Here is a 57,671-nt window from a genome sequence, read left to right as displayed (position 1 = left end):
TTGCCATAAAACCTCCTACTCCTCCACCAATAAGACCCATGACAAATGGTTTTACATAGCGTAGGTTAACCCCGAAGATAGCTGGTTCTGTAATTCCTAAAAAGGCAGAGAGGGCTGATGGAAGTGCCAATGCCTTCAGTTTTTTCGATTTTGATTTTAGACCGACTGCAAGAGCGGCTCCACCTTGTGCAGCTATGGAGCATGTGATGATCGGATTGAACGGATTATTGCTGAACCGTTCCAAAAGCTGAATTTCCAAGAAGTTGAATATATGATGAACCCCAGTTACAACAATGATTTGATGGAAGAAACCGATAATTAATCCACTTAACCCGAATGGCAATTCCAAAATTGTAAGTGTCCCTTGGAGTATGGCCTCTTCGACAGCATGGAAAACCGGTCCAATCACCAATAGGGAGAGTGCAATCATGACCAATAGCGTCAAAAATGGTGTAACAATCAAGTCTAAGACTTCAGGCACCATTTTTCGAATCCGTTTTTCTAATTTCGCTCCAACAAGACCAGCGATAAATGCGGGTAAAACAGAACCTTGATAACCGAGTACCGGAATGAATCCTAAAAATGTGAGTGGTTCTGCGTCACCTGCTGCTACCTCCCATGCATCTGGCAATGAAGGCGATACTAACATGAAACCTAATACCAATCCTACAGTTGGATTACCACCAAAAACCCTGAAAGTCGACCATGCAATTAAAGCAGGTAAGAAAATGAAGGCAGTATCAGTCAAGACCTGCGTAAATAAAATGAAGTTCTCTGAAACATCATCTGGTGTCATCCCGAAAAGAGCGAGAATTTGTTCCTGCATCACAAGACCACGCAATCCCATAAACAATCCAGTTGCAACTAGTGCTGGAATGATGGGTACAAATACATCTCCAAATGATCGTATTGCACGTTGAAAGAAATTTCCTTGCTTTACAGCTTCATTCTTCTGTTCATCTTTAGTAACTTCCGTGACCCCGAGGTTGGAAAGCTCCTCGTAAATTCGGTTTACAGTGCCCGTCCCTAAAATGATCTGGTATTGACCTGAATTGTAGAATGCACCTTTGACTTTATCAATGGACTCGACCTTTTCTTGATCGATCAACTCCTTATCATTCAGCATGATACGGAGTCGAGTAGCGCAATGGGCAATTGATTGGATGTTTTCTTTGCCGCCTATTGCGTCAATGATGCTTTGAGCGATGTGTTTATTCTCAGACATAATACAAACCCTTCCTTTCTTAGCATAAAGTATTTGTTTTAATTCTGATTTTTATCTACCACTGAAGCGAAGGATCGGGAAGCTTGTAAACGCATTCAAAAGTTCCTTGTGTGAACGATTCCACATTTCTTTAAAAAATAATATTACACGCACCCCGTCTAACGTGTGAACGATTCCACACCGGTTATATAAAAAATGATAACGTTTTCACGTGCATTATACACTATTTCTCACGATGAGTCTATAGTTTAATGTAAAGCTTTTATATTCAATGTGTTTGTTTTCCAATTTCTCAAGCATGTATTTCGCAGCTTTCTTTCCTGCTTCTTCATTAAAGTAATCGACAGTGGTCAATGGGGGCGTAATGTATTTGGACAGATCCGATGCACCAATTCCTACTATCGCTATATCTTCTGGAATAGAGATGTTTCTTTCTTTTAAATATTCAATTGCTCCAATGGCCATTCGGTCTGTAACGGCAAATATCGCCGTCGGACGTGCCTTCGATTGTGTGAGAATTCTATCCATCGCTTCATAGCCGGATTCATAGCTGAAATCACCTGTTTGCAGCCAATTCTCATCCAACTCACAATCAAATTTCCCACAGGTATCTAAAAATGCTTTTTTACGTAGATAGCCGACTGCACGGTCTTTTTCATCCACACCTATAAAAGCAATTTTCCGATGGCCCCGCTCAATAAGATGTTCCGTCAATTCGACAGACGCATTGTAATCATCATATACGATTGAAGTGACCCCTGGCAGGTCTTGGCCTAAGGAAATGAAAGGTACTTTAATCCCTCTAATCGCTTCGAGAAGACGATCATTAATATTTGTGGCTAGCAAAATGATTCCGTCAACCTGCTGCCCTTGCAATAGTTTGATATATTCGATTTCTTTTTCATCATTGAGCTGGGTATTTGCAAGTAACGTTTGAAAACCGAATTTCGATAATTCCCCATTGATCCCGTTTACGACTCTACTGGCTGTTTCCGTACTGATTTTAGGCAGAATCACTCCAATAACACTTGAGCGCTTTGTTCGGAGTGATTTAGCTTGTGCACTTGGAATGTATCCCGTTTCTTTTATGGCTTTAATGATCCGCTTTCTCGCTTCTTCACTCACATAACCATTATTGTTTATGTAACGTGATACTGTCGTACGCGATACATTTGCCAGTCTTGCAATATCTTTGATCGTTGTCATTGCCTATGCCTCCGTATAGTCCTTATCTGCATTTTACCATAATCAAACAGACCAATTTTCACTAAGTAAGTAAATTGCCGTAAATAGCAGGATGATATATGTGAAGATCCGGAAAAGTCTTTGATTGATCTTTTTAAATAACCGCTGACCTAAAAACAATCCTACTAATACTAATGGTAAAGCATACCCGCTCGATAGCCATACCGTTGGATTCGTTCCTGCAAAAACAACTTGGATGAGCAGACTCATTGAATAGATGAATAAATAGAAAGCTAATGTGGTCCCCCGCAATCTTTCCTTCTGTGTATCTGTTCCCGAAAAATAAAGTAAGATCGGCGGACCAGGCATACCGATGCTTGTGGTCAACGAACCGGATAATCCCCCGACAACCAAATCCCGATTCTTACTTTGATTCATTCGAAATTTGAAAATCAATAGTACAGTCAATAGGAAGATGATCAAACTAATCCCCAATTTCAACTTGGTCATATCCAATGATAAAAAAACGATGATGCCTAACGGGAGGCCGATCGTACTCCCGATCACAAACCTTTTTAAAATTCCAAAATCAATATCTTTTCTGATTTTCGATATTAAAGCACAGGAAATGATTAACGATAATATCAAATTAATCTGTATCGCTTCAGATGGTTCAAACAGCAATAAAAGAAACGGGGTCGCAAGAATTGAAAAGCCGAACCCTGTGCTTGTCTGCAGTACCGAAGCCACCAGAATGATCAGAATGAAGATGACACTGTCCAAGAAAACACCAACTTTATTTCCAAGAATAATTGCTTATACGATCATTTCTCTATAAATTCAACGAATGCATGCAGGATCCTTGCAGTAAGCCCCCAGATTACCTGACCTTCATAAACATAGAAGTATTCTTCGATTTTCCGTGTCTGCCATTGGTAGTCTTCACCATTTGCAATCAGATGAAATGGAAAACCGTCTTCCGGCTTCACCTCGAAATTTACATAATGAATCTTTGGTGGTGTGTTTTTGAAAAATGATAGCGGAACTGTAAACACTTCCTCTACCTCAGCAGGGTTCGGTTCAATATCTGCATCTGAACAATTTATAAAGCCTACATACGTATTCACCATCATACCAAACGGGGAAAGCATATAATCAAAAGGAGAAACATCTGTAATCTCCTCGTCTGTAATCCCTAGTTCTTCTTTTGCTTCTCTTACCGCCGCATCTTGCGGGTGTTCGTCCTGAGCATCCACTCTTCCTCCTGGAAAGCAGATTTCCCCCGGCTGACGCCTCATATTGAGTGAGCGGACTTCAAACAAGAGATGTAGTCCGTCTTCCTTTTGGATTAATGGGAGAAGGATCGCGTAATGATTCAACACCTTGTTTCCGATAATGGTAGGTGTATGGTCATTCATTTTCCGAATAATATCTTCTCGTTTCATAAGTACACTCCCAGAATCGTTTCCTTTACTATAACAGAAGAAACCCCTGTTTTTGGATTGTAAGTTTTCGTTGGAAAAGAAAAAACCTCACTCTGGGAAGAATGAGTTTAGTGGATAAGCTTTCTTATTGAGGATTTACTTCGGTACAACAGTTAACTCTCCTTTGATTTTATCACTGTAGTAATCATGGTGTGATTTGCATTCATAAACATAAGTTCCTGGTTCTGGATCCACAACAATCAGCCCTGTTCGTCCTTTTTCCATATGAACACTGGTATTTAGCTCAGGAAAGCTGAGAATATGGCATTTATTCTCCGATTCATTTCGTATTTGGAGTACGATCGGTTCACCTGCCATCAATTCCATATTTGCTGGTTCTACAGAGTCTGGTTTCATCACAATAGTCGGGAGCTTTTTGATTGTATTTGCGTTTATTCCAGTAACCCAATGTAACTGTAAATAAAAACTGATGAACAAACCCATGATCGTTGCACCATAAACAGCTCCCTTAACCTTCGGGAACCAGATAGGCACCTGATGATTTGGATGAAAATTTGTGACTAAACCTGCGATAGAAGCAAACAATATCGTGACCACCGAAAGTGCACTAAGGAAGCTGATTCCTATAAAAGGATTGCTCGCTTCCAACATTGCATTATATTCTGGGTCAATGTTCCTGGTCATTGATATGATAAGTGAAGGGATAGTAAGAATAGTGAATAAGAGTCCGTAAAGGATGCCGATGGACGGTATCCACTTCCATTTTATTTTGAATAGAAGGATTGCAATGATCAATGAAAGAACTGCATTCATCAGATGAATAGGAGGAAAATGCCGTAAAATGAATGCGCCTGAAAATATGATCGTTACAACTTGCAAAAGAAAAAGTGTCGCAGCAAACTTCGTATAATGATTAATCATTGTTCTCCCCCTAAATAAGAACCCCTTTTAATAATTACCTCATAATAAAATTTGGGAGAACATTACTTTATACCCATTTTTGTAATATTGGAAATTGTAATATTATATATTTATTTGTATAATTTGGGTGTTGCCATCATCTCACTTAAAAATAATGATCTCAGATAATGAGCTTAGAGAGAAAGGAAGGGACTTTTGTTACTTAAAGCACGAACGGAATCGTATGAACTCTTGGCATTGCGCTCCTTAAACACACGAATGCAGTTAACTGAAAAGGAAAAGATTCACTATTTAAATCTTGAAAAAGGCTTTGAAGGAGAAGTGCATTTTGACTCCCTGGCAGCAGAAAGTCTTTAAGAAGAAAGATATATAATTAACGACTTGTTGCTTAAAATGAATAACTCCTATTTTCAAATTGACTCATTGATTATTTCACAAGGCGTTATCCATTTATTAGATATAAAGAATTTTCAAGGAGACTGTTACTTAGAGTCTGATAAACTTTTTTCAAGGAAAACGAACCGTGAATATAAGAATCCTGTGGACCAGATAAAAAGAAGCGGCACTCTGTTCAGCCAACTCCTCCAAACCCTCAAGCATAATTACCTTTTAGAAACCTTCGTTATTTACATCAATCCCGAATTTACTTTGTATCAAGCCCCAATGGAACAACCCTTTATTTTACCTACGCAGTTAAATCGTTTTTTGACAGATTTGAATACCACTCCATCTAAGTTGAATAATGGACACAAGAAACTAGCCCAACAATTAATTTCTTTACATCAAACGAAAAACCCATTTACGATACTACCTCAATATAGTTATGAAACGGTCCAAAAAGGGATTTACTGTAGGAAGTGTAAATCATTTCGCATTACTAAAAGAATTAATGATTTTGTCTGTGGAAAGTGTGGAGAACATGAAAAGATCGATCTAGCTATTATTAGAAGTGTGGAGGAATTTAAACTATTGTTTCCTGAGCGAAAGATAACTACCCCAAATATCTATGATTGGTGCAGAGCGGATATAAATAAAAAGACAATTAGCAGAGCATTGAAGAAAAACTATACATTGATTGGAAAAACAAGCGATACGTATTATGAATAAAATAAACGACTAATTTTTTCATGTGAAAATTTTTATGAAACCTTCACTCTATTTTTTCATTCTAAAAGTGCCTTGTGTTCGGACAGCTTTCCGCTTTTTCCTTCTCTTCCTGTCCGAAGTTAGCTCGTGTTCGGACAGCTTTCCAATTTTTCCTTCTCTTGCTGTCCGAAGTTTGCCCGTGTTCGGACAGCTTTCTGCTTTTTCCTTCTCTTGCTGTCCGAAGTTTGCCCGTGTTCGGACAGCACTCCGCTTTTTTCTTCTCTTACTGTCCAAAGTTTGCCTGTGTTCGGACAGCACTCCGCTTTTTTCTTCTCTTACTGTCCGAAGTTAGCCCGTGTTCGGACAGCTTTCCAATTTTTCCTTCTCTTGCTGTCCGAAGTTGGCCCATGTTCGGACAGCTCTCTGCTTTTTCCTTCTCTTGCTGTCCGAAGTTGAGAAGTTGACCCGAATTCACCCCATCTTTCAATCCGAACAGCAACCATAAAAAGAACCTTTAATCCAAAGATAAAGATTAAAGGTTCTACGTTTTAGTAATCTATTATTCTCTCACCACATACGAAAAGAATTAACGATAGGCTGGTTCTTTTTCGCTTAAACCAAGCGCGTCAGCTGTTGAGGAATGAATTTCACGTATAAGCTCAGGATTTTCCACGAGTGACAAGCCATAAGAAGGAATCATTTCTTTTATTTTCGGTTCCCATTCTTTCATGTGTTGCGGGAAGCACTTTTCTAATACCTCTAGCATAACGTGCACTGCAGTAGAAGCACCTGGAGATGCCCCAAGCAATGCAGCGATCGAACCATCAGCGGCACTGACAACTTCCGTGCCAAATTGAAGGGTTCCTTTACCGCCTGCCTCAGTATCTTTGATGACTTGTACACGTTGGCCCGCTACTACTAACTCCCAGTCCTCACTTTTAGCGTCTGGAATAAATTCTCGTATAGCTTCCATGCGCTTCTCTTTCGATAACATCACTTGCTCGATCAGGTATTTCGTCAACGACATCTCTTTCACACCTGCAGCTAACATCGTTAGGAGATTATTCGGATTAACAGAAGTAATCAAATCTAAATTCGAACCTTTCTTTAAAAACTTAGGTGAGAATCCAGCGAACGGCCCGAACAGTAACGATTTTTTATTGTTGATATATCTTGTGTCCAGGTGCGGAACAGACATTGGAGGAGCCCCAACCGGCGCTTTTCCGTATACTTTTGCATGATGCTGCTTTACAACTTCCGGATTGTTGCATACCATAAATTGTCCGCTTACCGGGAATCCCCCTATCCCTTTTCCTTCAGGGATACCAGATTTTTGGAGTAAGTGCAGGCTTCCACCGCCGCCGCCAATAAAGACGAACTTTGCTGTATGACGTACGACGTTACCGTTATCAAGATTCCGTACTTTCAATTCCCACGAGCCGTCGCTAGCACGTTTCATATCCTCAACACTATGTTTATAGTTTATATCAACGTTATTACTCTTCAAGTGATCAAACAATTTACGTGTTAAAGCGCCAAAGTTGACATCCGTTCCAGAGTCAATTTTTGTTGCGGCTATCGGTTCATTCACTTTACGACCTTCCATTACGAGCGGAAGCCATTCCATTAGCTTTTCAATGTCATCAGAAAATTCTATGTCTTTGAACAGAGGATTGTTTGACATCGCTTCAAAACGTTTCTTTAAAAACGCTACATTCTTTTCCCCTCGTACGAAACTCATATGAGGCAATGACATGATAAAGTCCTGCGGATTCCTTATCATCTTGCTGTTGACAAGATAAGACCAAAATTGTCTTGAAAGCTGAAACTGTTCATTGATTTTTATCGCTTTGCTAATATCTATAGATCCGTCTGGTTTTTCGTTTGTGTAATTAAGCTCACACAATGCAGCATGTCCCGTTCCTGCATTATTCCATTCGTTAGAGCTTTCCTCACCTGTTTTTTCAAGCTTTTCAAACACTGAAATTTTCCAGTCCGGTACTAATTCTTTCAGGAGTGCTCCTAAAGTCGCGCTCATGATCCCAGCGCCAATTAAGATTACGTCTATTTTAGATTCTCTGTTGCTCATTTTTACCATCCTTATACCTTTGATTTACAGTAAAGCCCAGGGAAACCTTATCTCTATCAACCATATCATAGTGTAGTTACAATAATTTAAAGATTTTAACGAATTTCTACTATTCTCTGATAATTATATACCATTTAAGGCTGGTAAAAAAGGGGAGTCCTTTACACAGGCCAGGAACATGCAAAAAAATACAAGGAATCAGCTTGTTTGAAGGGGTGAGGCTTTGGTATCAATTACCTTTTCGTCTTCAGTTTAAACAAAAAAAAGCTTCAACAGTATGATACCTGATTTCTTGGAAAATATATAAGACAGGAGGGATCGATATGAACAATAATAACCTGACTGTTGAACAATTCAATCAGTTAATACAGCAATGGAGCGGAAAGAATATTAAAATAACCAAACAGGAACTCGGTGATCAGGATACCATCATTATGAAATTAGATGATATTTCTTATCATAATGATACAAGAAGAATCGATGACTACGAATCATTGCATTCGATTCATTTAATTGGCGAAGGAACAACTGAAACGGGTCCACAAAATGCACAGCCTCTCCCTACTTCTTCTTACAAAATTCCACTCGAGGATACCACTCGTTACCAATTTGATGACATCCGATTTTCTCTCGTTAATGAAAGAGGGACTTATACAATCGAACTTTACGATTAAATGCTCGATTAGATAAAACTAAAAACGAATTATATGGACTGTCCCAAAAGTTCTGGGCAGTCCTTCTTTTCTCATATTTCATTAAAAATCTTTTTTATGAAAATGTATTTATCGATATGAGTTTGGAAAACATAATAGTGTAATAATTTTATAGATTAAGTTTTAATCTGGGGGAAATAAACCGTGGAACTACTACACATGTCTAGTAAGCTTGTTTTAGGTTTTTTTTTGCTTTTTTTACTAATTAGAATTATAGGTAAAAAGTTGATAGACCAATTCACGCCATTTCATTTTATTTCTGCAATTGTCCTAAGTGAATTGTTAGGTAATGCTGTTTATGAAAAAACAGTTCCAATTTCGTATATTTTATTCTCTATACTTTTATGGGGAAGTTTACTATTTTCCGTTGAATACCTATTGCAAAAGTTTCAACATTTAAGAAGTTCTTTTGAAGGAAAACCTTCCATGGTTATTCGTAATGGGCAGATTGATTTTGAACAGTTGAAAAAGAGTCGTATGAACATTAATCAATTACAAAGTCAACTTCGCCAAAGTGAAATCTTCTCCGTCAGAGAGGTGGCATTCGCCCTGATTGAATCGAATGGTTCAATTAGCATATTAAAAAAATCACCCTACCAAAAAACTACCTTACAAGATTTTAATATGCCTCCCCATCCCGTTTATTTACCGATAACACTGATCAGAGACGGTGAATTGATCAAAGCAAATTTAAAAGAAATCAATAAAGATGATGAATGGCTTAGAAACCAGTTATTAGCCAATGGGGTAAGTAAAATTGAGGACGTCCTTTTTGCTGAATGGTTAGAAAACGATGGATTATTTGTTGTTCCTCATAAAACACCTCAACATCAAAAAATTTGAAGCAATGATTAACATTGCTATTTATGGTACGGTTCACCTCGATTGATCTTAAAAGCCCTGTAAATCTGCTCAACGAGGATCAACCGCATAAGTTGATGAGGAAAGGTCATTTTAGAAAAGGATAATTGGTCATTGGATCTGTTTAAAACTGCTTCGCTCAATCCTAATGAGCCTCCAATAACAAAAGCTACTTTTGATCTTCCATACGTTGCGAGTTGATCTAGATTCTTTGCGAGCTGCTCTGAGGTCTGTTGTTTCCCTTCAATGGCAAGAGCTATGACATGCACATCCTGCCCGATCTTCGCAAGGAGCCGTGAGCCTTCTGCATCTTTCACCTTCTCCATCTCATTCTCACTCAATTGTTCTGAAGCTTTTTCATCAGGAACCTCGATTACCTCTATTTTGGCATAGGGGCCAATCCGTTTTACATATTCAGCGATTCCTTGCTTCAAATACTTCTCTTTCAATTTTCCAACGGTGATGATTTGTATATTCACAGGTTGTCCACCTCTATAAACACGTTATCCACAAAACTTATCCACATATACACATTTTCTATCCACATTCTGTATAGGAACATTAGTTTGACACCATATATATGGCGTTATTTTCGCAATATTCACAGGTTGTGGATAATTGTTCTGCTTTTGTGAGTTCTTTCATTTCTGGTGCAGTTTCATATTCATCGACAATGATATCTAGTGCAAGTTCAACATGTTCTTTGCAGCATGCGATCACTTCTTATCACTTCCTTGTGTTCTTTTCCATATAAGACTAGTGTAGCACAATCGGTTTTCTTGCATGAAAAAGGGAGAGTTTAAATTACTCTCCCGTTCCTTCTGCTTCACCTAATGTCATCGTTGTCGTTTTCTTTTCTCCTTCACGGTAATACGTAATTTCCATATCCTCGTCGATTTCTTTGTTTGAATACAGATGTTTTCGTAACTCTGCTGGTGAGCCGACTTTTTCTCCATCAAGCTCGACAATGACATCAAATTCTTTCAAACCTGCTTTTCCTGCTGGAGAGTTCGATTGGACACCCATTATGACGACACCTTGGTTTATATCGTTCGGAATCTTAAGCGTTTGTTCCCTATGATATCGCGAGACTTGCGCTAGTGGTGCTATTTCAACTCCCATGTAGGGACGTAAAACTTTACCGTGGCTTTCGAGATCGGCAATGATCGGTCTAGCAACGTCTGAAGGGATTGCAAATCCAATTCCTTCTACAGATTGCTGGGCAATCTTCATCGAATTGATACCAATCACTTGACCTTTTATATTGATTAAAGCACCGCCGCTATTACCTGGATTGATTGCTGCATCCGTCTGAATGACTTCAGCCTGCCAATCAGGTTGACCATCTTGATTTGGATCGACTCCAATCGTACGGTCAGCAGCGCTTACAATTCCTTGTGTTACTGTTCCAGGAAAGTTTCCGAGAGGGTTTCCGATTGCAATTGCCGGTTCCCCTGGCTTCAAATTACTGGAACTACCAAATTCCGCGACTTCCTTAATTTTGCTTCCATCAACTTGCAAAACAGCCAAATCCATAATTTGATCGGATCCTAGCAGTTCAGCTTCTAATTTGGTTCCATCTGCTAAAGCAATTTCGATTTGAGTCGCCTTCGCCACCACGTGTGCATTGGTAACAACGAATGCTTTGCCGCCTTCTTTTTTATAGATGACCCCGGACCCTACTCCTGTCGGGTTTTCTTGTGAAAACATGCTGGACTTTTGAATATTCTCAACTTCGACGACAGCACCTTGTGCCTTTTCCACTGCTTCTGTTATGGCTGTATTGACATCCACGTTCACCGTTTCGTTGGTCACATTCTGTTCTGTATCACCAGCGGCATCCTTATTGGGATTCGGTTTAAGATCACCCGAAAATAAACCGAAGTCAGTTGCAAAAATGACTAAAAGAGCGCCTAGCAAAACCCCAGTCAGACCCATTAGAAAACTTCTTGATCTGTTCCCCTTTGATTTTTGAGGATTACGATAGTCGTGATCATAGTAACCCATTTATCTCATCATCCCTTTCAGTTATCATTGTTATTCCCATTATAAGCAAAAAAAACCGCCAGCTATCGGAATTTGGGTGATTTTTGACATTTGTCAACCACATACTATATTTCCGTTACTGAAGGTTTTGAAACGGTGTTCTCTATACAGTTGTAAGATCTGTAGGCACTTCTGCATCGGTATCATAAAGGGCGAATTTTTCACCAAATTCAAACCCGCGTTTTTCTAAGGTTTGCTGTACCGACATCCTTGCTAGATCTTTCATATTGTTATCTTTGCTTAAATGAGCCAAATAGATGCGACGTGTTTTGTCACCGATGATTTCAGCCAGAGCTTCACCTGCATCTTCATTAGACACGTGTCCTTGATCTCCGAGAATCCTACGTTTTATGTTCCAAGGATATTTCCCCATCATCAACATATCGATATCGTGATTCGATTCGAAGATGATCATATCAGAGTCTTTTACAGTTCCTTTGATCCGATCACTGACATAACCCATATCTGTTGCAAGGGTCAGTTTCTTTTCCCCATGATGGAAAACATAGAATTGAGGGGATGCGGCATCATGTGAAACGCCAAATGATTCGACATCCAGATCACCGAAGGTTTGTACCCGATCACACTCAAAGTGAAATTTCAAATCCGTAGGAATCTTGCCGATTTGATTTTCCATAGCGAGCCAGGTTTTTTCATTTGCGTAAATGGGCAGCTTGAAACGCCGTGATAAAATCCCTAAACCTTTGATGTGATCACTATGTTCATGCGTTACGAGAATTCCATCAAGGAACTTCGGATCACGATTGATCTTTTTAAACAATGATTCTATTTTCTTTCCACTTAGCCCAACGTCGACAAGCAAACGGCTTGAATCGGTTTCAACATAACATGCGTTACCTGTACTACCACTGGCTAAAACACTGAATCTCACGTTATTCCTCACTTTCTTCTTCATCTTTTTCAAGGGAGATGACGGACGAATCTGTAGCATCCACCATTAACTCTTGTTTTTCCGTCACGATATGCCAACTTGGAACAAACACTTTCCAGCCACCATTGGTGATTAATGTGAAGTAGACGGGTTTGATATCTTTTACCGTAGTCTCAGGGGTTACAGCATCAACTAATAAAGCCTCTTTAGCTGTAATCAACTTTTGTTCTTCTTGCTGTTTCGTAATATCCATGGAAGTAAGACGATAGCTTGTGATTTCATCTTTTTCATTCAGCGAAACTTCAATGAGACCTGTTAAATTATCCTGCGTAATGTAATCGTTGAAATAAAATGGGATCCCTTGCTCATCAATCTGTCTGAAAAGATGAAGATGCCGATCTCGATCGTATTTCCAATATTCATATTGATCAGCATTCGGTACATAACTATTGATGAAGTTTTGTAGATGACCAACTACTTCCTCTTCACTGCTTGAGGAAATGTCAATCGGATCCTTCAATTTTGAATTGATGATTTTATCACCAAATACGCTGACATCTTGCTTCTTATTCTTATCGGTAAATTCCTTTATCATTTTATCATCAAATAATGTGGCAGTCCCGCTGGCAAGAGAAAGCTTTTCCGGTATCTCCGGATATTCTTTATTATATTTGATTGCATCGAGCTTTTTTAACGTCTCTTCTTTTAACGTATCAAATTCTTGATATCGTTTTTCGTAAAATTGTGTGCCGAGATAGATATTCAATATCAGGAAGGAAAATATGAAAATGGTTTTTATACTCTTCCAATCCATTCTTTACCCTCCTTGATTAGACATAGGCTCGTCCACTGGAAAATCTAATGGTAGCCAAGAGGACCGTATCTTGTAATACCATGCTGGTTCCAGCGAAAAGTAAGTATCATGTTCATTTTCAGACTTTAAAGTATAGCCGATGGTTATATCTGAAATATTTTTTGTATTCGGGGCTGTTGCTGATAGAGCTTCAATGACTTCAGAGCCTTTTTCCATAACGACAGGTGGAGCAGATTTATTTTCTATTGGATCTTTCAAGTAAGTAAGGGAACGTTCGTACTCATCAGCTTGATTGGTCGTCCATTTCAGCGAAATTTTGCCAACGGATTCATCCATGACAGGGAAACCGTTCATAATCATACGATACGCGATCTCCTTTTGTCTATTCGTTGTGTCATCATCTTGTGTTGAATCGTAATAATGGTAAATATGGTACTTATTGGTCCAGCCTGCGTGATTATTGATGAAATCAAGGCTTTGAATAATCGGATTGCGTCTTATGACATCTTCCTGACTATTCCAATTAATATAGGAAAATTCATTCAATTCTTCAAAGTACGTTATCATACTTTTTGATTTACTATACATAATTCGATCATCACTCTTTTTGGTAGCAACATTACTTGGTAAAAGAGCTTGTACAAATAATTTGATGTCAATTTGATTTGTTGTGTAAAAGTGTGTTGGTATTTTCACGTTCTCAACCGGCAAATAAAATGAATTGTGATTGTCTTCCAGCTCAAATTGTTCTACTTGTACGGTTTTCTCTGAACTTACCATCTTATCGATCAATGTATTAATCGAAATATTGGACAGTTGAAATTCAAATACCACTGGATCTTTCAATTGTTCAGGTTCTTGGGGATTTCCTTCAGGTTCAAAAATGAATTGAATCTTCCATTTTCCCTCTGAATCATAAACCCGTAGACGTTCTACATTATCTTTTTTATTAGCGAATGGATTTTCATTACTGAAACGGAAAGTTTCCTTTAGCACGTCAACTGGAATGCTGGTAGGATAGATGATTTCAAGACCATTCGATTGGATATCCGTTTCATATTCAACAGTTTTTTTGCTATTACTAATCAACAAAGTCGTCTGTAACAAATCATAGATTTCATTTTGATCCTTCGCATAAGACCAAAAATGTTCTCCACCCTGATGAAGAATGATTTGTCGTGGCTGGATGATATTCGCTAACTTCTCAGTCTTACCCTCAGGGATTTTAGTCTCAATTGTTCTTTCGTTTTCAAGCACTTTATTATTCGGCGTGAAAGTCCATAAATTATAAGTCAGAAAAATACTGAGCAAAATGAGAAGAGATAGCAAGACCGTCTTCAAGTTTTCAATATTGTCCCATATTGCTGAATAGAACTTTTTCAATTGACGGGTGATTCTCCTCATTTGCATTACGCTTTAGCCTCCCTCTCCCTGGATTGATAAGTAGGAAGTTTCACATGAATCGTCGTTCCTTTTCCATACTCACTTTCGGCCCAGATTTCTCCGTTATGTGCTTTTACAACTTCACTTGCTATCGCCAGACCTAAACCGGTTCCTCCAATTTCTCTGGAACGTGCTTTGTCAACACGATAGAAGCGATCGAATATTTTTGTAAGGTTCTGCTTCGGAATCCCGACTCCTTCATCTTTTATGCTGATATGGACTTTTTTCGCCTCTTTTTCAAGCAAAAAAGTCACTTTGCCTCCATCTGGTGAATACTTCAATGCATTCGAAATGATATTATCCAAAACTTGAATGATTTTGTCAGGATCGACGCGGACTGATAATGGTTTATCATATAAGTGCTTTTCAAAAGTAATTTTTTCGCTCTTGGACATTTCAAACCGATCAATCACTTGTTGGAGCAATTCGGTTAAATCCACATTTTGGAAATGCAGTTGATAGTCTTTGTTATCCATTTTTGATAATTGAAGAAGGTCTGTCACAAGGCGGATCATCCGTTCTGTTTCCGTCTGCGTGACGTTCAAGAATTTCGGTGCAAGATTTTCATCCTGCCAAGCTCCTTCAGCTAACGCTTCCAAATAACTGCGCATTGTCGTTAATGGTGTCCGAAGTTCATGCGAAACATTTGATACAAATTCCCTGCGTTCCTTTTCGATTTGTTCCTGTTCGGTTACATCATGTAACACTGTTATTATTCCATTCACTGGTCCATCATCTTTCTGTATAACCGAGAAACTTGCACGTATGATGAAGGGAACTTCAGTCGAACTATAATCAAGAATCATCGAGCTTGGGGATTCTTCTAATAGTTCAATTGAGAATACATCTTCCACTCCTAAAACTTCGGGTAAAAACCTACCCATCGCCTCATGACGAGATAACGATAGCATCTCTTCAGCACGATCATTCATAAGGATGATATATCCGTCCATATCGGTTGCCATGACTCCATCGGTCATGTAGGAAAGGACGGAACGGAGTTTTGTTCGTTCACTTTCTGTAATTTCATTGGCCTCTTGAAGTTTTTGGGTCAAATCATTAAAAGACGCTGCCAGTTGTCCAATTTCATCCTGATCATATACCTTTACCGTACGTGTGAAATCACCTCTTGCCATGACTTTCGCTTGTTTCTGCATATCTGCTAAAGGGCGGGTGATCGTCCGGGCAAGAATAATGCCTAATAATGCGGTTATTACCAGGGCAATAATTGTCGCATTTGCTAGAATTTCGTTGAGTGTTTGGGACAATTCATAGATGTCCTCGATTGATGCCTCAATATAAAGAGCACCTAAGGTTTCCCCGTTGGTTCCATTTATGATTGGTTTAGCTACGATATAAGTTCGGACGAGTTTTCCATCTACTTTTTTTTGATAGATATCGTTGGTTGCTGATCCAAGAAGGGCCTGGGAAATCATATTTTGATTAGAAGTCTTTCTACCGACCTTCGATTCATCGTCCGCTGCAATGATTTGTTGATCCGTATTTACAACCCATAATCTGTCCATATCCGAAAAAGAAAAATCCCTGATAAGAGATGCCAACTCTTGTTTAGGTTCTTCTTTTTCCGGCTCATTCATTAATTTTTCTAATTCTTCTTCTAAATTCACGGCTATCATATCCGCGTTCTCGTCGACATTTTTCGTGAAGTTCTCCTTCAGTTTATCTTCTTGCCGCTCCATAAAAAGAACGCCAATGACTTGCATGGCGATTATGATAAGAAGTATATAAACCACAACAAATTTAAAATGTATTGATTTAAAGAAGCCAACCTTTTTCATTGAATTACTCCTGATCTGGATTTCTTAGGTAATACCCTACTCCTCGTCTTGTGATGATCCACATCGGGTGACTCGGATTGTCCTCTACTTTTTCTCTAAGACGACGGACGGTTACGTCAACAGTACGAACATCACCGAAATAATCATATCCCCACACCGTCTGAAGCAGATGTTCACGGGTCATGACTTGTCCAGTATGCTTCGCCATATAATGCAGCAGCTCAAATTCACGATGAGTCAACTCAATCGTTTCCCCTCGCTTTGTTACAAGATACGCTTCAGGATGGATCGTCAACGCACCAATCTTGATTTCACTTGTACCATCAAGACCTTCACGCTCACCTTCTTGTTGATGACGGCGCATATTCGCTTTCACACGGGCGATAAGCTCACGCGTACTGAACGGTTTTGTCACATAATCATCTGCACCAAGCTCTAATCCTAAAACTTTATCAATTTCAGAATCTTTTGCTGTAAGCATGATGATCGGCATGTCATACTTTTTCCGTAGTTCACGGCAAACCTCCATGCCATCCTTTTGCGGAAGCATGATATCAAGAAGAATCATATCCGGCATTTCTTCTTCGACTTTTTCAAGTGCAGTTGCACCATCATAAGCACAAATGACTTCAAATCCTTCTTTTTCTAAATTGAATTGTAAAATATCTGCAATCGGCTTTTCATCATCTACAACTAAGATTTTCTTATCCATATACTTGGTCTCCTTTTCATATAAAGAAACTTTCTTTAAAGGTAAGTTAAAACCAATTCAATTTCATGTATTTCGTTATTTTTCGTTTTCATAGTTTTCACTTATTTTACCACACAATACGGTAATGAGGAAATTTACACTTTTTTATCTTATTTATAGAAAAACCTCCAGCAGGATTACCTGCCAGAGGTGATTGATTATTGACTGACATAATTCAGTGGATTTTGCAGCGCACCGTTTTTATAAAGTTCAAAATGAAGGTGAACGCCTGTTGAATTTCCTGTTGAGCCCATTACTCCGATTTTTTGTCCTTTTTTGACTGTTTCTCCTGGAGATACACTAATCGAAGCAAGATGAGCGTATATCGTTTTGAACCCGTTATTATGGTTGATCACGATTTTGTTTCCATATCCACCAGTTGTATAGCCTGCAGATACGACTTTTCCATTATCTGCAGCAAGAATGGAAGAATTGCTTGATCCTGCAATATCAATTCCTTTATGATCCCTTCCCCAACGTTGTCCTTTCTGACTGGTTACTGTTCCTCCGACAGTCGGCCAGTGGAATGACCCTGTACCCTGAGACGGAATTTCTTTCGTTCCTTTAAGCTTAATTTCTTTTACTGGTTCAGAAAGGATTTTCTCATCCAGCACTTTTTCTTCAGTCACTTTTCCATTTGTTTTTGTAATGGCATATTGAACACTCTTCTTGCCATCTTTACCTTTTTGTTTGATCTTTGTTTTGCCCTTCAGAAGTGAATCGTCTTCTTTCACATCTGTTTCATGATCGATTCCATACTTTTTCGTCAATCTTTCTTTGACGATGACTTGAGCATAAGGCTCGTAAGCCAACACGATCAATTCTTGTCCCTCTTTCAAGTTATCCTTTTTATTCAGCTTAGGATTCAACTCATATAATTTTTCCTGATTGAGATCGAATTTTTTTACAATAGATCCGATCGTATCATCTTTTTCAACTTCATATTTCTTTTTTTCCAAGGTTCCTTTTTCAAAACGGGATAAAGCATCTTCAGGATCAGTCAGCTCATGTGCTCTTACTTTCACTTGGTCAATGTTTGCTTTTTGGTCGAAAGATACGCTTAAAACTTTATCCTCTTTTGTATCTTCTTTCTTTTCATCGTTATCTTCTTTTTCCAATCGATCTAGTGTTTTTTCATCTGTATATTCTAGCTTTATTTCACGGAGTACTTTTTGAGCTTCTTCTTTGTTTTTGAAGTAGCCAAGTGTATCTCCTCCAAAAGATATTTTCACACCTTGAATACCGATCGTAAGCCGGTCTTCAAGTTTTTGTTTAATGGATGCATGATCTACATCAGGGTTGAAGATTCTTTCAGGAACGTACTGAACATTTTCATTCACAGTCAACTGTACATCCTTGAAACGATCTTTAGCTTTCTTTTGAATATCCTTTTTGATGTCTTCTACGACACTTTTCTCATTTACAAGTCCAATATTCTCACCATCTACATACACATGGTAAACCGTTTTGATCAGTTCAAAGCGATCGTCCTGTGCTAATGTAGTAGCTGTAAATCCTAACAACCCAAGTACAAATACTAGAACAGTCAACAATGCAATTTTTTGTAATCGCCACATTCTAGCTCTCTTAACCCTACTTTTCCCCATAACTCTTTTTAACCTACTACTCCCCATACCCAAAACTGTTTGTCCCCTCCTACTATGAATTGCGCAGTATATTTGTGAGATATAATTATGACTTTTAGTCTATTTCTAGAGATGACACCGATATAAACGGTACCATAAGTCTAAATTATCCGACAATATATTACATAGTTTTGTAATGTAACTGTATTGTTGTTGTAAAGACATTTCCAGTTATTTGGGTATACAGGAAAATAAACCTAAAAATCTCAACAAAAAAAGCATGATTCGAAGTCATGCAAAAATGAATGGTGGCTCGAGACGGAATCGAACCGCCGACACGAGGATTTTCAGTCCTCTGCTCTACCGACTGAGCTATCGAGCCAAATTGGAAGTATGAAATTGTCCGTCGGTTCCCTGTCCCTTTCTCTACAAGCTTACGCTTTCGCTGTTAGCTGTGTCGGGACAACTCGTTGATTCTACAACGATGAACCGCTCGTGACTGAGCTATCGAGCCAAATTGGAAGTATAAAATTGTCCGTCGGTTCCCTGTCCCTTCCTCTACAAGCCTATGCTTTCGCTGTTAGCTGTGTCGGGACAACTCGTTGATTTTTCAAAGATGAACCGCTCGTGACTGAGATATCGAGCCAAATTAGAAGTATGAAATTAAATATAAATGGCGGACCCGACCGGATTCGAACCGGCGATCTCCTGCGTGACAGGCAGGCATGTTAACCCCTACACCACGGGTCCATATAAATAAGTGCTGTTAAAATAGAATTTCTACAAAAGAAATGGTGAGTCATGAAGGACTCCGACGCGCCAGCTAGTCCTGCTGACATATCTTTCTTTCAATCTTCTGCAGGGGAACCGTAGGTGAGAGTCCCTACAAAAGAAAATGGTGAGCCATGAAGGACTCGAACCTTCGACCCTCTGATTAAAAGTCAGATGCTCTACCAACTGAGCTAATGGCTCTCGTAGTATATTCACCATGTGTCCTTTCCCCTACACGTGCATCCTATCGTTGCAGGCTGCGCCAGGACAACAAAATAAATAGTATCATGTAATCTAGTAAAATACAATAAAAATTCGACAAGTTTTGTCGTACTTTAATTTATTTTTCATAAATGAGGATTTTGATATGTCATCTCCTTATAACTTATCAACGGAAACCAACGGGGACAAAGTATAAAATATTTTACTCTCCCACTAACTGCAACACCTATGAAACAAAAAAATACCAGGTATCCTCTTGGATACCTGGTTGCTATTCAAGAAATTAGAGGCAAGAAGTTCGACGAAGCAAGGAAGGCGAACCCCGGAGTGTACCTAAGGTGTACATGAGGAGTGAGCCAACGACACTGACAATAAAATTCAAAGCCTATAATTTTCTGGAATTATGCAAATACGCCTCTTACCATGTTCGTCTGCTTACGATCTGGACCTACTGAGAAGATCGACAATGGAATTCCTGTTAATTGTGAAATGCGTTCAACATAGTGACGTGCGTTTTCTGGAAGTTCGTCTAATGAACGTACCCCTGTGATGTCCTCTGTCCAACCTGGCATTTCTTCATAAACAGGTTCACATTCTGCCAACACTTTCAAGCTTGCAGGAAACTCTTCCATCACTTTGCCTTTATATTGATAGGATGTACAGATCTTCAACGTTTCGATGCCTGTCAAAACATCGATCGAGTTCAGTGACAAGTCCGTAATTCCACTTACACGTCGTGCATGCCGGACAACTACACTGTCAAACCATCCTACACGTCTTGGTCTTCCTGTAGTCGTTCCGTATTCATTACCGACTTCACGGATCTGGTCTCCGGTCTCATCATGAAGTTCTGTCGGGAATGGTCCATCTCCAACTCGTGTGGTATACGCTTTGGATACACCGACAACATGATGAATCTTTGATGGTCCCACACCTGAACCAATCGTAACACCACCAGCTATAGGGTTGGATGAGGTAACGAATGGATATGTTCCTTGATCAATATCAAGCATGACACCTTGAGCTCCTTCAAATAGGACACGGCGTCCGTTATCAAGTGCATCATTTAAGGTAACTGAAGTATCCGTCACGTATTTTGCAATTTGTTGACCATATTCATAATATTCATCGAGGATGTCTTCTAATTTCAATCCCTCAACTTCATATACTTTTTCAAACAATCGGTTTTTTTCGCGTAAATTACGCTCAAGTTTTTCTGCGAATTCTTCCTTATCCAGAAGATCTGCGATTCGGATGCCTGTACGAGCTGCTTTATCCATATATGCAGGCCCGATGCCTTTTTTCGTTGTACCGATTTTGTTCTCGCCTTTGCTTTCTTCCTCTAAAATATCAAGCTTTAAATGATAGGGAAGGATGACATGCGCACGATTGCTGATCCGTAAGTTATCTGTGCTGACGCCATGATCGTGAAGATATTTCAATTCTTCCACGATCGCTTTCGGATCGATCACCATTCCATTTCCGATGACACACGTTTTGTTATCGTAAAAAATTCCAGATGGAATCAAGTGTAGTTTATATTTCTTATCATTGAACACGATGGTATGACCGGCATTATTTCCGCCCTGATAACGTGCAATAACTTCCGCATCATGCGATAAATAATCTGTAATTTTTCCTTTTCCTTCATCTCCCCATTGGGTACCTACTACAACAACAGAACTCATATTTACACCTCCAAGGTTATGTAACAGTTCGTCTATTGCCTTAAAAACAATGCTAAGTGTATCAATTTAACGCACTAATGTCAATAAATCCGAACATTGATATAATATCTTTTTAATATGTTCGTCATTAGTAAGCGAAATGCTTCTATTTTTTGTAACACATCGTTATTATCTTTTCCATAATCAAAGGTTTTTTTATTCATTTTTTGCTCGTTTCTTCAGAATTCATTCTTTTTACGTAGGCGATACAAAAGCCTCCTCCCCTACACATGGATCTCAACACAAAAATGAAATCATTTCGTGTCTGTGATGAGAATTGTAGCAATGTCCGTTGAAACAGAATAAGACAGAGCGATCGAATCGCTCTGTCTTTATGCCCCAGGCGGCATTTCATTCTCATCGAAACGCCGTTCCAAATTGACGAATTTATTGTATTCTTTTACAAAAGCAAGTTCAACTGTTCCGACTGGACCATTACGTTGCTTTGCGATGATGATCTCAATGATATCTTTGTTTTCACTTTCTTTATCATAATAATCATCACGATATAGGAAAGCAATGATATCTGCATCCTGCTCGATACTTCCCGATTCACGTATATCAGACATCATCGGTCTTTTATCCTGTCGAGATTCCACTCCACGCGAGAGCTGGGATAGAGAGATGACCGGCACTTCAAGTTCACGCGCTAAACCTTTCAGTGAACGTGAAATTTCCGATACTTCCTGCTGTCGATTTTCTCCCGACTTTCCGCTTCCAAGGATCAATTGCATGTAATCGATCAGAATCATGCCAAGGCCTTTTTCCTGCTTTAAACGACGGCATTTCGCCCGGATATCACTAACCCGTACACCTGGCGTATCATCGATATAGATACCGGCATTTGAGAGGCTTCCCATCGCCATTGTGAGCTTTTGCCAGTCTTCAGACTGCAGATCTCCTGTACGGAGACGCTGTGCATCGATGTTTCCTTCTGCACACAGCATACGCATGACGAGCTGTTCGGCTCCCATTTCCAAACTGAAAATTGCTATATTCTCATCCGTCTTCGTTGCGACGTTTTGTGCGATATTCAACGCAAAAGCCGTTTTACCCACAGATGGACGGGCTGCAACGATGATCAAATCATTTCGTTGGAAGCCAGCCGTTATCCGATCAAGCTCGACGAATCCTGTAGGGATACCTGTAATATCCCCTTTTTTATTTTGAAGCATTTCGATATTATCGTAGGCTTGGACGAGAACATCTTTTATCGATTTGAATACACCGGTGTTTTTCCGCTGTGCAACTGCAAGTATATTCTTTTCAGCTTCATTCAAAATCTGTTCGACTTCATCTTCACGGGAATAACCGTTAGCTGCAATATCTGTTGCTGTACGGATCAATCGTCTAAGCAAAGATTTCTCTTCAACGATTTGCCCGTAATACTCAATATTCGCGGCTGTTGGTACTGAATTGGCAAGATCGCTTAAATACGATACCCCGCCCACTTCCTCCAGAAGCTTACGATCCTGTAGTTCCGATGTGACTGTTACTAGATCAATAGGTTCCCCTTTTTCTGATAAATCGACCATCACAGAGAAAATTCGTTGATGACCTGCCCGATAAAAATCTTCAGGCATCAGAAGCTCTGTTGCAGTCGTCAACGCTTCAGGCTCTAGAAAGACAGCCCCTAGGACTGCCTGTTCTGCTTCAATATTATGAGGAGGGATCCGATCTGAGAAAAGATCACTCATTGCTTTTCCTCCTGTTCATTCCAATTATTTCTGTTCTGTTACATGTACTTTCAATGTAGCTGTCACTTCTGGATGAAGTTTGATAGGTACATTCGTATATCCTAACGACCGGATTGGGTCTGAAAGTTCGATTTTCCGCTTATCAACTTTATAGTTTTTCTTTTTTAGCTCAGCTGCAATTTGCTTGCTTGTGACTGAGCCGAATAAGCGGCCGCCTTCACCTGCTTTGGTAGAGAGCTCAATCGTAAGCTGTTCCAACTCATCTTTGAGCTTAACAGCTTCGTGGCGTTCTTCTTCTGCTTGTTTTTTCTCACTTTCTTTCTTTTTCTCGAGTGTTTTCAGGTTGCCTTTATTCGCTTCCTTCGCAAGGTTGTGTGGGAATAGGTAGTTGCGTGCATACCCTTCCGAAACGTTCTTCACTTCACCTTGTTTTCCTTTGCCCTTTACATCTTTAATAAAGATAACCTTCATTCCTCATCTCCCCCTTCAAAATATTGATCTATGATTTCTTTCAATTGTCGTTCCGCTTCATCAATCGTGACATCTTCCAATTGTGCTGCAGCATTTGTCAAATGACCGCCGCCATCAAGCTTTTCCATGATCATTTGTACATTGACGTCTCCGAGAGAACGTGCACTGATACTGATTTTATCATCGATACGCCTTGATATTACAAACGAGGCCAATACCCCGGTCATGGATAGCAGCGTATCCGCAGCCTGGGCTATAAGGACTTGACCGTATTCTTCATCTTCTTCGCCTTTCGCGATTGCAATTCCACCTTTATAAATGTGGGAGTTCTCAATCAACTTGGAACGTTTTACATACCGCTCGATGTCTTCTTTAAGGAACTTTTGTACAAGAATCGTATCAGCCCCATGAGAGCGTAAGTAAGAAGCCGCATCAAACGTCCTGGAACCCGTCCGTAACGTGAAACTCTTCGTATCTACAATAATACCAGCTAATAAAGCAGTTGCCTCTAGGATTTCCATTTTTCTAAGTTTTGGTTGGTATTCTAGTAATTCGGTGACTAGCTCAGCCGTAGACGATGCATAGGGCTCCATGTACACAAGTACCGGATCATCGATGAAATCTTCACCGCGTCGGTGATGATCGATGACGATTACCTTCTCAAGCTTGTTAACGAGTTTCTCTTCAATGACGAGCGATGGCTTATGGGTATCCACAACGACAAGCAGTGTATTTGGCGTTGCCCGTTCCAGTGCTTCCTCAGGGGTAACAAAGTGTTCCCAAAGCTCTTCTTTTTCTTTAATTTCCTCCAACAATCGTTGAATGCCGATATCAACATCATTCTGATCCAGTACGACACTGCATGGCTTTTCATTGATGGTTGCTACTTTCAATATCCCGATACTGGCTCCTAGAGCGTCCATATCCGGGTTTTTATGACCCATCACGATGACTTGATCGCTATCCAATACAAGCTCTGTGAGGGCGTGTGAGATCACTCGTGCACGGACACGGGTGCGTTTTTCCATTGGATTCGTTTTCCCGCCATAGAAACGCACTTTTCCATTCGTCTGCTTGATCGCAACCTGGTCACCACCGCGTCCTAAAGCAAGATCCAAACTGGATTGGGCGAGCTGGCCAAGTTCAGGTAACATAGCCGAACCGCTGCCGAGTCCGATACTCAGGGTCAATGGGATATTCTGTTTCGACGTAAGGTCCCTCACTTCATCCAATAACGCGAATTTTGTTTTTTCAAGTTCAGCTAAAGTCCGTTGATTCAATACAGCGATAAATCGTTCGGAAGAAGTCCCTTTCAGAAAAATACCGTAATCTGTCGCCCATTGATTCAAAATTGAAGTCACTTTACTGTTAATGTTACTGCGAACCTGATCGTTCATCCCCTGGGTCACTTCATCATAATTATCTAAAAAGATGAGACCGATGACGGTTTGTTCTTCATCATAAAGCCTTTCCACTTCCACTTGTTCTGTGACATCCGTGAAGTACAACAACCGCTCTTCCCTTTTCAGATATACACGGTATTTCCGCTTATTCACCTTGATGATTTCTTCTTTTTCTTCCCCTTTGATGAAGGGTACAAGCTCTTCAGAAATCAGATTAAGGGAATTGCCAATGAACGACTCCTGTTCAATGATCGTCGTCAAATAAGGATTTGTCCATTCGATTTTATACTGTTCGTCGTAAAGGATGATCCCGATTGGCATTTCCATCAGGGCTTCTTCCCCTACTTTTTTCACGCGATGCGAAAGCGTAGTAATATAATCTTCTATATTCGAGCGGAATTCAATTTCCTTTATCAACGCAAAATAAACCGTCACTCCTAGTATGACAAAAGCGACGATGCCCATTATCCAATTGTAATAGGTGATGATCCCTATGAACACAGCTAAAATTACAAGTAATAAAAGTATATGTAATTCCTGCCATCTCTTTTCAAAAAACTTCGGCATGATGGTCAGCTCCTACGCTTCAGGCTTTATCCGTTTTCTTAAATCAAACCCTAAGTCAATTATACCTAAGATTCGTACCACATGTAATCCCACAGGTATGATAAAAAGGCTTATGGTAACAAGTACCGGTATCGTCTTCCCTTTTTTCTTCACCCAGAAATAGAAATAGATGAATGCCAATCCCTGGATGGCGAGAACGATTTCCAAAACAATATATAAATTCATCGTGACAATATAAAGGGCAGATCCTTGTTCTGGGTTCGTCATATAAAGCAAAATCGTAGCAAGATAATACCAAATGATGCTTTTTGGAAATGACCAATTTCTGAACGGCTCCCAATGCGGAACTTCAACTCTGAACCTCTTCATAATCAGGTTGGTCACAAAAATAGATGCTAACGCAAACACCACCGATAAGATCACAAACAATGCTGGTATGAGATATGGAACGATTTCTACGAGTTCCCTCAGTTGTTGAATGGTCGCCTCAGCATCGCCACCCATTGCACCACTGAATTTTTCTGTGAGCACAATCGTCTCTTCAATCGATTGTTTCATTGTATCAATCAAGTTGATCTCTAATAAAAGGATACTAACGACATAGATTAAAATAAAATTCGCCAGGTAGGTCAAAGCCGCTCCTGCCAAAAGACCGAAAGCGGAAATCTTCTTCCTGTAAAGATGACCCATTACTACTCCAACTGAGCCAAACAAAATCGGGACATTGATTGCAGTGACAGATCCTAAAATGATAGTCAGTACCATTGTTGTCAGCACAAAAACCATACTTTTTTTCAACCCATGCCGCACTGTATAGATCGCATAGGGCAATGACAGTAAAAAAATCGTAAATAAGGATAATACCGGCAAAAAAAGTGTTATTAGAAATAATACAGCATAAAGAGAAGCGAGTATAGCCCCTTCTGTTAAAGCTCTTGTTCGATTCACGATGTCACCTCATCTGTAACTTAAATCCTTTTCTATTGTATGGGTTAATCAGTTCGTGTTCAAATATTAGTGTCTACCCTAAAAGAAATATTCCTTACTGTCCATACTAGCCTAGAAACTGTGGATTTATCCTTTCTTCTCGCACTTCCCCATCCTTTAATATCAAGTTATAAGCAGATTTCTTCTTCCTTGAGGAAATGATATTCTCAAGTTTTCCATTTATATAATGAAGGGCAACCCCATCATCTGCTGCTATTCCTTCCTTTATGGTACCAGCCTTTAGATGGTGATGGAATGCCGGACGACGTGCTTCCTCTCCATCATAATGCGGACAATGACTCCCCCTCAGGAATCCCAAGCATGTAATCGGTGAGATTTTACCTGGGAATGAATCAGTTAATCCTTCTTCAAACCAACAGATGGAACCGGCACTAAGCCCCGCTAACACGACTCCTTTTTTCCAAGCCCGATACAAGATGGCATCCAGTCCCCATTCTTTCCAAAGTGCGAGCAAATTCTTCGTATTGCCCCCGCCTACATAAATGATATCTTGTTCCATCACGAATGATTCCAGTGAACGTGGAGGTTTATAAAGTGATAGATACGTCGGAATACAGGATAAAGCTTCAAATGAACGCATAAACCTTTCGATATAACCATCAGCATCTCCACTTGCTGTCGGGAGAAAACAGATTTTCGGACGATTCTTTCCTGTTTGAGCCAAAATGTATTCGTCGAGGAGCAGATGATCGGGTTCCATCGAAAACCCGCCTCCACCCATGGCAATGATGTGTGTATCCATCTCTTCAATCCTTTTCATTAGAATCTATAACATGATACTTTCAATACTTAGCTCCCATCTCCTTCAAATTAATTTTATATATGTATACATCAGGTTTACGATGTATGACTATGTAAATGTAAAAAGGACCCGCCCAGAATGGCCATAGTCCTTCATCATATGTGTAAAAATTTATTATTACCTTGGAGCAGCTAATAGAAACATGTGCCTGGAAGCCGGTTATATATGATCATCGTGTGTCAAGCGATCGAGGACCCTTCTTCACTGGAGCTTCGGATGAGGGTTCATTAAAGGAGAATGAGGGGCTTCCATTCCATGAACGATTAGCTGACTCACACTACATAGTATGTAAAACGGACAAGTCTGTTTGGACAAGTGTTGACGTCTTCAGCACATTTTTTAATTTTTGGTGAGCTTAATTTTAACGAGATTAACTGCCTTTCTGCTGGCGATCCTCAATCCTCCTCACTTGCCTGCTTTTTCTGCAGGAATCTAACATATTTCCACTGCCAAAAGGTTTCAGCATCTTTCTTTAAAACATTCCATTAACAAACAAACTTTTAGAAACAGCCTTAAGAAACAACTTCTAGTAAACAGCGGTAAGAGGAATAAGCCTCCCCCTTATCGAATAAAACCTATTGTATTCAAAGGAGGGTAGAGATGATTATCATGATAAACGGGGCTTTTGGAGCCGGTAAGACAACCATTGCTCAACAACTAGCATCAACATTAGAGAACTGTATGATATACGATCCTGAAGAAGTGGGTTACATGCTGCGTAATATCATAACTGATGAAATCAAGTTACCTCATGAAAAGACAGATGATTTTCAGGATATTGAGATTTGGAAAACCTTGACGGTTCAAGTTGCAGATCTTTTGAAAAAGACATATGGAAAAGACTTGATTATTCCGATGACAATTCATAATGAGTCTTATTTCGCATACATAGTGAATGGGCTGAAAAGTATTGATGAGAATACCTACCATTTTTGCCTGACCGCAAGTAAAGAAACCATTTATGAAAGACTGAAGTTCCGCGGTGAAGCAGAGGGTAATTGGTGTTTCCAGCAAACAGATAAATGCATCCAGGCTTTTCAAAACACCTGTTTTCAACCATATGTAGAGACAGATGGTATCAGTGTCCAAGAGATAATACACAATATAAAAAAAGCGATAGGGATTTAAAACCCTATCGCTTCATTATTTCTACTCAGCTGAGTAAGGAAGCAATGCCATTTGACGGGCACGCTTGATTGCTCTTGTCAATTGGCGTTGATACTTCGCAGAAGTTCCAGTTACACGACGTGGAAGAATTTTTCCACGCTCGGAAACGAAACGCTTAAGAAGATCAACATCCTTATAGTCGATGTAAGTGATTTGGTTCACTGTGAAAAAGCAAACCTTTTTACGCTTTCTACGTCCTGGACGAGGCATTCAAAACCCTCCTTTACATTTTTGTTAATCGCTCATAATCGCTGATGTCCATCAGAACGGTAAATCGTCATCCGAGATGTCGATTGGTTTACCATCATTTGCGAAAGGATCATCATTAAAGTCGTTTTTACGGTTCTGATTGCCACCGCCAAAATTCTGATTACCAGAATTTCCGTAGCCTCCTCCTTGGCTTCCTTGTCCTGCGAAAGGATTATCCTGATCACGATTGCCACCCTGATTAGATGAACCTGATCCAGATCCTGACCCCTTAGGCTCAAGGAATTGAACACTTTCTGCCATTACTTCGGTTACGTACACTCGACGACCTTCATTATTATCGTAAGAACGTGTTTGCAAACGGCCATCTACACCAGCCAAGCTTCCTTTTTTCAAGAAATTAGCTGCGTTTTCTGCTTGTCTGCGCCATACGACGATATTAATGAAATCCGCTTCACGATCCCCTTGTTGGTTCGTAAATGGACGGTTAACCGCCAGTGTAAAGTTTGCTACGGCCACGCCATTCGGTGTGTAACGCAGCTCCGGATCTTTCGTTAGCCGGCCGACAAGAATAATGCGGTTGATCAACAGAACCACTCCTTAAATTACTGCTGTTCGTTTACGATTGTCATAAAACGAAGAACGCTATCATCGATCTTCATTAGACGGTCAAATTCGTTAATAGCTTCAGTTTCTGCATTTACATACATAACTGTATAGTAGCCATCACGGAAATCATTGATTTCATAAGCAAGACGACGCTTACCCATGTCATCAACTTTATCGATTTCAGCACCGTTATCAGTGAGGATATTTTGAGCCTTTTCAGTTACAGCTTTCTTAGCATCCTCTTCTAGATTCGGGCGCAGAATGTACATGATTTCATATCTACGCATTCCGGTCACCTCCCTTTGGTCTTAGCGGCTTTTACTCTTGTAAAAGCAAGGAGAGTCAATTATCTTAACAATAATAACTCACACCGACTTATTATAGCAAAAAGTCCAAGCTCAAACAAGGGGATTTCGTGATTCCAAACCGTTAAGTGTTTTGATTCCTCACTTTTCAACTACACATTAAGGACGATTGTTATTTTTCTGATGCTAGAATTGTGATTGGAGGCAGTTCCTGAACATAGAGATTTCAATGGATATTAGAACGTTATCTGTGACAAAAAGGGGTATTTCAAAAAATTAGAGGACATCATTCCGCTATTTTGGTGAAAAGTCACAGATTTTCAATGCTTTCCAGTAAATAAGGTCTCTGATGTCCTCTATTTTTGCAAAGGTTGTTTTCGCAAACTTGGTTGCTCTTGAAAGTCGTTGATTTCCGCCCCAGGATGCTCGCTTTCCGCGGGGCGTGCGGTGAGCCAACTCGTCGCCTTGCTACCTCAGGAGTCTCCTTTTCAAGGAAGCATTTGTGCTCCTAGAAAGTCCTGTCGAAGCGAGCTTCCTCGTCGCATGCCTTGCGAGGAGATTATTCAGGTAGTAGGCACGCTGATCCCGCAGGATAAGGAAAGCTTCGGCAGCGTTACATCGCACGAAGAAAATGCGATTTTCATTTTCGAGGAGTCTCGCACCTTGCTCTCCAATCAATTTGCACAAGGTGAGTTTTGTCCGCTAAAGTCGTATGATTTGGGCGGTCTTTAAACGTTGAATCGGAAGTGGATGACGTCTCCATCCAAAACAACATAGTCTTTTCCTTCTAAACGGACTTTTCCGTTCTCACGGGCTACTGCCATTGAACCTGCTTCTACCAATGCATCATAAGAAACGACTTCCGCACGGATGAATCCACGTTCGAAATCGGTATGGATGATGCCTGCCGCTTGAGGTGCTTTCGTACCCTGTCTAAACGTCCAAGCTCTTACTTCCTGTTCACCAGCAGTGAAATACGTAGCTAGACCAAGTAGATTGTAAGCTGCACGGATCAATTGGTCCAATCCGCTTTCTTCAATTCCAAGCTCTTCTAAAAATGCTTCCTTTTCCTCTCCATCTAGTTCAGCAATCTCTGATTCAACTTTCGCACTGATGACAATCACTTCTGCATTTTCGTTGGCTGCATAATCCCTAACACGTTCAACAAGCTCATTACCGCCTTCGAGCAAGTCGTCTTCTCCGACATTCGCTACATAAAGGACAGGTTTCATGGTAAGAAGATGAAGACCGTGGACGAATTTCTTTTCTTCTTTCGTCAACTCTACACTTCGAGCTGGCTTCTCTTCTTCAAATGCGGTCTTCAATTTTGATAAGACTTCGAATTCATACGATGCTTCTTTATCTTTTTGGCGTGCCAATTTTTCCACTCGTGTAATTCTTTTCTCCACCGTTTCCATATCGGCAAAGATCAGTTCGAGATTAATTGTTTCAATATCATCGATCGGATCGACTTTCCCTGATACATGAGTAATGTTATCATCCTCAAAACAACGGACGACATGGGAAATCGCATCGACCTGACGAATGTGGGATAAGAATTGGTTTCCAAGCCCTTCTCCTTTACTTGCACCTTTTACAATCCCGGCAATATCAGTGAATTCAAAATGTGTCGGTACTGTTTTTTTCGGATTCACCAGTTCAGTCAGTTTCTGCAAACGATGATCAGGTACATCAACAATCCCTACATTCGGATCGATTGTACAAAACGGATAGTTCGCACTTTCCGCACCAGCCTGTGTGATCGCATTAAATAAAGTCGATTTTCCTACGTTCGGCAATCCCACGATTCCAGTTGTTAAAGCCATCTATATACACTCCTTTGGTTGTCCACCTGTTATACATCCTTTCCAATTATAGAGAGAAGTGCTGAAAAAGACAAGAGTAGAAAGCGCGTCCGATGCACTCATCCATTCGGTTATTACAGTTGTGAAATAGGATGTTCCACGTGAAACATCCACGCCATTCTGACGCCAAATTAAAAAGCAAGCCTCGATGGCTTACTCTTTATCCTGAGTGATCACTTTCTTCAACTTTCGAACGAATTCCCGTCTCGGAAGTAAGACACTATGTTCGCATCCCATACACTTGATTCGTATGTCAGCACCTAACCGGATTACTTTCCAGCGATTTTCTCCACAAGGATGAGGCTTTTTCATTTCGACGATATCATTAAGATCAAACTCTTTTGTGTGACTCATAGCATCTGTCCCTCCATTCTATATCCAACGGCTATTACGTTACTTCTATATTACAAAGGATATGCCCTGTACGCAAGATACTTCAACATCTTACGTTTTTTCAGCACGGTTCAAGAACGGCTGAAGGATGATCGCTGCTAAAATGTAGAGGTTAACGATCCCGTAAATCGGGTATAAAACCGCTATAAGAGTCGAAAAACCGAAGATCGTCAACGGCATCATGACTACCAGCAAGACCGCACTCATTAACCATAACGGCATTGTGGTTTTATTTCGAAATCTCGAAACGATTCCAAATACGCCGGATGCTGCTGTCGTATAAATCGCAATCCATAAAAGGATCGACATGATCAGCACCCAGAAATACGGGTAATGTTTCAAAATCCCAAACAATGGAATTTCATAAAGCATGATCTCATTTGCAATGGAGATCAACGATTGGTTATATAAGAGCGAAATACCGCCAAGTACCACCCCGCTTCCAATGCTTGCTATGAGAATTTCTCCTTTATGGTGAATCTGGTTCCCTACCGCTGATAAAACAGCTATGAGAGGTAAAATGTTAAGTGCCGTAAATGTAAAAGCTGCCGGCCAATTAGATTGGTGACGCAAATCGATTGGAAACTGATCCATGTGATTCTTTGTGAATAAAAATAAAACGAACAATAACAAAATGACCAGGATTGGAATGACAAAAGCGTTCATGGAAATCATCCCTTCCACATCCCAAAAGAATAACAAGACGAGCAAGGTGACGATGAATAGGACACCAGCCCAATAGGGTACCCGGAAGGTATGCAAGGTAGCTCCTCCACCTGCCAGCATGACTACTGTGGTTGAGAATAAATACAAGATGATCAATATATCGAAAAGTCCGCTTGCTCTCGTTCCAATCAATCTTTCTAAAACGGGTCGGTAATGGATCGTTTTCTGCTCATAACCCATTGACATGATGACGTAACAACAAAAACTGAACAATAGGGAAAACAAGACGATGGCAAGTACACTTTCTTGCCCAAAAAATTGCCACAGTTCTCTTCCTGAGGCATATCCTGCTCCTATTACGGTTCCTAAGATTAGGAACATCCATTGCAATCCTGATCGCACCAATTCTTTATCCTCCCTAACGTTTAGTATTTATCGGATTTATGTATAGAGTCCAAATTTTATCCGTATACTGATACTACTATTACAAAGGAGAGGGTCCTATGAATCTAAAACGGAGATTACTTTCAAAAAAACCGTTTCAATATAAAATTCATCATGAAGACCAGGATGCGATTCAAGAAGTCACCCGTAATCTAGTCAAGCTTCTTCCACCATCAAGACCGATCGTCATAGTTTGTATCGGAACCGATCGTTCAACTGGAGACTCATTAGGACCACTAGTCGGTACGAAATTAAAAGCAAAGCACTCCGCTCATTTTGAAGTGTATGGAACCCTCGAAGAGCCTGTTCATGCAGTAAATCTTGAGGAACGGTTGGAGGAAATCAAAGGCAAACACATCAATCCGTTCATCATTGGAATTGATGCATGTCTCGGGAAATTGAGCAGTGTGGGAATGGTCTCTTTAGGAGAAGGACCAGTAAAACCTGGAGCGGCCGTAAAAAAGCAACTGCCTCCCGTCGGGGAAATCCATCTTACCGGGATTGTCAATGTCAGTGGATTCATGGAATATTTTGTTCTCCAAAATACCCGCTTAAATTTAGTGATGAAAATGGCTGATCTGATTGCGGAGGGCATCTATTTGGCCAGTGTACGAAACAGCTTCCAAAAACGTTCCGCTGCTGAAGCGACATATACGAATGACCTTGCCGAATTACAATGACTATAGTAAAAGGGTGCTGACATCAATCAGCACCCTTTTTCGCACTGAAGAAAGTATAAAATACTTTCTTCAGTCTAAGCGCAACTAAGGATCAGCCTGCGCCAAAGGCTTGGCTTTGCCAAGTTTCCTTTATTCTTTTCATTTTATAAAATAAAAGAAAATACATTCAAGAAAGCTTGTTTATATTGAAGGAGATAGACAAGAACTGCTGCGACCAGCAAGCTTGGCAAAAGGTTCAAAACCTTTACATGAAGTACCTTCAACAAATTAAGACCGATGGCACAAATGAGTATTCCCCCAGTTGCCGTCAATTCCGTAATTAATGTTTGGAGTTGCTGAGGGTTAAATAAGTTCTGTATCTGTGTTGCAAGTAAAGCGATTGCTCCTTGATATAAAACGACAGGGATTGCAGAAAAAATGACACCGAAACCCATCGTGGTCGTGAATATCATCGATATGAACGCATCAATCAACGATTTCGTATATAATACTTCATGATCAAGCCGTAGACCGCTATCTAATGCCCCAACGACCGAAAGTGCACCAATGACGAAGACCAATGTCGCTGTTACGAACGCTTTTGCAACGCTGCCTTCCTTCTTAGCTCCCGCTTTTCTCTCGATCCATGAACCTAAACGGTTCAAATGATCATCCAAGCGTAAACTTTCACCAATGACTCCCCCAATCGCAAGACTAATGATGACAAGAAGAATATGATTGCTTTCGAAACCCATTTTCATCCCTAAAAGAACAACCGCAAGGCCCATTGCCTGTAAGACAGTTGTTTTCGTGCTTTCTGGAATTTTGGTGAAAATGAGACCAAGTACTGTTCCAACTACAATTGCCAACCCATTTACAATGGTTCCAAGTAAAACCATGGTGCCCCCTACTTTCATCTTTATCTGTTCAAAAATTGTTCAATCTATCATACCATTAAGGGAAAAAATTCAAAACGAATGTGCTTTCATTTAAGTAAAGCTCTGTTATTCTATATTGTGGATCTGCGAATTTCACTTAATCATCTCTAAACCAATCAACATTAAGTTCAGAGCCTTAAGTAAAGGCACAACTCTCAATCGAGGATTTTTATTGATTCATAGGTTTTGTGAAGATGAGCCGATTTGTATACAAGGCTGTTTTCGCCTAGTTTGAGTTTAGAAAACAGTCATATGCAAAGAAAAAACCATCGTATTCGATGGTATGTCCTACTCTTTTCCTTCCAGCATTTCTAATATACGGTTGAGGTCATCTTTTGAGAAAAAATCAATTTCAATTTTTCCCTTTTGTTTCGTCTGTTTAATCGAAACAGAAGTGCCGAACCGTTCACGGAGTGTTTCTTCCTTTTCTTTCACAAACACATTTTTTTCAGGTTTTCGTTTCTTTGTTTCACGTGAAACATTTTCATTCATTTTTTGTACAAGCATTTCTACCTGACGTACACTTAGATTTTCTTTTACAATCCGTTGCACAAGCGGACTGATTTTGCTTTTGTTCTTGACTGCAAGTAGCGCCCTTCCATGCCCCATCGATAATTTTCTTTCGGATAATAATTGTTGGACCAGCGAAGGCAATTGCAACAATCTTAAATGATTGGCGATATGAGGACGACTTTTTCCTAGACGATGAGCCAATTGTTCTTGAGTGAGTTCGAGCTCTTGCATCAAGCTCGCATAAGCTTGTCCTTCTTCAATTGGATTCAAGTCTTCCCTTTGCAAGTTCTCAATTAACGCTAATTCCATCATCTTCTGCTCATTCAGATCTTTGATGATGGCAGGTATACTTTCTAGTCCTAATTCCTTTGCTGCACGGAACCTGCGCTCTCCGACGACGATTTCATAACCCTTGATGCTTTTACGGACGACAATAGGCTGGAGAATACCGTGCGTTTCAATAGATTCTTTTAATTCATCGATGGCTTTTTGATCAAACGATTTCCTGGGTTGATAAGGATTTGGACGTATTTCACTTAATTTGATTTCTTGAATCTCATGTTCCTTCTCTAATTCGTTAGCTGGAAATAACGCATTGAATCCTTTCCCTAATCCTCTAGCCATTCGTCATCACTTCCTTTGCGAGGTCTAAATAAACTTCAGCTCCCCGAGATTTTGGATCATAGATGATAATCGGTTTCCCGTGGCTAGGCGCTTCACTTAAACGGACATTCCGAGGAATCACAGTGCCATAGACTTTTTCTTGGAAGTACTTCTTAACTTCATCGATTACTTGCATACCAAGGTTCGTCCTTGCATCGAACATCGTAAGCAAAACGCCTTCGATCATCAAATGCTTATTCAAATGTTTCTGGACTAGCCTTACTGTATTAAGCAATTGGCTTAATCCTTCCAGCGCATAATATTCACATTGCACTGGTATGAGTACAGCATCTGCTGCAGTCAATGAATTGATTGTCAAAAGACCGAGTGATGGCGGACAATCAATAATTATGTAGTCAAACTGATCGGTTATATGCTCGATGGCACGTTTCAAACGGACTTCACGTGAAATTGTCGGTACAAGTTCAATTTCAGCGCCAGCTAACTGTATAGAAGAAGGAATGACAGATAACCCTTCAACATTTGTTTGTTGTACGACTTTCCGTGCATCGACATCATCTACAAGAACATCGTAAATACACTGTTCAATATCCCCTTTATCGATTCCTACACCACTTGTGGCGTTTCCCTGGGGGTCAATATCAATGAGTAAAACTTTCTTCCCTAGATACGATAAACAAGCACCTAGGTTCACAGATGTGGTTGTTTTGCCAACCCCGCCTTTCTGATTGGCAATTGCTATGACTTTCGCCACAATGTCACCTACCCTTACCCTACACTACTTTGATTTTATTTTATCATGAAAATATGAGGAGGAATGGATTTTTTGTCGAAAGAAATACAAAAGAGTCTCGCCTGGCTTCCTTTTCAAAGGAGTGAGTCAAATTTCCCTTAAAGAAAACTTGGCAAAGCCAAGCCTTTGGCGCAGGCTGAGCCATAGTTACACTTATACTGAAGAAAGTATTATATGATTTCTTTAAGTGTAAAATCAACAAAGTCCGATAGCAGCGCCAAAAAAAGAAGAAACTCTTAAAGGTTTCGTAAATTGACTGAATTTTAGTACGTTTTCATTCGGTATAGATAGATATAATTGCCACTTCTTTTGTCAAAGAAAAAAGCTCTTTTCTAAAAGATTGTTGCTTTTGAGTTATTTTACAAAACTCACCTAGTGCAAGTTGATTGGAGAGCAAGGTGCGAGACTCCTCGAAAATCGCATTTTCTTCGTGCGATGTAACGCTGTCGAAGCTTTCCTTGTCCTGCGGGATCAGCGTGCCTACTACCTGAATAATCTCCTCGCAAGGCATGCGACGAGGAAGCTCGCTTCGACAGGACTTTCTTGTAGACACAGGAGCACAAATGCTTCCTTGAAAAGAAGACTCCTGAGGCCGCTAGGCGACGAGTGGGCTCACCGCACGCCCCGCGGAAAGCGAGCATCCTGGAGCGGAAATCAACGACTTTCAAGAGCAATAAAGTTTGCGAAAACCGCCAAGGAAAAAGAGCTGTCCAGGTTGTGTTTCTCCAGTCTTTTGGAGAAGTCACAACTTAACAGCTCTTTCTAAAATGCTGATTTTTTTGCCGTCCTGGCTATCCCCAGGAATGTCGCGAATTTCACTTAAAGATTTTTCTATTACATTACGATTATTTTTTAGGGATTTTGATCGTAATCTGATAATACTCATCATGGTCTTCTTCAGCTGTATCAATTGTCAGGCCAGTCTGGTGAACCATATCGATCGATTGGCGGATCGTATTCAAAGCGAGCCGAGTATCCTTGCTGACAGACTTTCGCTTTGGTTTCATTCTCCGTTTCTTATCAGGGTCTTCTGATTCCATGAGTTGCTTGATACGTTCTTCTGTTTGTTTTACGTTCAGACTTCGCTCTTTGATTTCTGAGAGGACTCTTTCCTGTTTTTCAGGTACTTTCAACGAGATAAGCGCTCGAGCATGGCGCTCTGTGATTTCTTTATTTAAAAGTGCATGCTGAACAGCTTCAGGCAGTTTCAATAGACGAAGCTTGTTTGCAATCGTGGACTGCCCCTTACCAAGGCGCTGTGCAAGGCTTTCCTGGGTCAGACCATGGATTTCAATCAACTTTACATAGGCTGTCGCTTCTTCGATTGCTGATAATTCTTCACGCTGCAGATTTTCAATCAATGCAATCGATGCCGTTTGTGATTCGTTGAATTCTTTGACAATCGCAGGAATGGAATCCCAACCTAGTTTTTGGACTGCACGATAACGACGTTCACCCGCTATGATCTCATATTTATCATCTCTTCTTCGTACGACGATCGGTTGGATGATTCCGTGGGTTTTGATCGTTTGTGATAATTCTTCGATTCGTTCGTCGATAAAGACCGTACGTGGTTGATATCGGTTTGGCACAATCTCTTCGATAGGTATTTGAAGCACTTCTTCGTTTCCACTGAACTCTTCTTGTTCTTCTACCGGTCCCTCTTCCGCTTCAGCTTCTGAAGACTTTTCTCCTAAACCAAACAATCGTGAAAACGGATGTTTCATCTTTCACACCACCTTTATCAAACTCCATATAGAACATTCTACAGATTGAATCTCTTTTCCTTTAGTAACCATCATCTTTATTCCGACAAAATCTGAATGTTTCACGTGAAACTATAGCGGGTTCCGGTTTGGTGTCCCTGGTTTTCTAGGGAATTTTTTCGGTGTCGATTTTTGTTTCCGGACAAAAATAAGATTGCGTTCACTCTCTTCAACCGGAAGCAAGAACTGTTCGACTCGGTCCAATTCACCGCCTAATTGTCCGATTGCACGCCTCGCATCTTCGAGTTCATCCTTCGCGTTCGCTGCTTTCATCGCTAAGAATGTACCATCCTGTTTTACAAGAGGCATACATAACTCTGTAAGGACCGACATCCGTGCCACAGCGCGAGCAGTGACAAGGTCATATTTTTCTCTGTGCTCTTTCTTCCTGGCAAACGTTTCGGCACGGTCATGGTAAAAATGTGTCTGTTTCAATCCTAGTTCCTGGGAAAGATGTTCTAAGAATGAAATGCGTTTTTTCAAAGAATCGACGATCGTCAAATCGAGATGTGGGAAGCAAATCTTCAGTGGGATGCTTGGGAAGCCTGCTCCTGCACCAACATCACAAATCGTTTTGATGGGATTGAAATCGAAATAAAACGCTGCGGAAATGGAATCATAGAAATGCTTCAGATAGACCCCTTCTTCATCGGTAATCGCAGTCAGATTCATCTTTTCATTCCACTCTACTAATGTCTTGAAATATGTATCAAATTGTTGAAGCTGTTCAGGAGAAAGGCTGATTCCTTCCTCCTCCAGCTTTCGTTGAAACATTTCACTGTTCATGAGAGTCCCCCGTTATTTTGCAAGTTTAGCGATCTTCCCCTGTTCGAGATAGACAAGCAGAATCGAAATATCTGAAGGGTTTACCCCAGATACCCTTGATGCCTGCCCTACTGACAAAGGACGTACCTCGGCAAGTTTTTGCTTTGCTTCTGTCGCAAGACCATTGACCGAAGAATAATCGATGTCTTCCGGGATTTTCTTTTCGTCCATCTTCTTCACTTTTTCAACTTGTTGCAGTTGTTTATCAATATATCCAGCATACTTGGTCTGAATCTCAACTTGCTCCCCGACTACATCAGGAAGTTCAGTTTCAGCCGGAGCAATTTCCTTAATCACATCATAAGTGATTTCTGGTCTTCTCAATAGCGAAGCTGCGCTCATCGGCTCTTTCAATGCACTGCTGCCCGCTTTTTCAAGGATGATTTGTGTGTTTTCATCAGGTTTGACCGACGTATGCTCGAGGCGATCGATCTCCTTGGCAATCTGTTCTTTTTTATACTCGAAACGTTGGTAGCGATCTTCAGGAATCAATCCGATTTCATAGCCTTTTTCCGTCAATCGAAGATCAGCATTATCGTGACGCAGAAGTAAACGGTATTCGGCTCTTGATGTCAGCAAGCGATAAGGTTCATTCGTGCCTTTTGTGACAAGGTCATCAATCAGGACACCGATATAGGCTTCGGAGCGATCTAAAATGACTGGTTCTTCCCCTTTCGCCTTTCGTGCAGCGTTTATACCCGCCATGATCCCTTGACCGGCTGCTTCTTCATAACCACTCGTGCCGTTCAATTGACCAGCTGTAAACAGATTTTCCACGAGTTTTGTTTCCAATGATGGCCATAGCTGTGTTGGTACGATCGCATCATACTCTATGGCATATCCGGCACGCATCATTTCTGCTTTTTCAAGTCCTGGAATGGATTTCAACATGTTGCGTTGCACGTCCTCCGGAAGACTTGTCGATAATCCTTGTACATAAACCTCTTCTGTATTGCGCCCTTCTGGTTCAAGGAAAATCTGATGGCGAGGCTTATCGTTGAACCGAACAATCTTGTCTTCGATTGACGGACAATAGCGCGGTCCGGTCCCCTCAATCATACCCGAATACATTGGAGAGCGCTCGAGATTATTATTGATAAGTTCATGCGTAACTTCACCAGTATAGGTCAACCAACACGGAATCTGATCCATGATGAATTCTGTCGTTTCATATGAAAAGGCTCGTGGAACATCGTCACCAGGCTGGATTTCCGTCTTGCTATAATCAATTGTATGAGAATTGACCCTTGGCGGCGTCCCCGTCTTGAAACGGACCATGTTGAATCCAAGCTTTTTCAAATTATGAGAAAGATTGATAGAAGGCTGCATATTGTTCGGTCCGCTTTCATACGTCAATTCACCAATGATGATTTTTCCTCTCAAATAGGTACCTGTCGTAACGACAACTGTTTTTGCATAATAAGCAGACCCGGTTTTCGTTATAACACCTTTACAGATTCCATCTTCTATAATCAACTCTTCGACCATTCCCTGGCGGAGAGTCAGATTTTCTTCCTGTTCCATCGTTTTTTTCATTTCATTCTGATACAAAAATTTATCCGCCTGCGCACGCAGTGCTCTTACAGCAGGACCTTTCCCTGTGTTCAGCATTTTCATTTGGATATGCGTTTTGTCAATGTTCCTTGCCATTTCTCCACCGAGCGCATCGATTTCACGCACGACGATCCCTTTGGCTGGTCCCCCGACAGACGGGTTACATGGCATATATGCAATTGTGTCCAAATTCAATGTCAAGACGAGTGTTTTCGCACCCATCCTTGCAGAAGCTAACGCCGCTTCTACCCCTGCATGACCGGCACCTATGACGATGACATCGAACGTGCCTGCATCATATTGTTTCATAGTTGGAACCTCCTATTGTTCCTAAAATTATTTCCCGAGACAAAATTGAGAGAACAACTGATCAATCAAGCTTTCTGATACAGAATCCCCAATAATCTCTCCTAATATTTCCCATGTTCTTGTAATATCGATTTGCACCATATCTACTGGAAGTCCGGCTTCGATCCCTGCAAAAGCATCCTCTAGAGAGCGTTTCGCCTGTTTCAATAGTGAGATATGACGTGAATTAGAAACATACGTCATATCTCCTGCCTCGACATGTCCAGTAAAAAAGAGTTCTTTTATCGATTCTTCGAGCTTATCGATTCCTTCTTCTTCTTTTATGGAGGTAGAGACGACAGGATGATCTTTTGCTAATTCCCGTACCTCTTCCATGTCGATTTCTTGGTTCAAATCGGTTTTATTAACGATGACTATGACGTCCATTCCCTTAACAGCTTCAAACAACTTCTTGTCCTCTTCAGTTAAGGATTCACCATGATTCAGCAGCAATAAGATCAGGTCAGCCTCTTTCAAAACTTGGCGAGAACGTTCTACCCCGATCCGTTCTACAATGTCTTCCGTTTCCCGAATCCCTGCGGTATCCACAAGCCGTAAAGGGACCCCTCTTACATTCACATATTCTTCAATGACATCCCTTGTCGTACCTGGAATATCTGTCACGATTGCTTTGTTTTCATGGACAAGACTGTTCAACAACGAAGATTTCCCGACATTTGGTCTTCCGATGATGACTGTTGATAGACCTTCCCTCAGGATTTTCCCTTGCTCTGCTGTTTGTAGCAACGACTCGATTTCCCTTTTTACATATCCTAATTTTTCGGTCAGCAGCTGGTGGGTCATTTCTTCAGCATCATACTCTGGATAATCTATGTTCACTTCGACATGCGCGACGGTTTCCAGCAATGTTTGTCGAAGCTTCTGGATAAGCTTTGATAGCCGTCCCTCCATCTGGTTGAGCGCGACATTCATAGCTCTGTCTGTTTTTGCCCGTATCAAATCCATGACCGCTTCTGCTTGCGAAAGATCGATTCTTCCGTTCAAAAAAGCGCGCTTGGTAAATTCACCTGGTTCAGCTAAACGGGCTCCGCTGTTCAAAGCAATTTCCAACACCCGATTGACAGAGACGAGCCCCCCATGACAGTTGATTTCGACCACGTCTTCACGAGTGAACGTTTTCGGCCCCTTCATAACCGTCACCATTACTTCTTCAGCTTTTTCACTTGTATCAGGGTCAACGATGTAACCATAATGGATCGTATGGCTTTCTACCTCTTTCAACGCCTGTTTCCCCCGATACATTTTATCTGCAATATCAAGTGCTTGCTCTCCGCTCAAACGGACAATCGCGATTGCCGCCTCCCCCATCGGTGTCGATATCGCGGTTATCGTATCTCCTTCCATGGATTCCACCTCTTTTCTTTATCGTTTCCCGAATCATGCTTCCTAACTCAATAGAATAGCATACTTTCGCTTATCTATAAATTCTCGATATGTTATGCACATTCAGTCCTGTATTTTAAAACAACTCTTATCAGTATTTATCCACAGTGGATAAATTCAAACAGAATTCTTGGGTGTTTTTTTGAATTATCCACAACTAACTAGTTTAGTTCTTTCTCAGACAAGAATCAATCTTTATCTTTGGCTCTTTTCTAAAAGATTGTTGCTTTTGAGTCATTTTTAAAAATTCACCTTGTGCAAGTTGATTGGAGAGCAAGGTGCGAGACTCCTCGAAAATGAAAATCGCATTTTCTTCGTGCGATGTAACGCTGCCGAAGCTTTCCTTGCCTGCGGGATCAGCGTGCCTACTACCTGAATAATCTCCTCGCAAGGCATGCGACGAGGAAGCTCGCTTCGACAGGACTTTCTTGTAGACGCAGGAGCACAAATGCTTCCTTGAAAAGGAGACTCCTGAGGTAGCAAGGCGACGAGTGGGCTCACCGCACGCCCCGCGGAAAGCGAACATCCTGGAGCGGAAATCAACGACTTTCAAAAGCAACAAAGTTTGCGAAAATAGCCTTATCTTTTGAAGGAAGAAAAAGTCTACAAAAACACAAAAACCTTCCTCTGATTACCACAACGAATGTACTGTGGTTGAACTAAAAAAAGTGCCCGGCTCTCTTTTCGAGAAGCTGGACACTTCATAAAAACACTCTATTATTCGAATGTCGGACTGATGATTACCCTTCGATGCGGATCGCTGCCTTCCGAAGAAGTCTGTACTTTGTTGTTTGATTTCAATGTCATATGAATGACTTTTCGTTCCATGGAAGGCATCGGTTCAAGGGATACCTTTTTATTGATTTTTAGCGCTTTTGAAGCTAAACGATGAGCAAGTTTTTCGAGAGTTTCTTTCCTTCTCTCCCTGTAGTTCTCCGCATCTAAGATAATACGTTTGAATTCATCTGAAGATTTATTCGCCACCAAGTTGGTGAGATACTGCAACGCATTCAAAGTCTGACCGCGCTTTCCAATCAGGATCGCGATCTTCTCACTCTCCATTTCGAGGATCGTACCATCTTCATCTTCTTTTACCGTGACAGTAACTTCAACACCCATTTTAGATGCTACCTTCTTCAGGAATTGAATGGCATCATCCAATGGATCTGCCTTGACTGTCACTTTTACTGTTGCCGGTTTAGAACCTAACCCAAGAAACCCTTTCTTGGATTCTTCGATGATTTCAATTTCCACTTTATCTTTAGATGTCTGTAGCTGGGCTAGTGCCTCTTCTACTGCTTCTTCTACTGACTTGCTCGTAATCGTCACTTGCTTCACTTTTTCGCGCCCCCCGTAGCATTACTTTCCTTATTTTTCATTGGAAGTGTAATAAAATAGGTTTGTGCAATCATGAATATGTTACCGACTACCCAATATAGGGAAAGTGCAGCTGGAAATGTAATCGCAAATACGACGATCATGATCGGCATGATGTACAGAAGCATTTTCATCTGCGGGTTCGCTTCCATGCTGTCTGTTCCACCCATCATGATCCGTTGCTGTAAGTATGTTGTTAATCCTGCAATCAACGGTAACAAATAGATTGGATCAGGATTTCCAAGGTCGAACCAAAGGAAATTATGATTCGCAATCTCTTCTGTCCGCATGATCGCATGGTAAAAGCCTAATAAAATCGGCATTTGTATGATCAATGGCATACAACCAGCCAATGGATTGACGCCATGTTTCTGGAATAGCTGCATCGTTTCTTGTTGTAACTTCTGTTGAGTCTTCTGGTCTTTCGAGCTGTATTTTTCACGCAATGCCTTGATGTCCGGTTGGATCCTTTGCATTGAGATCGAGCTTTTTGTCTGTTTGATCATCAGCGGTAAAAGTACTGTACGGATCAAAATAGTGACTATAACGATCCCAAGTCCATAATTACCATTGAAAAACTCAGCAACCTCTATGATCAGCCATGATAATGGATAAACGAAATACTTATCCCAAAAACTATCACTTTCACTGGTGATAGGTTGATCAAGGGAACAACCTGCTAGGAACATTACCATCAAAACGGCTGGAATTAATAAGCCTATTCTCTTTCTCACTTGCTAAATCCTCCTTACAACGATACCTTTCTTCAAAAAGGTTATCCCTGTTCCTTCTTTTCCTTTTCAGGTACAGGATCAAATCCTCCTGGATGGAACGGATGACATTTCAAAATCCGCTTCACGGCCAACCATCCCCCTACCAGTGCACCATGTTTTTGGACTGCTTCCAATCCATATGATGAACAAGTCGGGTAGAATCGACATGAAGGCGGAGTAAATGGTGAAATGCATTTCCGATAAAATTGAATCAATGCAATCAATATATATTTCATACCATCATCCTCTAGGTCCCCTCATTAGTTTAGAACGTTTCATCACATGGATCAAACTGCTCTTAACCTCATGAAAATCCATTGAGGAAGTAGGTTTTCTTGCGATAATCACATAATCATATGAGTCCTTGATATTCTCTTCCAACTCGTGAAAAGCTTCACGAACGAGACGTTTGATACGATTTCGAGTGACAGCGTTTCCGATTTTTTTACTTACGGATAAACCTAATCGGAAATAATCCTGATCAGGCTTTCTTAAGTAATATATCACAAACTGGCGATTTGCGAATGATTCTCCTTTACGGAATACCGCCTGGAACTCTTCATTTTTTTTTATCCGATATTTTTTCTTCATCCGGATTCACTCCGACACTACTTCTTCATTTTTAAAGAAAACTTGGGCTTTGCCAAGCCCTTGGCGTAGGCTGAGCCATTAGTTGCACTTATACTGGAGAAAGTATTCTATACTTTCTTTAAGTGGAATAATAGGCTCTGTTATTTTTCACTGTTGATTTTTGTTGAAATTCACTCCATTTCAGCGGGCGATCCGCAGGAGTATTACGAATTTCATTTGTTAAAAACAACATTAAAAAACGAACAAAGCCAAATAATAAATCCATGTGAAAAAAGACCACTGTTTATTCAGTGGCCTACGCTGATAATACTTTTCTTCCTTTTTGACGACGACGAGCTAGAACTTTACGTCCATTTTTCGTGCTCATTCGCGCACGGAATCCGTGTACTTTCTTACGCTTACGATTATTTGGTTGAAATGTAGGTTTCATTTATTACACCTCCTCGAGGATTTCAAGTACATTTAGACAGTCCTAGTAATTATAAGAACATCTCACCTTTCTGTCAAGTTCAGGAGCAATCTTTCTATTATTATGAAAATTAAATACCTCTGCGATCCAAGTCTTGATTATGAAGATTTTCTTCCCCTTCTTACTTTCTACAATTTTTGCTCTGATCGTTTTTATTATTGTTTTTGTAGACGCCGGAAATATACTCGCTTTCCACGGGCAATCCGCAAGGCGACGAGTGGGCTCACCGCACGCCCCGCGGAAAGCGATCAACGACTTTCAAGAGCAACAAAGTTTGCGAAAACAGTTAATAGAAAACTTACTAACACGAAATTTCCACATCCACTGATAATTCTCCAAAAAAATCACTCTGGAAAACGTTGTGGATAATTTTTCGACACATTTTTCAATATCCACATCCATTATCGACAAATTACACACAAAATCTAGTGCTGTGGACAACTATATTCCACAAGGTGTTGTAATTGTGGATAACCATAAAAAACTCATTGCAACAACTGAATCCTTTTGATATGATTATTGTGTTTTAACTCGTTCAAAACTTCCTCGAATAAACAGTTTATCCACACGCTGTGGATAAAAATGTGGACATTCATGCACCTATGTGTATAAGCTTGTCCACAAATTTGTGTATATAGAACATATCCCCTGTTTCTACTATATTAAATGTTATTCACATTTGCTGTGAACAGACTCGACACAATGGGGTGACTTTTTTCAAGGTCAACCTCTTCATTTGATACTTAAAATTTCGACAAAAAGGAGGGTTAGGATGGAAAATATCACAGATTTATGGAACAAAGCGCTTGCCGAAATTGAAACGAAACTGAGTAAGCCTAGTTTCGAAACATGGCTGAAATCGACGACTGCCCATTCCTTACAGGATGATACGCTTATCATTACCGCACCGAATGAATTCGCCCGTGATTGGCTTGAATCCAGATATTCGAATTTAATTTCAGAGACCTTAGATACAATCACTGGGACGAAGCTCGCAGTGAAATTCATCATTCCTCAGAACCAGACCCAAGAAGAGCTTGATCTTGACCAGGCTGCGAAGAAGAAAGCGAAGGTTGAAGTAGAAGCAGCCGACGAGAATTTAACGCAAAGCATGTTGAATCCAAAATATACGTTTGATACATTCGTCATCGGTTCTGGTAACCGATTTGCCCATGCTGCATCACTTGCTGTCGCTGAAGCTCCAGCAAAAGCATATAATCCCTTATTCATCTATGGGGGGGTTGGTCTTGGTAAAACCCACTTGATGCATGCAATCGGGCATTATGTCATTGATCACAAACCAAGTGCGAAAGTCGTCTACCTTTCCTCTGAAAAGTTTACGAATGAATTCATCAACTCCATCCGTGACAATAAAACTGTCGATTTTCGCAATAAGTTCCGGAATGTTGACGTTTTATTAATTGATGATATTCAATTCTTGGCCGGAAAAGAACAGACTCAAGAGGAATTTTTCCATACATTCAACGCTTTGCATGAAGAAAGCAAACAAATTGTCATCTCAAGTGATCGACCGCCTAAGGAAATCCCGACACTTGAAGATCGGTTGCGTTCACGTTTTGAATGGGGCTTGATTACAGACATCACGCCGCCAGATCTTGAAACACGTATTGCCATCCTTCGTAAAAAAGCCAAAGCTGAAGGTCTTGATATTCCGAACGAAGTGATGCTTTATATTGCAAATCAGATTGATACCAACATTCGTGAACTGGAAGGTGCACTGATTCGTGTGGTTGCGTATTCATCTCTCATCAACCAGGATATGAATGCAGATCTTGCCGCAGAAGCTTTGAAAGATATCATTCCGTCGTCAAAACCGCGTACATTGACGATACATGATATTCAAGAAATGGTCGGAGAACAATTCAATGTACGTTTAGAGGACTTTAAAGCGAAGAAACGAACGAAATCCGTTGCGTTCCCTCGACAAATTGCGATGTATCTCTCAAGAGAAATGACGGATTTTTCTTTACCGAAAATTGGAGAGGAATTTGGTGGACGTGACCATACAACAGTGATTCATGCCCATGAGAAAATCTCTAAATTATTAGCAACCGATCAGCATTTTCAAAACAAAATCAAAGAAATTCAAGACTTGTTGAAAAACTAGCAGCTGTGAACGAATGTGTATAACTAGAATCCTTGATGTGTTTTTATCAACACTCTATCCACATGTGGACAACCTTTATAAAAACGACATTGTTCGACTTATCCACAAACTCACAGCGCCTACTATTATTACTGCTATATTTTTATTTATTATTAAAGAATAATATGTCCCGGATTTTAATAGATTCTAATTAATTTGCGCGTAACAATTTTGGAAGTTTAGGATATAGAACTTTTCAGCAAGTAACGAGGAAATGCTGAGGAACGTTTAGGAACCAAGTAAAGACTAACTTAAGCTAACATACGCCAAAGACATGGCTTTGCTAAGTTTTCTTTATCAGGAACTGAGGAGGAAATCAATTCATGAAATTCATAATGAACCGAGATCAGCTTGTCGATAGTGTGCAAGATGTGATGAAAGCTGTTTCTACTCGTACAACCATTCCCATTCTGACAGGGATTAAAATTGAAGCCCATGAAGATGGTGTGACGCTGACAGGTAGTGACTCTGATATCTCGATTGAACGATTCATACCTGCAGAAGAAGATGGTTATGAACATGTGGAAGTTGAAAAACCAGGGAGCATTGTCTTACAGGCGCGCTTTTTCTCTGAAATCGTAAAAAAATTACCAGATTCAAAGATTGAACTTGAGGTGTATGAACGCTTTGCAACCAGGATCCGATCAGGTTCTTCGGAATTCAATCTGAATGGATTGGATCCACAGGAATATCCGAGATTGCCTGAAGTACAGGAAAATAATAAATTCAGTGTTCAAGCGGACCTACTGAAAACATTGATTAGACAAACCGTGTTTGCAGTGTCCACCTCAGAAACACGCCCGATATTGACAGGTGTAAACTGGCATATCGAAAACGGTGAATTGAACTGTGTTGCAACAGATAGCCATCGGCTGGCTTCTAGAGTCGCAACTGTAGAAGCAACGTCAGAGGAATTAGAGTTTTCAAATGTCGTCATTCCTGGAAAGAGTTTGACGGAGTTATCCAAAATTCTTGATGATTCAAGTGAATTGATCGATATCGTCCTTACAGAAAGCCAAGTGTTATTTAAAGCAAAGAACATCTTATTCTTCTCAAGATTATTGGATGGAAATTACCCAGATACATCAAAATTGATTCCAAATGAAAGTAAAACGGTAATGGTGATTTCATCGAAAGAATTTTTACAAGCAATTGATCGTGCTTCCTTACTTGCAAAAGAGGGAAGAAACAACGTTGTCAAGCTTTCGACGTTAGACGACGGTGAGGTTGAAATTTCCTCAAACTCTCCTGAAATCGGAAGAGTATTCGAACATGTGTCAACACAATCCTTCGAAGGAGATGAATTGAAAATCTCCTTTAGTGCAAAATATATGATGGATGCTTTGAAAGCGATGGATTGTTCTGAAGTGCAAATCCAGTTTACAGGAGCAATGCGGCCGTTCGTACTGACGCCGATTGAAGAAAAGACAATCAAACAACTGATTTTACCTGTACGAACCTATTGATAGATGAAGAATAGCTAACCTTTGGTGTAAACGGAGTAACTAGATTGAAGAGCTACTAGTGACAATAATAAGTGTCCTAGTAGCTTTTCTTGCACATGATAGAAGGACAAGATCGGAGGCAGATGATATGGAAATCAAAATCAATACAGAATACATTACCCTTGGCCAATTATTGAAGCAAGCAGATGTGATTCAATCTGGCGGCATGGTAAAATGGTATTTGGCAGAACATGACGTATTTGTAAACGATGAACCTGAACAGCGCAGAGGCCGGAAGCTGTATGAAGGGGACACCGTTTCAATACCGGATACTGGAACATTGGTCGTAACACGTTGAATGGGGGTTTCCCTTTGCATTTAAAAGAGCTGCAGCTGAAAAATTATCGTAACTATGAAAGTGAAGAAGTCAGTTTTCAAGATAATGTGAACGTCTTTATTGGCGAAAATGCCCAGGGTAAGACGAATATTATGGAAGCGATCTATGTTTTGGGGTTCGCGAAATCCCACAGGACACCGAGAGATAAAGAATTGATACGCTGGGACTGTGAATATGGTAAAATAGAAGGTAGGGTCCAAAAAAGGAACGGTCCGCTATCTTTACAGATTGTCATAAGTCAAAAAGGTAAAAAAGCGAAATATAACCATATCGAACAACGGAGACTGACGGACTATATCGGCGCATTGAACATCGTCATGTTTGCACCTGAGGATTTAAACTTGGTAAAAGGGAGCCCTCAGGTGCGACGTCGTTTTATCGATATGGAAATCGGCCAGATCAGTCCAGTCTATCTGCATCATTTAAGTCAATATCAGAAGATTCTCCAACAAAGGAATCATCTATTGCGTGATTTAGCCCGACGCCGAAAAAAAGAACAGGAAGTGATGCTTGATATTTTGACAGAGCAACTTGTCGAACATGCTGCGAAAATCGTTTCCAAGCGCTTTGATTTTCTGGAAATGCTGCAAGAATGGGCGTCACCGATCCATTCAGGGATCACTAAGGGGAATGAATTGCTTAAAATAGAATACAAATCCTCAGTACAGGTATCAGAATCGACGGATATGACGAAAATGATAGAAGAGTATAATCAGAAATTTACTAAAATAAAAGAAAAAGAGATCGATCGCGGTACGACGATGGCTGGTCCTCATCGTGATGACCTCCTGCTGTATGTAAATGGGAAGGATGTTCAGACATATGGTTCCCAGGGGCAGCAGCGAACAACAGCTCTCTCTTTGAAACTAGCTGAAATAGAACTGATCAAATCTGAAGTTGGTGAATATCCTCTTTTGTTATTGGATGATGTATTATCAGAACTTGATGACAGTCGGCAATCCCATTTATTGAACACGATTCAAGGAAAAGTACAAACCTTCGTCACGACTACAAGCGTGGATGGAATTGAACACGAAACACTGAATGATGCAAGTCTTTTCAATGTCGAACATGGGAAAGCGACGTTAATAAAGTGAGGTGAGCAATCCTGTTTATACATCTGGGAGAAAATGTCGTCGTACAAGCCAGGGATGTTGTTGCAATTTTCGATTATGAGATTGCGAAAGGATCTGAAGAAACGAAAGAATTTCTAGATCACCATAAAAGCGGTGATACGTTGGAAGTCATCAATCCTGAATTGATCAAATCCATTGTTTTAACGACAGAAGAAGTGTTCCTATCACCGTTATCGTCTGTAACTCTGAAAAGAAGGGCAAGAATCAATCAAAACTTCGAAAAATTATTGAATGGTTAAAAACCAGAGAACTTATATAGATTATTTTGTTTATGATGTTCGAAAAAAGAAGCAGGTGAAAAATAATGAGTATTGACCAAGGTACAGAAAAACAAACATATGATGAGAGTCAGATACAGGTACTCGAAGGACTAGAGGCTGTCCGTAAGCGTCCGGGTATGTATATCGGCTCTACAAGCAAACGAGGATTGCATCATCTCGTTTGGGAAATTGTCGATAACAGCATCGATGAAGCATTGGCTGGATACTGTACAGAAATCCGTGTTTCGGTCGAAAAAGACAACAGCATCACAGTCCAGGATAATGGACGTGGAATTCCTGTAGGAACTCATGAAAAAACAGGACGCCCGGCTGTAGAAGTAATCATGACAGTGCTGCATGCCGGCGGTAAATTCGGCGGCGGTGGTTATAAGGTTTCAGGCGGACTGCATGGTGTAGGTGCATCAGTCGTAAACGCACTGTCTACTGAGCTTGAGGTCAAAGTACATCGTGATGGGAAGGTCCATTATCTGAAGTTCCATCGTGGCATACCTGCTGAAGAACTGAAAGTCATCGGAGAGACTGACATTACGGGAACGATCACCCACTTTGTCCCTGACCCGGAAATTTTCTCTGAAACAAAAGAGTATGACTTTGAAATCTTAGCAAACCGATTAAGGGAACTTGCATTTTTGAACCGTGGACTTACAATCATCGCTGAAGATAAGCGTGAAGAAGAACCAGTTGAACATGTGTACCATTATGAAGGCGGAATCAAATCTTACGTGGAGCACATCAACCGTACGAAGGAATCTCTTCATGAACCGATCTTTGTCGAGGGGATGCGTGACGATATTTCTGTTGAGATCGCAGTCCAATACAATGATAGCTTTGCAAGCAATCTTTATTCTTTTGCGAACAACATCAATACACATGAGGGTGGAACCCACGAATATGGGTTTAAGACCTCTTTAACGCGTGTCATCAATGATTATGCACGAAAGAATAATCTTTTGAAGGAAGATGGGAACTTATCCGGTGATGATGTAAGGGAAGGTCTTACTGCGATCATTTCCATCAAGCACCCGGATCCACAATTCGAAGGACAGACAAAAACAAAACTGGGTAACGCTGAGGCGCGGACAGTAACGGAATCTGTTTTTGGAGAAAAGTTCTCCCAGTTCCTATATGAAAACCCGACTGTAGCGAAACAAATCGTAGAAAAAGGAAGCATGGCGCTGCGGGCTCGACTGGCTGCGAAGAAAGCGCGTGAACTAACGCGCCGTAAAAGTGCGCTTGAGGTTTCTGCATTGCCAGGAAAACTTGCCGATTGTTCGTCGAAAGACGCATCCATTTCCGAGTTGTACATCGTTGAAGGTGACTCAGCAGGTGGTTCAGCGAAACAAGGTCGAGATCGACACTTTCAAGCGATTCTTCCATTACGAGGGAAAATCATCAACGTTGAAAAAGCACGATTGGATAAAATCCTATCGAATAATGAAATCCGTGCGATCATTACGGCTCTTGGTACCGGGATCGGTGAGGAGTTTGAATTGTCCAAGGCTCGGTATCATAAAATCATCATAATGACGGATGCGGATACGGATGGCGCTCATATCCGTACATTATTGCTGACATTCTTATATCGTTATATGCGTCCATTGATTGAAAATGGGTATATTTATATCGCTCAACCACCTTTATATAAGATTCAACAAGGTAAAAAAGTGATTTATGCTTATAACGATAAAGAAAAAGAGCGAGTGCTGGATGAATTATCAAAATCTCCAAAACCATCCCTTCAACGTTACAAAGGTCTTGGTGAGATGAATCCGACGCAGCTTTGGGAAACGACAATGAATCCGGATGAACGGACAACCCTACAGGTTGAACTCCAAGATGCCATGGAAGCGGATGAAATTTTTGAGATTTTAATGGGAGATAAGGTAGAGCCACGTAGAGATTTCATTCAAGGGAATGCTCAATACGTGAAAAACCTTGATGTCTAATCCAACTAGTAGAACTGATTGATACATGATATAGACAATGAAGTGTAATTGGAGGTAAGCGGGAATGGCCGATATCGAACAATCTCGAAAGAAAGAAATCAATATCAGCGATGAAATACGAACATCGTTCATGGATTACGCGATGAGTGTAATTGTCAGCCGTGCTCTTCCAGACGTTAGAGATGGTCTGAAGCCTGTACATCGCCGTATTCTGTATGCAATGAACGACCTCGGTATGACAGCAGACAAGGCGTATAAAAAGTCTGCTCGTATCGTCGGGGAAGTAATTGGTAAATATCATCCGCATGGTGATTCAGCCGTCTATGATGCGATGGTACGTATGGCACAAGATTTCAACTATCGCAATATGCTGATCGATGGACACGGTAACTTCGGTTCTGTTGATGGCGATGCAGCAGCTGCGATGCGTTATACAGAAGCGAGAATGTCCAAAATTTCGATGGAAATGATCCGTGACATTCAAAAGGATACAATTGACTATAAGGAAAACTATGACGGAAGTGAACAAGAACCGGTTGTCCTTCCTGGACGTTTTCCGAATCTTCTCGTAAACGGTGCGGCGGGAATCGCCGTCGGAATGGCGACGAATATCCCGCCACATCAGCTCGGTGAAGTCATCGATGGTGTCCTTGCTTTAAGTGAAAATCCTGATTTAGAAATCCCAGATTTGATGGAATACATCCCTGGCCCAGATTTCCCTACTGGTGGAGAAATTTTAGGCCGCGAAGGTATACGTCGTGCTTATACGACTGGTCGTGGATCGATCATGACCCGTGCCAAAGCACATATTGAAGAAAAAGATAATGGCCGAAAATCGATCATCGTCAACGAAATCCCTTACCAGGTCAACAAGGCGAAATTGATTGAAAAAATCGCTGAACTTGTACGGGACAAACGGATTGAAGGAATCTCCGATCTTCGTGACGAATCAGACCGCAACGGTATGCGCATCGTCATCGAAGTCCGGAAAGACGCAAATGCTAACGTCCTTTTAAATAATTTATATAAACAAACAGCACTTCAGACAAGCTTCGGGATCAACCTGTTAGCTCTTGTGGATGGACAACCGAAAGTCCTGAACCTGAAGGAATGTCTTCACTATTATTTGAAGCATCAGCAGGAAGTTATTCGTCGACGTACGATTTTTGAATTGAAAAAAGCTGAGGCACGTGCCCATATCCTTGAAGGATTGCGCATTGCGCTCGATCATATCGATGAAATTATTGCGCTCATCAGAGGTTCACGTACGACAGATATCGCACGTGAAGGATTAATGGAACAATTCTCGTTATCTTACGAGCAGGCACAAGCAATCCTCGATATGCGTCTGCAACGTCTTACTGGTTTAGAACGCGATAAAATCGAAGACGAATACAATGAACTTGTGAAGTTGATCGCTGAACTGAAAGCGATATTGGCAGATGAAGAAAAGGTTCTCGAAATCATCCGTACAGAGCTTTTAGAGATTAAAGAAAAATTCAATGACCAACGTAGAACAGAAATCACAATCGGTGAAAATGCGATTGAAGATGAAGATCTCATCCCTCGCCAGCAGATTGCGATCACCGTTACACATAATGGATATATCAAACGCCTTCCTTTATCCACTTACCGTGCACAACGGCGTGGAGGGCGAGGTATTCAGGGAATGGGAACGAATGATGATGACTTCGTCGAACATCTATTATCGACGAATACACATAACACGATCTTATTCTTTACGAATCTCGGTAAGGTTTATCGTCTAAAAGGATATGAAATTCCTGAACTCGGAAGGACCGCAAAAGGGATCCCAATCATCAATCTCTTGCAGATTGAAAAGGGTGAATCGATTTCAGCGATCATTCCAGTGGAAGAGTTTGTCGATAACTGGTATCTCTTCTTCGGCACAAAGGACGGCATATGCAAACGTTCACCACTATCCGCATTTGCCAACATCCGTCGCGGCGGCCTCTTTGCCATCAATCTCCGTGAAGGGGATGAATTGATTGGCGTCAGACTGACAGACGGTAACAAAGATATCATCATCGGTACAAACAGCGGAATGGCTGTCCGATTCCATGAAACTGATGTCCGTTCAATGGGAAGAACTGCAACTGGTGTTAAAGGAATTTCCTTACGTGAAGAGGATTATGTCATCGGGATGGAGCTTCTCAATACAGACGAAGAACGTGACATCATGATTGTTACTGAAAAAGGGTTCGGTAAACGTACGCCAATGGAAGAATACCGTGTACAATCACGTGGCGGGGTCGGTCTCCGAACATGTAACATCACGGATAGGAACGGGAAAGTGATTGCACTGAAAACCGTCACCGAAGAACAAGAAATCATGATCATAACCACGACCGGTATCGTTATCCGTATGGCAATCGGTGACATCTCACAATATGGACGTAATACACAAGGTGTCCGATTGATCAAATTGAACGAAGGTGTCGAGGTCGCAACGATTGCAGTCGTCGATAAGGTTGATGAAGAGGAAGAGGTCGAAGGAGAAGAATCTCCAGCTGACGAAGTAACAAATGAACAAGAAACATCTGAAGAACCTATTCAAGATGATACAGAATCGTCCGATACAACTAATGACGATGATTCCTCATCAGATGAAGGAACCGAAGAGTAATCAATGACGGAGGGAAATCATTTTCCTCCGTTTTTTGAACTCTGTTTTTCTATTCATAGAGATAAAGAAAACTTGGGCTTTGCCAAGCCCTAGCGCAGGCTGAGCCATTAGTTGCGCTTATACTTTCTTTAAGTACGAAAAAAATTCTTTTTTAAAAAGGGGGCGGGTCTATTGAAAGTACTTGTACATAATTTAAATCCAGGTGTAGTTTTGACAAGCGATGTGTTTTCCCTGACGAGTCGCCCAATCATTACCCGTGACACGGAGTTGACTGAGGAACATATCGAAGTGTTGAAAGCATTTTCGATTACTGAGGTTGAAGTGAAGAGCCCCAAATCAGCTGCTAAAAAACAAAAAGATGAATATATGACATCCAGCACGACGAACACGGAACAAAACACAGATTTTCATTCACTTTATAAAAAAGCAGTCATCCAGTATAAAAAGCAGTTTGAAAATTGGCAAGCTGGTACAGCAGTTGATCTCTATCAGGTCCGTCTTGAAATCGTTCCACTTCTTGAAATTGCATTGGATAAGCCGAAAACGATCCTTTCACTGCATCACTTTTCTGAGGCTCAGCATTATATTTATCATCATGCAGTATCTGTGGGGTTGATTTCCTCATTCTTAGCAAAGAAACTCTCCTATTCAAAAGGGGATATCATCCAACTCGGGCTAGCCGGTGCTCTTATTGATTGTGGAATGTCGAAGATCCAGCCAAGGATCTTTAATAAAAGGGACAACCTTACACAATCAGAATATGAAGAAGTGAAACAACATCCGATTCTCGGCTATAAAATGTTAAAAGGCCTCACAGGTATAAAAGAAAGTGTCCTACTGAGTGTATTACAGCATCACGAACGCGAAGACGGAAGCGGTTATCCATTAGGGACAAAAGGAAGTCAATTGAATCAATACAGCCGCATTGCAGCCATTGCTGATGTATTCCATGCCATGACCTCGGAACGGATTTACCGGACCAAACAATCTCCATTTAAAGTACTGGAGCAAATGCAAATGGATCAATTCGGGAAATTCGATACGAAAATCTTAAACATCCTAGTAAATGAATTAACTGCATTTTCGGTCGGAACCAAAGTTGAACTTACGAACGGTCAGGTTGGGGAGATCGTCTTCATCGATCCACAATCACATACCCGTCCAATGGTGAAAATCGATGGAGTGGATGAAATCATTGCACTTACGAAACGTACAGACTTATATATCGAGACCATTTTAACCTAAGGAAGAGAAGTATTTTTCTCTTTCTTTTTTTTTTGGCTTTGTTCTTCTTGATGAAATTCACTCCCTTTATACGGCAAAACGTAAGCATCTTCGCTCACTTCCACAGGATGTGCTGGACTCGAGGTTCACAACAAGACCATGGACTTCAGAGTTAGCAAATTTCGCTTAAAGGCCTTTCTAAAACAAATCAACATTAACCTTAATTTTTATTTAAAAATATAGTTGAACAAGCTTAAGAATCATGATATAGTTATCAACGTTGCTCTTAAAACAACCGATAAAATAATTACAAAAAAGTTATTGACGGGTGTTTCAAGAGATGTTATATTATTTAAGTCGCCTCAAAACGGGGCAACGAAAATCAGCTCTTTGAAAACTGAACAAAAGCCAAGCGTGAAACGGGTCTTTTTAAAAAGAACCCTGATCAATTTTTAAGTTTTACATTAATGAGCAATCAAACACTTTATTGGAGAGTTTGATCCTGGCTCAGGACGAACGCTGGCGGCGTGCCTAATACATGCAAGTCGAGCGGACCAACGAGGAGCTTGCTCCTCAGAGGTCAGCGGCGGACGGGTGAGTAACACGTGGGCAAC

The 57,671-nt window shown here is 40.7% G+C and carries 56 protein-coding genes, 3 tRNA genes and 1 rRNA gene (1 of these 60 running past the window's edge); 16 read left to right on the top strand and 44 right to left on the bottom strand.

The features are described from left to right. The 5 genes from ACTWQL_RS15650 to ACTWQL_RS15630 form a co-directional block, all read right to left on the bottom strand. On the bottom strand, positions 1-1,225 hold the 5' portion of the coding sequence (locus tag ACTWQL_RS15650; protein ID WP_443143363.1) for a sucrose-specific PTS transporter subunit IIBC. It extends 185 nt beyond the left edge of the window; the window shows 1,225 of its 1,410 coding nt (coding positions 1-1,225); its start codon is at positions 1,223-1,225; its stop codon lies beyond the left edge, outside the window. Positions 1,226-1,441: 216 nt separating this feature from the next. Then, positions 1,442-2,431: a LacI family DNA-binding transcriptional regulator gene (locus ACTWQL_RS15645; protein ID WP_443143362.1), complete on the bottom strand. Its 990-nt coding sequence runs from the start codon at positions 2,429-2,431 to the stop codon at positions 1,442-1,444. 42 nt (positions 2,432-2,473) lie between these two features. Further along, on the bottom strand, positions 2,474-3,193 hold the full coding sequence (locus tag ACTWQL_RS15640) for a sulfite exporter TauE/SafE family protein (protein WP_443143361.1): 720 nt from the start codon (positions 3,191-3,193) through the stop codon (positions 2,474-2,476). 41 nt (positions 3,194-3,234) lie between these two features. Beyond that, positions 3,235-3,855 carry an NUDIX hydrolase gene (locus ACTWQL_RS15635; protein WP_443143360.1) on the bottom strand — a complete coding sequence of 207 codons (621 nt, stop codon included), beginning with the start codon at positions 3,853-3,855 and terminating at the stop codon, positions 3,235-3,237. Positions 3,856-3,990: 135 nt separating this feature from the next. Then, a complete protein-coding gene (locus tag ACTWQL_RS15630) occupies positions 3,991-4,776 on the bottom strand; it encodes a cupredoxin domain-containing protein (RefSeq protein WP_443143359.1) in 786 nt (261 codons plus the stop codon). 195 nt (positions 4,777-4,971) lie between these two features. Here ACTWQL_RS15630 and ACTWQL_RS15625 point away from each other — a divergent pair, with 195 nt between their 5' ends. Next, entirely contained in the window at positions 4,972-5,133 is a 162-nt protein-coding gene (locus ACTWQL_RS15625; protein ID WP_443143358.1) for a hypothetical protein, read from the top strand. A gap of 12 nt (positions 5,134-5,145) precedes the next feature. Beyond that, positions 5,146-5,883, top strand: a complete 738-nt coding sequence (locus ACTWQL_RS15620) for a nuclease-related domain-containing protein (RefSeq protein ID WP_443143483.1) — start codon at positions 5,146-5,148, stop codon at positions 5,881-5,883. Between the two features lie 565 nt (positions 5,884-6,448). On the opposite strand, the gene ACTWQL_RS15615 is transcribed toward ACTWQL_RS15620, so the two are convergent. Beyond that, positions 6,449-7,951 carry a malate:quinone oxidoreductase gene (locus ACTWQL_RS15615; RefSeq protein ID WP_443143357.1) on the bottom strand — a complete coding sequence of 501 codons (1,503 nt, stop codon included), beginning with the start codon at positions 7,949-7,951 and terminating at the stop codon, positions 6,449-6,451. Between the two features lie 323 nt (positions 7,952-8,274). On the opposite strand from ACTWQL_RS15615, the gene ACTWQL_RS15610 reads away from it, so the two are divergent. Both ACTWQL_RS15610 and ACTWQL_RS15605 read left to right on the top strand, forming a co-directional pair. Then, a complete protein-coding gene (locus ACTWQL_RS15610; RefSeq protein WP_443143356.1) occupies positions 8,275-8,625 on the top strand; it encodes a hypothetical protein in 351 nt (116 codons plus the stop codon). 183 nt (positions 8,626-8,808) lie between these two features. Next, positions 8,809-9,507 (top strand): YetF domain-containing protein, encoded by a 699-nt coding sequence (locus tag ACTWQL_RS15605; RefSeq protein WP_443143355.1) that lies wholly within the window; start codon positions 8,809-8,811, stop codon positions 9,505-9,507. Positions 9,508-9,524: 17 nt separating this feature from the next. On the opposite strand, the gene rlmH is transcribed toward ACTWQL_RS15605, so the two are convergent. The 18 genes from rlmH to ACTWQL_RS15515 all read right to left on the bottom strand — a co-directional run bounded on the left by rlmH (position 9,525) and on the right by ACTWQL_RS15515 (position 27,464). Further along, positions 9,525-10,004 carry a 23S rRNA (pseudouridine(1915)-N(3))-methyltransferase RlmH gene (rlmH, locus tag ACTWQL_RS15600; protein WP_443143354.1) on the bottom strand — a complete coding sequence of 160 codons (480 nt, stop codon included), beginning with the start codon at positions 10,002-10,004 and terminating at the stop codon, positions 9,525-9,527. An 82-nt stretch (positions 10,005-10,086) separates the two neighbouring features. Then, on the bottom strand, positions 10,087-10,245 hold the full coding sequence (locus ACTWQL_RS15595; protein WP_443143353.1) for a CxxH/CxxC protein: 159 nt from the start codon (positions 10,243-10,245) through the stop codon (positions 10,087-10,089). 84 nt (positions 10,246-10,329) lie between these two features. Continuing rightward, positions 10,330-11,532 carry a S1C family serine protease gene (locus ACTWQL_RS15590; protein ID WP_443143352.1) on the bottom strand — a complete coding sequence of 401 codons (1,203 nt, stop codon included), beginning with the start codon at positions 11,530-11,532 and terminating at the stop codon, positions 10,330-10,332. A gap of 142 nt (positions 11,533-11,674) precedes the next feature. Then, positions 11,675-12,487 (bottom strand): MBL fold metallo-hydrolase, encoded by an 813-nt coding sequence (locus ACTWQL_RS15585; RefSeq protein WP_443143351.1) that lies wholly within the window; start codon positions 12,485-12,487, stop codon positions 11,675-11,677. Continuing rightward, on the bottom strand, positions 12,465-13,277 hold the full coding sequence (locus ACTWQL_RS15580; RefSeq protein ID WP_443143350.1) for a two-component system regulatory protein YycI: 813 nt from the start codon (positions 13,275-13,277) through the stop codon (positions 12,465-12,467). The genes ACTWQL_RS15585 and ACTWQL_RS15580 overlap by 23 nt, the downstream gene beginning before the upstream one ends. A 3-nt stretch (positions 13,278-13,280) precedes the next feature. Continuing rightward, the gene (locus tag ACTWQL_RS15575) at positions 13,281-14,687 is read right to left on the bottom strand and encodes a YycH family regulatory protein (RefSeq protein WP_443143349.1); all 1,407 of its coding nucleotides are present in this window, start codon (positions 14,685-14,687) and stop codon (positions 13,281-13,283) included. Further along, positions 14,687-16,519, bottom strand: coding sequence for a cell wall metabolism sensor histidine kinase WalK (gene walK / locus ACTWQL_RS15570; RefSeq protein WP_443143348.1), 1,833 nt, complete (start codon positions 16,517-16,519; stop codon positions 14,687-14,689). Before walK ends, ACTWQL_RS15575 begins: the two co-directional genes overlap by 1 nt. Positions 16,520-16,523: 4 nt before the next feature. After that, positions 16,524-17,231, bottom strand: a complete 708-nt coding sequence (gene yycF, locus ACTWQL_RS15565; protein WP_443143347.1) for a response regulator YycF — start codon at positions 17,229-17,231, stop codon at positions 16,524-16,526. Positions 17,232-17,428: 197 nt separating this feature from the next. Next, entirely contained in the window at positions 17,429-18,847 is a 1,419-nt protein-coding gene (locus tag ACTWQL_RS15560; RefSeq protein ID WP_443143346.1) for a peptidoglycan DD-metalloendopeptidase family protein, read from the bottom strand. 315 nt (positions 18,848-19,162) lie between these two features. Further along, positions 19,163-19,238 (bottom strand) — tRNA-Phe (locus ACTWQL_RS15555). Positions 19,239-19,530: 292 nt separating this feature from the next. Further along, positions 19,531-19,606, bottom strand: a tRNA-Asp gene (locus ACTWQL_RS15550). 146 nt (positions 19,607-19,752) lie between these two features. Then, positions 19,753-19,828, bottom strand: a tRNA-Lys gene (locus ACTWQL_RS15545). A 422-nt stretch (positions 19,829-20,250) separates the two neighbouring features. Then, entirely contained in the window at positions 20,251-21,537 is a 1,287-nt protein-coding gene (locus tag ACTWQL_RS15540) for an adenylosuccinate synthase (protein WP_443143345.1), read from the bottom strand. A 371-nt stretch (positions 21,538-21,908) separates the two neighbouring features. Continuing rightward, positions 21,909-23,273 carry a replicative DNA helicase gene (gene dnaB / locus ACTWQL_RS15535; protein ID WP_443143344.1) on the bottom strand — a complete coding sequence of 455 codons (1,365 nt, stop codon included), beginning with the start codon at positions 23,271-23,273 and terminating at the stop codon, positions 21,909-21,911. 24 nt (positions 23,274-23,297) lie between these two features. After that, positions 23,298-23,744: a 50S ribosomal protein L9 gene (rplI, locus tag ACTWQL_RS15530; RefSeq protein ID WP_443143343.1), complete on the bottom strand. Its 447-nt coding sequence runs from the start codon at positions 23,742-23,744 to the stop codon at positions 23,298-23,300. Next, positions 23,741-25,714 (bottom strand): DHH family phosphoesterase, encoded by a 1,974-nt coding sequence (locus ACTWQL_RS15525; protein WP_443143342.1) that lies wholly within the window; start codon positions 25,712-25,714, stop codon positions 23,741-23,743. The genes rplI and ACTWQL_RS15525 overlap by 4 nt, the downstream gene beginning before the upstream one ends. 12 nt (positions 25,715-25,726) lie before the next feature. Beyond that, positions 25,727-26,662, bottom strand: a complete 936-nt coding sequence (locus ACTWQL_RS15520) for a YybS family protein (RefSeq protein WP_443143341.1) — start codon at positions 26,660-26,662, stop codon at positions 25,727-25,729. A 106-nt stretch (positions 26,663-26,768) separates the two neighbouring features. Continuing rightward, positions 26,769-27,464 (bottom strand): Type 1 glutamine amidotransferase-like domain-containing protein, encoded by a 696-nt coding sequence (locus ACTWQL_RS15515; RefSeq protein WP_443143340.1) that lies wholly within the window; start codon positions 27,462-27,464, stop codon positions 26,769-26,771. 660 nt (positions 27,465-28,124) lie between these two features. Here ACTWQL_RS15515 and ACTWQL_RS15510 point away from each other — a divergent pair. Continuing rightward, on the top strand, positions 28,125-28,652 hold the full coding sequence (locus ACTWQL_RS15510) for an AAA family ATPase (protein ID WP_443143339.1): 528 nt from the start codon (positions 28,125-28,127) through the stop codon (positions 28,650-28,652). 21 nt (positions 28,653-28,673) lie between these two features. On the opposite strand, the gene rpsR is transcribed toward ACTWQL_RS15510, so the two are convergent. The 3 genes from rpsR to rpsF are packed head-to-tail and all read right to left on the bottom strand — an operon-like array spanning position 28,674 to position 29,794. Next, on the bottom strand, positions 28,674-28,901 hold the full coding sequence (rpsR, locus tag ACTWQL_RS15505) for a 30S ribosomal protein S18 (protein WP_221567495.1): 228 nt from the start codon (positions 28,899-28,901) through the stop codon (positions 28,674-28,676). 51 nt (positions 28,902-28,952) lie between these two features. Further along, positions 28,953-29,486, bottom strand: coding sequence for a single-stranded DNA-binding protein (gene ssb, locus ACTWQL_RS15500; protein ID WP_443143338.1), 534 nt, complete (start codon positions 29,484-29,486; stop codon positions 28,953-28,955). A gap of 17 nt (positions 29,487-29,503) precedes the next feature. After that, complete coding sequence (rpsF, locus tag ACTWQL_RS15495; RefSeq protein ID WP_443143337.1) at positions 29,504-29,794, bottom strand: 30S ribosomal protein S6; 291 nt, start codon at positions 29,792-29,794, stop codon at positions 29,504-29,506. 561 nt (positions 29,795-30,355) lie between these two features. Here rpsF and ACTWQL_RS15490 point away from each other — a divergent pair. Further along, positions 30,356-30,544 (top strand): hypothetical protein, encoded by a 189-nt coding sequence (locus ACTWQL_RS15490; RefSeq protein WP_443143336.1) that lies wholly within the window; start codon positions 30,356-30,358, stop codon positions 30,542-30,544. Here the strand turns inward: ACTWQL_RS15490 and ychF are convergent. The 3 genes from ychF to ACTWQL_RS15475 form a co-directional block, all read right to left on the bottom strand. Beyond that, positions 30,541-31,638: a redox-regulated ATPase YchF gene (ychF, locus tag ACTWQL_RS15485; RefSeq protein ID WP_443143335.1), complete on the bottom strand. Its 1,098-nt coding sequence runs from the start codon at positions 31,636-31,638 to the stop codon at positions 30,541-30,543. The genes ACTWQL_RS15490 and ychF overlap by 4 nt on opposite strands. A gap of 192 nt (positions 31,639-31,830) precedes the next feature. After that, positions 31,831-32,031 (bottom strand): DUF951 domain-containing protein, encoded by a 201-nt coding sequence (locus ACTWQL_RS15480; protein ID WP_443143334.1) that lies wholly within the window; start codon positions 32,029-32,031, stop codon positions 31,831-31,833. A gap of 90 nt (positions 32,032-32,121) precedes the next feature. Next, positions 32,122-33,138 carry a YkvI family membrane protein gene (locus ACTWQL_RS15475; protein WP_443143333.1) on the bottom strand — a complete coding sequence of 339 codons (1,017 nt, stop codon included), beginning with the start codon at positions 33,136-33,138 and terminating at the stop codon, positions 32,122-32,124. Positions 33,139-33,239: 101 nt separating this feature from the next. Here ACTWQL_RS15475 and yyaC point away from each other — a divergent pair, with 101 nt between their 5' ends. Beyond that, a complete protein-coding gene (gene yyaC / locus ACTWQL_RS15470) occupies positions 33,240-33,860 on the top strand; it encodes a spore protease YyaC (RefSeq protein WP_443143332.1) in 621 nt (206 codons plus the stop codon). A 143-nt stretch (positions 33,861-34,003) separates the two neighbouring features. On the opposite strand, the gene ACTWQL_RS15465 is transcribed toward yyaC, so the two are convergent. The 14 genes from ACTWQL_RS15465 to rpmH all read right to left on the bottom strand — a co-directional run bounded on the left by ACTWQL_RS15465 (position 34,004) and on the right by rpmH (position 45,775). Beyond that, entirely contained in the window at positions 34,004-34,738 is a 735-nt protein-coding gene (locus ACTWQL_RS15465) for a DUF554 domain-containing protein (RefSeq protein WP_443143331.1), read from the bottom strand. Positions 34,739-35,065: 327 nt separating this feature from the next. Next, positions 35,066-35,914 (bottom strand): ParB/RepB/Spo0J family partition protein, encoded by an 849-nt coding sequence (locus ACTWQL_RS15460; protein WP_443143330.1) that lies wholly within the window; start codon positions 35,912-35,914, stop codon positions 35,066-35,068. Next, positions 35,907-36,668 (bottom strand): ParA family protein, encoded by a 762-nt coding sequence (locus ACTWQL_RS15455; RefSeq protein WP_443143329.1) that lies wholly within the window; start codon positions 36,666-36,668, stop codon positions 35,907-35,909. The genes ACTWQL_RS15460 and ACTWQL_RS15455 overlap by 8 nt, the downstream gene beginning before the upstream one ends. 313 nt (positions 36,669-36,981) lie before the next feature. Continuing rightward, on the bottom strand, positions 36,982-37,218 hold the full coding sequence (locus tag ACTWQL_RS15450; protein ID WP_443143328.1) for a hypothetical protein: 237 nt from the start codon (positions 37,216-37,218) through the stop codon (positions 36,982-36,984). 334 nt (positions 37,219-37,552) lie between these two features. Beyond that, positions 37,553-38,434, bottom strand: coding sequence for a nucleoid occlusion protein (noc, locus tag ACTWQL_RS15445; protein ID WP_443143327.1), 882 nt, complete (start codon positions 38,432-38,434; stop codon positions 37,553-37,555). Positions 38,435-38,545: 111 nt separating this feature from the next. Then, positions 38,546-39,259, bottom strand: coding sequence for a 16S rRNA (guanine(527)-N(7))-methyltransferase RsmG (rsmG, locus tag ACTWQL_RS15440; RefSeq protein ID WP_443143326.1), 714 nt, complete (start codon positions 39,257-39,259; stop codon positions 38,546-38,548). Between the two features lie 12 nt (positions 39,260-39,271). Continuing rightward, complete coding sequence (gene mnmG, locus ACTWQL_RS15435; RefSeq protein ID WP_443143325.1) at positions 39,272-41,161, bottom strand: tRNA uridine-5-carboxymethylaminomethyl(34) synthesis enzyme MnmG; 1,890 nt, start codon at positions 41,159-41,161, stop codon at positions 39,272-39,274. Between the two features lie 27 nt (positions 41,162-41,188). Further along, positions 41,189-42,565 (bottom strand): tRNA uridine-5-carboxymethylaminomethyl(34) synthesis GTPase MnmE, encoded by a 1,377-nt coding sequence (gene mnmE, locus ACTWQL_RS15430; RefSeq protein ID WP_443143324.1) that lies wholly within the window; start codon positions 42,563-42,565, stop codon positions 41,189-41,191. Between the two features lie 205 nt (positions 42,566-42,770). Further along, positions 42,771-42,995 carry a hypothetical protein gene (locus ACTWQL_RS15425; protein ID WP_443143323.1) on the bottom strand — a complete coding sequence of 75 codons (225 nt, stop codon included), beginning with the start codon at positions 42,993-42,995 and terminating at the stop codon, positions 42,771-42,773. A gap of 326 nt (positions 42,996-43,321) precedes the next feature. Next, complete coding sequence (gene jag / locus ACTWQL_RS15420; protein WP_443143322.1) at positions 43,322-43,942, bottom strand: RNA-binding cell elongation regulator Jag/EloR; 621 nt, start codon at positions 43,940-43,942, stop codon at positions 43,322-43,324. After that, entirely contained in the window at positions 43,939-44,715 is a 777-nt protein-coding gene (gene spoIIIJ, locus ACTWQL_RS15415; RefSeq protein WP_443143321.1) for a YidC family membrane integrase SpoIIIJ, read from the bottom strand. The genes jag and spoIIIJ overlap by 4 nt, the downstream gene beginning before the upstream one ends. A 41-nt stretch (positions 44,716-44,756) precedes the next feature. Next, positions 44,757-44,990 (bottom strand): membrane protein insertion efficiency factor YidD, encoded by a 234-nt coding sequence (gene yidD, locus ACTWQL_RS15410; RefSeq protein ID WP_261131424.1) that lies wholly within the window; start codon positions 44,988-44,990, stop codon positions 44,757-44,759. 4 nt (positions 44,991-44,994) lie between these two features. Next, a complete protein-coding gene (gene rnpA / locus ACTWQL_RS15405) occupies positions 44,995-45,345 on the bottom strand; it encodes a ribonuclease P protein component (protein WP_443143320.1) in 351 nt (116 codons plus the stop codon). Between the two features lie 295 nt (positions 45,346-45,640). Next, entirely contained in the window at positions 45,641-45,775 is a 135-nt protein-coding gene (gene rpmH, locus ACTWQL_RS15400) for a 50S ribosomal protein L34 (RefSeq protein WP_221567513.1), read from the bottom strand. 811 nt (positions 45,776-46,586) lie between these two features. Here rpmH and dnaA point away from each other — a divergent pair. From dnaA to ACTWQL_RS15355, 9 genes are all read left to right on the top strand, one after another. After that, positions 46,587-47,942, top strand: a complete 1,356-nt coding sequence (gene dnaA / locus ACTWQL_RS15395) for a chromosomal replication initiator protein DnaA (protein WP_443143319.1) — start codon at positions 46,587-46,589, stop codon at positions 47,940-47,942. Between the two features lie 362 nt (positions 47,943-48,304). Next, complete coding sequence (dnaN, locus tag ACTWQL_RS15390; protein WP_443143318.1) at positions 48,305-49,447, top strand: DNA polymerase III subunit beta; 1,143 nt, start codon at positions 48,305-48,307, stop codon at positions 49,445-49,447. 127 nt (positions 49,448-49,574) lie between these two features. Further along, positions 49,575-49,784, top strand: coding sequence for a S4 domain-containing protein YaaA (yaaA, locus tag ACTWQL_RS15385; RefSeq protein WP_443143317.1), 210 nt, complete (start codon positions 49,575-49,577; stop codon positions 49,782-49,784). A 14-nt stretch (positions 49,785-49,798) separates the two neighbouring features. After that, complete coding sequence (recF, locus tag ACTWQL_RS15380) at positions 49,799-50,920, top strand: DNA replication/repair protein RecF (protein WP_443143316.1); 1,122 nt, start codon at positions 49,799-49,801, stop codon at positions 50,918-50,920. Positions 50,921-50,928: 8 nt separating this feature from the next. After that, on the top strand, positions 50,929-51,198 hold the full coding sequence (gene remB / locus ACTWQL_RS15375; protein ID WP_221567766.1) for an extracellular matrix regulator RemB: 270 nt from the start codon (positions 50,929-50,931) through the stop codon (positions 51,196-51,198). 65 nt (positions 51,199-51,263) lie between these two features. Then, positions 51,264-53,186, top strand: a complete 1,923-nt coding sequence (gene gyrB / locus ACTWQL_RS15370) for a DNA topoisomerase (ATP-hydrolyzing) subunit B (protein ID WP_443143315.1) — start codon at positions 51,264-51,266, stop codon at positions 53,184-53,186. A gap of 64 nt (positions 53,187-53,250) precedes the next feature. Further along, positions 53,251-55,833 (top strand): DNA gyrase subunit A, encoded by a 2,583-nt coding sequence (gene gyrA / locus ACTWQL_RS15365; protein ID WP_443143314.1) that lies wholly within the window; start codon positions 53,251-53,253, stop codon positions 55,831-55,833. Positions 55,834-56,004: 171 nt separating this feature from the next. After that, positions 56,005-57,078, top strand: coding sequence for an HD-GYP domain-containing protein (locus tag ACTWQL_RS15360; RefSeq protein ID WP_443143313.1), 1,074 nt, complete (start codon positions 56,005-56,007; stop codon positions 57,076-57,078). A gap of 463 nt (positions 57,079-57,541) precedes the next feature. Beyond that, a 16S ribosomal RNA gene (locus ACTWQL_RS15355) occupies positions 57,542-57,671 on the top strand; the annotation flags it as partial.

This window comes from Pseudalkalibacillus sp. R45 (assembly GCF_052246725.1).
GTDB lineage: Bacteria > Bacillota > Bacilli > Bacillales > Fictibacillaceae > Pseudalkalibacillus.
Note: the sequence above shows the minus strand (reverse complement) of the source record. Positions and strands in the feature narration are given on the sequence as shown.

Bases quoted from the DNA above. Each gene is read 5' to 3' on its own strand.
- rpsF (WP_443143337.1), bottom strand. From the start codon at position 29,794: ATGCGTAGATATGAAATCATGTACATTCTGCGCCCGAATCTAGAAGAG.
- yycF (WP_443143347.1), bottom strand. From the start codon at position 17,231: ATGGATAAGAAAATCTTAGTTGTAGATGATGAAAAGCCGATTGCAGAT.
- dnaA (WP_443143319.1), top strand. From the start codon at position 46,587: ATGGAAAATATCACAGATTTATGGAACAAAGCGCTTGCCGAAATTGAA.
- ACTWQL_RS15540 (WP_443143345.1), bottom strand. From the start codon at position 21,537: ATGAGTTCTGTTGTTGTAGTAGGTACCCAATGGGGAGATGAAGGAAAA.
- ACTWQL_RS15515 (WP_443143340.1), bottom strand. From the start codon at position 27,464: ATGGATACACACATCATTGCCATGGGTGGAGGCGGGTTTTCGATGGAA.
- rnpA (WP_443143320.1), bottom strand. From the start codon at position 45,345: ATGAAGAAAAAATATCGGATAAAAAAAAATGAAGAGTTCCAGGCGGTA.
- noc (WP_443143327.1), bottom strand. From the start codon at position 38,434: ATGAAACATCCGTTTTCACGATTGTTTGGTTTAGGAGAAAAGTCTTCA.
- ACTWQL_RS15490 (WP_443143336.1), top strand. From the start codon at position 30,356: ATGCCTTGCGAGGAGATTATTCAGGTAGTAGGCACGCTGATCCCGCAG.
- rplI (WP_443143343.1), bottom strand. From the start codon at position 23,744: ATGAAGGTTATCTTTATTAAAGATGTAAAGGGCAAAGGAAAACAAGGT.
- yidD (WP_261131424.1), bottom strand. From the start codon at position 44,990: ATGAAATATATATTGATTGCATTGATTCAATTTTATCGGAAATGCATT.
- rpmH (WP_221567513.1), bottom strand. From the start codon at position 45,775: ATGAAACCTACATTTCAACCAAATAATCGTAAGCGTAAGAAAGTACAC.
- gyrA (WP_443143314.1), top strand. From the start codon at position 53,251: ATGGCCGATATCGAACAATCTCGAAAGAAAGAAATCAATATCAGCGAT.
- dnaB (WP_443143344.1), bottom strand. From the start codon at position 23,273: ATGAGTGATCTTTTCTCAGATCGGATCCCTCCTCATAATATTGAAGCA.
- ACTWQL_RS15450 (WP_443143328.1), bottom strand. From the start codon at position 37,218: ATGCCTTGCGAGGAGATTATTCAGGTAGTAGGCACGCTGATCCCGCAG.
- gyrB (WP_443143315.1), top strand. From the start codon at position 51,264: ATGAGTATTGACCAAGGTACAGAAAAACAAACATATGATGAGAGTCAG.
- yyaC (WP_443143332.1), top strand. From the start codon at position 33,240: ATGAATCTAAAACGGAGATTACTTTCAAAAAAACCGTTTCAATATAAA.
- ACTWQL_RS15525 (WP_443143342.1), bottom strand. From the start codon at position 25,714: ATGCCGAAGTTTTTTGAAAAGAGATGGCAGGAATTACATATACTTTTA.
- rsmG (WP_443143326.1), bottom strand. From the start codon at position 39,259: ATGAACAGTGAAATGTTTCAACGAAAGCTGGAGGAGGAAGGAATCAGC.
- ACTWQL_RS15610 (WP_443143356.1), top strand. From the start codon at position 8,275: ATGAACAATAATAACCTGACTGTTGAACAATTCAATCAGTTAATACAG.
- mnmG (WP_443143325.1), bottom strand. From the start codon at position 41,161: ATGAAACAATATGATGCAGGCACGTTCGATGTCATCGTCATAGGTGCC.
- ACTWQL_RS15465 (WP_443143331.1), bottom strand. From the start codon at position 34,738: ATGGTTTTACTTGGAACCATTGTAAATGGGTTGGCAATTGTAGTTGGA.
- ACTWQL_RS15575 (WP_443143349.1), bottom strand. From the start codon at position 14,687: ATGCAAATGAGGAGAATCACCCGTCAATTGAAAAAGTTCTATTCAGCA.
- ACTWQL_RS15630 (WP_443143359.1), bottom strand. From the start codon at position 4,776: ATGATTAATCATTATACGAAGTTTGCTGCGACACTTTTTCTTTTGCAA.
- mnmE (WP_443143324.1), bottom strand. From the start codon at position 42,565: ATGGAAGGAGATACGATAACCGCGATATCGACACCGATGGGGGAGGCG.
- walK (WP_443143348.1), bottom strand. From the start codon at position 16,519: ATGAAAAAGGTTGGCTTCTTTAAATCAATACATTTTAAATTTGTTGTG.
- ACTWQL_RS15590 (WP_443143352.1), bottom strand. From the start codon at position 11,532: ATGGGTTACTATGATCACGACTATCGTAATCCTCAAAAATCAAAGGGG.
- yaaA (WP_443143317.1), top strand. From the start codon at position 49,575: ATGGAAATCAAAATCAATACAGAATACATTACCCTTGGCCAATTATTG.
- ACTWQL_RS15635 (WP_443143360.1), bottom strand. From the start codon at position 3,855: ATGAAACGAGAAGATATTATTCGGAAAATGAATGACCATACACCTACC.
- rpsR (WP_221567495.1), bottom strand. From the start codon at position 28,901: ATGCCTCGTCCAGGACGTAGAAAGCGTAAAAAGGTTTGCTTTTTCACA.
- ychF (WP_443143335.1), bottom strand. From the start codon at position 31,638: ATGGCTTTAACAACTGGAATCGTGGGATTGCCGAACGTAGGAAAATCG.
- ACTWQL_RS15480 (WP_443143334.1), bottom strand. From the start codon at position 32,031: ATGAGTCACACAAAAGAGTTTGATCTTAATGATATCGTCGAAATGAAA.
- ACTWQL_RS15645 (WP_443143362.1), bottom strand. From the start codon at position 2,431: ATGACAACGATCAAAGATATTGCAAGACTGGCAAATGTATCGCGTACG.
- ACTWQL_RS15585 (WP_443143351.1), bottom strand. From the start codon at position 12,487: ATGAAGAAGAAAGTGAGGAATAACGTGAGATTCAGTGTTTTAGCCAGT.
- ACTWQL_RS15560 (WP_443143346.1), bottom strand. From the start codon at position 18,847: ATGTGGCGATTACAAAAAATTGCATTGTTGACTGTTCTAGTATTTGTA.
- ACTWQL_RS15510 (WP_443143339.1), top strand. From the start codon at position 28,125: ATGATTATCATGATAAACGGGGCTTTTGGAGCCGGTAAGACAACCATT.
- ACTWQL_RS15580 (WP_443143350.1), bottom strand. From the start codon at position 13,277: ATGGATTGGAAGAGTATAAAAACCATTTTCATATTTTCCTTCCTGATA.
- ACTWQL_RS15615 (WP_443143357.1), bottom strand. From the start codon at position 7,951: ATGAGCAACAGAGAATCTAAAATAGACGTAATCTTAATTGGCGCTGGG.
- dnaN (WP_443143318.1), top strand. From the start codon at position 48,305: ATGAAATTCATAATGAACCGAGATCAGCTTGTCGATAGTGTGCAAGAT.
- ACTWQL_RS15460 (WP_443143330.1), bottom strand. From the start codon at position 35,914: ATGGCTAGAGGATTAGGGAAAGGATTCAATGCGTTATTTCCAGCTAAC.